Below are 52,771 nucleotides of genomic sequence, written 5' to 3'. Positions count from 1 at the left end.
CCGGCTAAAAAAACCGTCCCATACCCACGGGGTGGGCGGAAACGGCCTGTTCAACCAATCAATATAAATAAATTGGTATCAATAAACTTGGCACACTATTGAGTTCTCAAACAACAGACTGCTTCCGGCACCAGCAGGCGATCCTCAAGGGATCAAGCTCTGCGTCGCTCCGGAGCAACTTTTCTATCTTAGCCGCGCTTTCCGGTGGGTGTCAATTTGGCCGTTTGCCCTTCCGGCGGACCGGCGGGAACGTGGTTCCCGGACTCACGGCTGAAGGTTGAAACCCGGGGATCCGGTCTCCTGGTCCAATGTCCAGAAGCTCGATTCCCTCGATCAGCGCGGGTATTAACTCTAGCACGGTTTTGCCGGAGGTGTGCACCCTGCACGGCCCGGGCTCCAAGGAGCCCGGGCCGGACACGTTACGGCTTGGGGACCAGGTACAGCACGCCAAGCGGAGGAACGGTGAGGGTTGCAGACGCCGGCTGGCCGTTGCAGGCACCTTCGACCGCCTGCACTCCACCCAGGTTCCCTACCCCGGAACCGCCGAACTCGGCAGCATCGGTGTTCAGCGCTTCCACCCATTCACCGGCCCACGGCATTCCGAGCCGGAAGTCCTGGTGCGGCGCTCCCGCGAAGTTCGCGACACACACCACCGGGTTGCCCTGGTGGTCCCACCGGATGAACGAGAGGATGTTGCGGGCGCCGTCGTTCTCATTGATCCATTGGAAGCCCGCCGGCTCGTTGTCCCGGGCGGACAGTGCCGGAGTGCTGCGGTAGATCTCGTTGAGCTGCTTCACCATCAGCTGGACACCCTTATGCTGCGGGGTGTCCGTCAGGTACCAGTCCAGTCCGTACTGCTCGGACCATTCCGCTTCCTGGCCGAACTCCGTGCCCATGAAGATCAGCTGCTTGCCCGGGTGCGCCCACTGGAACGCAAGGTAGGCGCGCAGGTTCGCCAGCTGCTGCCACCGGTCGCCCGGCATCTTGCGCAGCAGGGAGCCCTTGCCGTGCACAACTTCGTCGTGGCTGATGGGCAGCAGGAAGTTCTCCGTGTACGCGTAGACCAGGGAGAAGGTCAGCTGGGCGTGGTGGTAGACGCGGTTGATCGGGTCTTCGGACATGTACTGGAGGGTGTCGTGCATCCAGCCCATGTTCCATTTGAGCCCGAACCCGAGCCCGCCCGAGCTGGTCGGACGCGTGACGCCCGGGAAAGCGGTGGATTCCTCGGCGATCATCACGATGCCGGGGACCCGCTTGTAGGCGGTCGCGTTGACTTCCTGCAGGAAGGAGATGGCTTCCAGGTTTTCGCGGCCCCCGTAGATATTGGGGCGCCACTGGCCTTCGGGCCGCGAGTAGTCGAGGTAAAGCATGGACGCCACGGCATCCACCCGGAGCCCGTCAACGTGGAACTCCTCCAGCCAGTAGACGGCGTTGGCGACGAGGAAGTTGCGTACTTCACGGCGGCCAAAATCGAAGACCAGAGTTCCCCAGTCAAGCTGCTCTCCGCGGAGCGGGTCGCCGTGCTCGTAGAGCGTCTGGCCGTCGAACTCCGCCAGGGCCCAGGGGTCCTTGGGGAAGTGGGCCGGAACCCAGTCCAGAATCACGCCGATGCCGGCCTGGTGCAGCCGGTCCACGAGGTAACGGAATTCGTCCGGATGTCCGAACCGGGCGGTGGGCGCGAAGTAGGAGGTGACCTGGTAGCCCCAGGACCCGCCGAAGGGATGCTCGGCCACGGGCATCAGTTCCACGTGGGTGAATCCCTGCCACTGGACGTACTCGGCCAGCTGGTCAGCCATCTCGCGGTAGTTCAGTCCCAGCCGCCAGGAACCCAGGTGTACCTCGTACACGCTCATCGGAGCGTTGTGCGGATCCCGGGCGGCCCGGGCTTCCATCCACTCGCTGTCGCCGAATTCGTAGGTCGACTCGACCACGCGTGAGCCGGTCAGCGGGGGCACCTCGGTGCCCTTGGCCATGGGGTCGGCCTTCTCGCGCCACACGCCGTCGCTGCCGAGGATTTCGAACTTGTAGCGGGCGCCGGGCTCCACGCCGGGAATGAACAGTTCCCAGACGCCTGACCCGCCGAGGGAACGCATCGCGTTGATGGTGCCGTTCCAGGCGTTGAAGTCACCCATCACGCGGACGGCCTGTGCGTTGGGGGCCCACACGGCAAAGCTGACGCCGGAGATGTTCCCCAGCACGGAGTCGTAGTGGTGCAGATTGGCGCCGAGGACGGTCCACAGGTTTTCGTGCCGGCCTTCGCCGATCAGGTACAGATCGATCTCGCCCAGTGAGGGCAGGAACCGGTACGGATCATCGAACAGCTGGGGCTCCCCGCCGTCGTAGGTTACCTCCACCCGGTAATCCGGAACCGCGCCGGGGGTCTGGGCCGGCAGGGTGCCCACCCAGATGCCGTTGTACTCGTGCCGCAGCGGCACCCGGCCTGCGGGCGTTACTGCCACAACTTCGCGTGCCAGCGGGCGCAGCGTGCGGATGGTGACTGTTCCGGCATCATCCAAGTGAGCGCCGAGGACGGAGTGGGGCTGGTAGTACGTGCCTTCCGACACGGCCTGCAGTACATCCTGGGGAACCGGGACCGGATCGGTGGAGACGCGTTCGACGGGCACCTTGGGCTCTGCGGCGGCGGATACTGCCGGCGACTTGCGGTGCTTATTCACTGTGCTCTCTTCCTGGCTGTCGTCTGCGCGGCGTGCCTGCTCTGCCTTGGCCAGGATATGGCGGGCGGCAGCAGCTGGCACGCTGATCCAGCGCGGACGGTTTCGAATCTCGTAGACAACTTCATACAGCGCCTTGTCCAGCCACAGGGCCAGGAACAGGGGGTCGCTGCGGTTAATCGCAGTACCGGTTTCCTTTTCGTAGCCGCGGAGGAAGGCGTCCGCGGCGGACGCGGCCCACTTGTAGGCCGCTTCGTTCCGCTGCCCGCGTGCCTCCTCCGAGTCGTCCTCTGAGTCCTCCGCAGCGTTGGCGCCGTCGATCAGCGCGACGCCGGCGGCGTAGTCGATTGAGCGGAGCATGCCGACGACGTCGCGCAGCGGCGCATCCGGAACGCTTCGTTCCGCGGCGGGGCGCAGCGGCTCACCCTCGAAGTCGAGGACGATCCAGCCCCGGTCCGGTACGCGCAGCACCTGGCCGAGGTGGTAGTCGGCATGGATGCGCTGCAGGTTGGGAAGGGTCTGGAGGTTGTTGACCTGCTCGAGCAGGTACTCCACGGCGTCGTCGGACCCGCCGACGGTGTCCCGCGCTTCGGACCACGCCCACCGGATCCTCGAGGTGAGCGAATCCAGGAATTCGGTGCGTTCCGCCGGGCTGGGAGCCCTGCTGCCGAACGCGGCCGCCAGCTGCTGGTGGATGCGGCCGGTGGCGGCACCGAGTTCCTCGGCCTCCGCCGTGAAGTCCCGGCCTTCCAGTGCGGCCGCGGACGCGGTCCGCCAGGCGTCTTCACTGCCGGGGAAGAATTCCCGCAGTACGGACAGGTGTCCGGTCAGCAGCTGCTCCCCGGATGCGGGATCCGTCCAGCTGCCGGTGACCCAGCCGTACGTGGCGGGAACGTCAACCGACCCCACTTCGGTCAGCCGTGCGCTGACCTCGACGTCGGGGCTCTCGCCGGCGGCAACCACCCGGTAGAACTTCACGATCAGCGGTGCTTCCGGTGCCTGCACAATCACTGAAGTATTGGACTGCTCGCCCTTGAGTACCTTGGTGGGCAGCGGCGCCAGGAACGGCTTCCAGTCGGCGAAGCCGTCCAGCGCGAAGCCGTGCGTATGCCCGTCCACGGACGAGGCCTGTGACCGCATCAGTTCCAGCCAGGCAGTGACGAACACCGGGTCGGCGGTGGCGTCATAGAGCCACCTCTCCCCCAGGTCGCCGTCCTGCGCCCGGCCCAGCAAAGCGGCCTCCAGTTCGGGTGCCGGTTCGGTGCGGTAACTGACCGGAACGCTGATGACGTCCCGGCGCTCCCCCGAGACGACGGCGATGAGGTGGACCTCCAGCCCAACCTGGCCGGCCGGGTCCTCGAGCCGGATCCCGCCGACCCTTTCCAGCACGACTTCACGGCCCTTCGCCGGGAACCAGCGCTGGCCGGGAAGCCAGGCGGTGAGGATGTCCGGCAGCGACGGAGTCAGCTGGCTCATTTCCGCACGGCTTCCGAGATCGGGATCATCGGGATGGCCTCGGTCTGCGGTGATGAGGTATCCGACTTCGCGGACCGCAGGCGCAGCCAGTAGAAGTCGTGGCTGCCCAGGGTCAGCGTCAGGGAGCCGTCTTCTCCGATGGTGGGGAAGAGCGTGCCGCCGAAGGCGTCCCGCAGCCCGCGGTTAGCGAACTCCGGCAGCTTCATGGACGCGGAGATCGGGTGCTGCGAGAGGTTGAAGATACACAGCACCGTCTCACCCACCTCACCCTCCGGGTTGTTGTCCGGCAGTTCCCGCACGAAGGCCAGTGCGGCCTCGGCGTCGGTGGGCACATTGCGGTAGGAACCCAGGCCGAAGGCCGGGTGGGCACGGCGGACCATGATCATCTGCCGGATCCAGTGCAGCAGCGAGCTGGAGCTGGCCAGCTGCGCTTCCACGTTGACGTGGTTGTAGTGGTAAACCAGCGACTGCACCACGGGCAGGTACAGCTTGCCCGGATCAGCGGTGGAGAACCCGGCGTTGCGGTCCGGGTTCCACTGCATGGGCGTACGGGAGGAATCCCGGTCCTCCAGCCAGATGTTGTCACCCATGCCCAGCTCGTCCCCGTAATAGAGGAACGGGCTGCCCGGCAGGGCCAGCAGCATGGCGTGGATCAGTTCGATTTCGGACCGGGAGTTATCCAGCAGCGGAGCCAGCCGGCGGCGGATGCCGACGTTGGCGCGCATGCGCGAATCCGGGGCGTACCAGCCGAGCATGGCCTGGCGTTCCTCGTTGGTGACCATTTCCAGCGTCAGCTCGTCATGGTTGCGCAGGAAGGTGCCCCACTGCGCACCCGGCGGAATTTCCGGAGTCTCTTCCATGGTCTGGATGATCGGTGCGGCCTTCTGGTCCCGCAGTGCGTAGAACAGCCGGGGCATGATCGGGAAGTGGAAGCACATGTGGCATTCGTCGCCGGTCTCGTCACCGAAGTACTCGACCACTTCGTGCGGCATCTGGTTCGCCTCGGCGACGATGACGCGGCCCGGGTAGTTCTCGTCGACCATGGTGCGCAGGTCCTTGAGGAACCGGTGCGTGGCGGGCAGGTTCTCGCAGTTGGTGCCGTCCTCTTCAAAGAGGTACGGAATGGCGTCGGCCCGGAAGCCGTCAATGCCCTGGTCCAGCCAGAAGCGGACGACGTCGAAGATCGCCTCGACGACCTTGGGGTTCTCAAAGTTGAGGTCCGGCTGGTGGCTGAAGAACCGGTGCCAGAAGAACTGCCGGCGGACGGGGTCGAAGGACCAGTTGGATTCTTCCGTGTCCACGAAGATGATCCGTGCGTCTTCGTACTTCTGGTCGGTGTCCGACCAGACGTAGAAGTCGCCGTAGGGGCCGTCCGGGTCGCTGCGGGATTCCTCGAACCACGGGTGCTTGTCCGAGGTGTGGTTCAGGGGAAGGTCGATAATGACGCGCAGTCCGCGGGCGTGTGCTTCGGCGACCAGGCGCTTGAAGTCGCTGATGGTGCCGAATTCGTCCAGGACGTCGTAGTAGTCCGAGATGTCATAGCCGCCGTCGCGCAGGGGCGACTTGAAGAACGGCGGCAGCCACAGGCAGTCGATGCCCAGCCACTGCAGGTAGTCCAGCTTCTCGATCAGGCCGCTGAAGTCACCCGATCCGTCTCCGTTGGCGTCTGCGAAGCCGCGGACGAGTACCTCATAGAAAACGGCTTTGCGGTACCAATGCGGATCATTGGTCAAGCCGGGTGCGTGCAGTTGAAACGGGTTGGGCACTAGGAGTTCCTCCGAACTGACAGGATGTGCGCGGGTTCAAAGTGGGCGTCCAGGCGGACGTAGTTGTGGGTTCCCCAGCGCCAGCTTTGGCCGCTGATCAGGTCATCCACCCAGAAGGTGCCGTCTTCGTTCAAATCCTGCGGGGCGAGGTGAAGCGCATCGAGGTCGAGAGTGACAGTGGATTCGCGGGCGCTGTGGGGGTCCACGTTAACCACAATAATGAGTGTGTCCTTGCTGGACGGATCGCCGGGGCGGGTCTGTTTGTGCTTGGAGTAGACCACGGTTGACCCATCGGTGCTGGAGTGCACCGTGAGGTTTTCAAGGTCCCCCAAGGCGGGGTGCATGCGGCGGATTTCATTCAGCCGCGTGATGTAGGGAGCGAGGCTGCGGCCTTCGGCTTCCGCAGCGGTGAAGTCCCGCTGCTTGTACTCGAACTTCTCGTTGTCGATGTACTCTTCGGCGCCCGGGCGGGCGACGTGCTCGAACAGTTCGAAGCCGGCGTAGACGCCCCACAGCGGGCTGCCGGTCGCTGCCAGCACGGAACGGATCTTGAAGGCACCGGGGCCGCCGTACTGCAGGAACTCCGTAAGGATGTCCGGGGTGTTCACAAAGAAGTTCGGACGGAAGAATGCCGAAGACTCCCCCGACACCTCGGTGAAGTACTCCTCGATCTCCTCCCGGGTGTTCCGCCAGGTGAAGTAGCTGTAGGACTGCTGGAATCCCGCCTTGGCCAGCGCGTGCATCATGGGCGGCCGGGTGAACGCCTCAGCGAGGAAGATCACGTCCGGGTGCTCTTCGTTAACCGTGCCGATCAGCCATTCCCAGAACCGCAGCGGCTTGGTGTGCGGGTTGTCGACCCGGAAGATCCGGACGCCGTGGCTGATCCACAGCCGCACAATCCGCAGGATCTCCTGTGACAGGCCGGCGTAGTCGTTGTCGAAGTTCAGGGGATAGATGTCCTGGTACTTCTTCGGGGGGTTCTCCGCGTAGGCAATCGAACCGTCCACACGGGTGGTGAACCATTCCGGATGGCTGGCGACCCACGGGTGGTCCGGGGAGGCCTGCAGGGCAAGGTCGATGGCGACCTCCAGCCCCAGCTCCCGGGCGGTGTCCACGAACGCGTCAAAGTCCTCGAAGGTGCCCAGATCGGGGTGGATCGCGTCGTGGCCGCCTTCGGGGGCGCCGATGGCCCACGGCGAGCCGGGATCCTGCGGTCCGGCGACCAGGGTGTTGTTCGGGCCCTTACGGTGCGTGGTGCCGATCGGATGCACCGGCGGAAGGTAGATGACGTCGAATTTCATGTCGGCAACGCGCTGCAGGCTGCGGGCGGCAGTGCGGAACGTTCCGGAGGTCCATTCCCGCGTGGCGGGATTGAATTCCGCGCCCTCGGAGCGGGGGAAGAATTCGTACCAGGCGCCGCGGCCTGCGAGCTCCCGCTCCACGAGGAGGGGGAAGCGGTCCGAGCTGGTCACCAGGTCGCGGATGGGATCGCGGTCCAGGACCGCGGTGATGGCCTCGGTTCCGGCAGCGGCCAGGCGCTCATCCACGGACAGCCCGGCGTCCGCGAGCGCTGCCGCAGCGGCGCGGAACACGTCGGCGTCAGCACCGGTGCGCGCGGCAGCAGCAGCGGCGAACAGTTCGATGCCTTCGGTGAGCATCAGCTCGACGTCGACGCCGGCGGCAATTTTTACTTCGGCGTTGTGGTGCCAGGTGGCATAAACGTCTGCCCATCCCTCCACGGCGAAGCTCCAGTTCCCCGTGGCCTCGGGACGCAGCATGCCCTCCCAGCGGTCCAGCCCCATACCCACCGGATGCATCCGGCTGCGGGTGACGACGTTGCCTTCGGGGTCGTAGAGGACGGCACTGGCGCCGACCAGGTCATGCCCCTCACGGAAGACCGTGGCCCCGATTACGAGGTCTTCGCCGGGGACGGCTTTTGCAGGGAATCGCCCGTACTCCACGACGGGGGACACATTGGTGATCGGGATCCGGCCAAACCGGAGATCCTTCGAGGGCAGGTCTTCTGGTGTCAACGCGCTGGATATGGTCACAGACTAGACGTTATCGAGAATTCGGACAGAATGCTAAGGCAACGTACTTTTACGGTATCGGCGCAGGTCCGCAACCGTTTGGCCCTGTTTTCAAGCTCTTCGCCGATTACCTGCATATTTGTCTGCCATTTCGGTTTACGCCGCTCCTGAGTGCGCTAGCGTGACCGGGGTGAAGGCAATCCGCAGGTTCACCGTCCGCACTGTCCTCCCGCCCAGCATCGCCCCTCTGGGACGCCTGGCAGCCAATCTGCGCTGGTCCTGGCACCAGCCGACCCTCAGGTTGTTCGAGAGCCTCGACCCTGCAGCCTGGCGGTCCAGCGGTGGAGACCCGGTAAAGCTGCTGGGCAGCGTGAGCCGGGACAAGCTCGAGCGCATAGCCCAGGATGAGCACCTGGTCTCCGTGATCTCCGACCTGGGTGCCGATCTGGACCGGTACCTCAACGAACCCCGCTGGTACCAGCGCCAGGGAGAGGACGCACCGGCAGCGATTGCCTACTTCTCCCCCGAGTACGGCATCAGCGCCGTCCTGCCGCAGTACTCCGGCGGTCTGGGCATCCTCGCCGGCGACCACCTCAAGGCGGCTTCCGATCTGGGCATTCCCCTCGTGGCGGTGGGACTGCTCTACAAGGCCGGCTACTTCAAGCAGGCCCTGTCCCGCGATGGTTGGCAGCTGGAGACCTACCCCGTGCTGGACCCCAACGGGCTGCCGCTGACCCTGCTGCGTGAGGAAGACGGCACACCGGCGAAAATCACTCTGCCGCTTCCGGACAACCGCCAGCTCTCGGCACACATCTGGCGCGCCGACGTCGGGCGCGTCCCGTTGCTCCTGCTGGATTCGGACGTGATGGGGAACGACGACGCAGCCCGCGGCATCACGGACCGGTTGTACGGCGGAGGAGGGGACCACCGGCTGCAGCAGGAACTGCTGCTGGGCATGGGCGGCGTCAAGGCGCTGCGGGTCCACCAGCGGCTGACCGGGGCGCCCGCGGCGGAGGTCTTCCACAGCAACGAAGGGCACGCCGGGTTCCTGGGCGTGGAGCGGATCCGTGAACTGATGGACCAGGGGATGACCTGGGAGGAAGCGCTGACTGTTTCCCGCGCCTCGACGGTGTTCACGACGCACACCCCGGTACCGGCCGGTATTGACCGTTTCGAGCAGACGCAGATCCGGCATTTCTTTACTGCCGGCCTGGCCCAGTCCGTCCCCACCGACAAGATCCTGGCCCTCGGCGCGGAGAACTACGAAGGCGGCGACCCGGACAAGTTCAATATGGCCGTCATGGGACTGCGGCTTGCCCAGCGGGCCAACGGCGTGGCCAAGCTGCACGGCGAAGTCTCCCGGGAAATGTTCTCCGGCCTGTGGCCCGGCTTCGATGTGTCCGAGGTACCCATTACCTCGGTGACCAACGGCGTCCATGTCCCCACGTGGATTGACCCGGAAGTCACTGCTCTTGCCAGCGAGAAGTTCGGTCTGGCCACCGTGCATGACCGCGACTGGGGCAGGGCCTATGAGATTGACGACAAGGATCTGTGGGACCTGCGGCGGAGGCTGCGCAGCAATCTGGTGAAGGACGTCCGGCGCCGCGTGAAGCGTGCCTGGCGCCGGCGCGGCGCCTCTGATGCGGAGCTGGCCTGGACCGAGAATGTGCTGGATCCGGATGTCCTGACCATCGGGTTTGCCCGCCGGGTGCCCACCTATAAGCGGCTGACCCTGATGCTGCGCGACCCGGACCGGCTCAAGGCGCTGCTGCTGCATCCCACCCGGCCCATCCAGGTGGTGGTGGCTGGAAAGTCGCACCCCGCGGATGAGCAGGGCAAGAAGATGATCCAGGACCTGGTCCGCTTCACGGATGACCCGGCCGTGCGCCACCGCATCGTGTTCCTGCCCAACTACGACATTGCAATGGCGCGCACCCTGTTCCCCGGCTGCGACGTGTGGCTGAACAATCCGCTGCGTCCGCTGGAAGCCTCGGGTACCTCCGGTATGAAGTCCGCCATTAACGGCGGGCTCAACCTCTCCATCCTCGACGGGTGGTGGGATGAGATGTACGACGGCAACAACGGCTGGGCCATTCCCTCCGCCAATCCGAGCAAGGGCACCCGCACGCGCGAGGTCTACAACGCCGACCAGCGGGACGACATTGAGGCAGCGGCGCTGTATGACCTGCTGGAGAACGCGGTTGCACCGCTGTTCTACGGCACCGAACCACCGGCCGATGCCGGGGCGGCCGGACCGTCCGCACCGCCGGCGGATGCCCTGCCGCACGAATGGCTGGAAATGGTCAAGCACACCCTCGCGGACCTGGGGCCGAACGTCTCCGCCTCACGGATGCTCAAGGACTACGTGAACCGGCTGTACCGGCCCGCCAGCTCCTCCGGCCGGGCCATGTCCGCGGACGGGTACACAGCCGCGAGGGAGCTCGCCCTGTGGATCACACGGGTGCGGGACGGCTGGTCCACCGTGCAGGTTGAAAACGTGGACTCCGTGGGCGTAAGCGAGAACCCGCAGATCGGCGACACCCTCACCGTCCAGGCCTATGTGTCCCTCGGCTCCCTGCGGCCAGGTGACGTGAGCGTGGAGGCTGCGTACGGCATGGTGACCGAGAATGACCGGATCAGCGAGCCCCGCATCCAGGAGCTGACACCCGCGGAGGACCTGGGGTCCGGACGGCACCTGTTCCGCGGAACCATCCGCATCGAGCAGGCCGGACCGTTCGGCTACACCGTCCGGGTACTGCCGAACCACCCGGGGCTGGCGTCGAAGGCGGAGTTGGGGCTCATCGCCAACGCGTGAGGGCCGCGCCGGGCATTCCGGAGCGGATTGGCCGCTTCCCCGCCTAACCCGCGTTCGCGGAACCGCTCAGGCGCGGTAGAGGCTGATGGAGTTGGCCGGAGCGGTAGCGGTGTCCCCCGCAGTACGCAGCAGTCCCCGGTGTTCCTCCATACCCTCAGCAGTGGAGAAGACCAGTTCATAACCCGAGGATGCACCCGGCACCGATGTGAACTCGTTAGCATAATCAGCACTGCGGACTGCCGCCGCGTCGGGAAGCCGGATCTCGACGTCGGACAGGCCTCCGTTCAGGACGATCAGCCCGTTCAGGGAGCCGTCGCCGGAACCGACCAGCACCTGCACGAGCCGGTTGCCCGGGTCACTCCACTGCTCGGGGGTCATGGGCTTTCCGTCCGGATCGAACCAGAGGAGGAAGGAATGCCGGCGGTCGGCCGGGAAGCGGTAGGGCTGGCTGGCCAGGTATTCGCGGCGCAGGCGCAGCAGTTCGCGTGTGGTGGAGAGCATCCGCCGGGCGTCGTCGTCGAGGTCCCAGTGCAGCCAGGAGAGTTCGCTGTCCTGGCAGTACGCGTTGTTGTTGCCGCGCTGGGTGCGGCCTATCTCGTCACCGGCCGTGAGCATCGGCACGCCCAGCGACATGGTGAGGGTGGCCATCAGGTTCCGCGCGGTCAGGGCCCGTGCAGCGCCGACCCGTCCGTCCTCCGTGGGGCCCTCCACACCGTGGTTGTAGCTGCGGTTCTCTCCGGTGCCGTCCCGGTTTTCTTCACCGTTGGCCTCGTTGTGCTTGCGTTCGAACATCGTCAGGTCGGCGAGCGTGAAGCCGTCATGGGCGGTGATGAAGTTGATTGAAGCCAGCGGTGTCCGGCCGGAGCCGGCGAACAGTTCGGCGGAACCGGCCAGGGCGCCGGCGAGCCGGGCCAGCGACCCGCCCTCCCGTCCTGCCGCGGCGTCGGCCTGGCCGCGGAGCCAGAAGTCCCGCACAATGTCGCGGAAGTGGTCGTTCCAGTCGGCCCAGCCCTGCGGGAAGCGGCCGGTCTGCCAGCCGTCCGGTCCCACATCCCAGGGTTCAGCGATCAGTTTCACGTCCTGGAGGACCGCGTCCGCTGCCACGGCCACGAGGAAGGGGTGCCGTGGGTTGAACCGCCCGTCCGCATCACGGCACAGCGTAGGAGCTAGATCGAAGCGGAAACCGTCCACCTGGTATTCCTGCACCCAGTAGCGCAGTGAGTCCAGGGCCAGCTGGATGACCCGGGGTTCGCTGAAATCGAGACTGTTGCCGCAGCCGGTGGTGTCTTCGTAGGCGCCGTCCGGTCCGTGGCGATAGTAAGTCTCATCCCCCAGGCCCCGCCAGCTCAGCGCGGGCTGGTCGGACTTGCCCTCGGCCGTGTGGTTGTACACCACGTCCAGCAGGACTTCGATGCCGGCCGCGTGAAGGGACTTCACCATCCCCTTGAGTTCATCCTGCACGGCCTGGGCTCCGGCTTCGCGGGAGGCGCGGGTGGCGTAGGTGTCCTGTGGTGCGAAGAACCCGAGGGTGTTGTAGCCCCAGTAGTTTGCCAGCCCCAGTTCCTGCAGGTGCGCTTCGTCGGCGTGGAAGTGCACCGGCAGCAGTTCGACGGCGGTGATCCCCAGCTCCAGCAGGTACTGGACCATGGCCGGGTGGCCCATCCCCGCATAGGTTCCGCGCAGTTCCTCGGGGATACCGGGGTGCAGCATGGTCTGACCCCGGACATGGGCCTCGTAAATGACGGTGTCCCGCCAGGGGATGTGCGGGCGGCGCACGTTGCCCCAGTCAAAGTCCCGGCCCGTGTACACGGAAAAATAGACCGGGCTGCCGTCCGGACCATCAGCCTGTTCGATGCCGCGCCCATACGGGTCCAACAGCAGCTGGAAGCTGCCCGGCTCCGCGGAGAGCTCCCGGCCCCGCGGCCAGAAACCGTAGCGGCACCCGTGCCGCAGCCCGTACACCCGGGCATGGTGGATGCCCAGGACGGTGTCCGTGAGCGGCGCCATGGACCAGCTGCCGGGTGCGGCTTCGTAATACACGTCCACGCCGGGCAGCCCCGGGGCGTACACGGACACGTTGACCGCATCCGGGACCTCCGGCACACCGGGGACGGTGTGCCGGACGCCCAGGGGCAGGGGCCGCGAGTCCCGCTTCGAGGTGCTGCCCGCGGTGGTTCCGGTGATCACGTGTGCCATGTACGCCCTTTGCTGCCGGGAGCCCCGGTCCGGACTAGGAGGAGCGCTGCCGGGAGATTTCGTACAGGGTGATGCCCACGGCCATGGAGGCGTTCAGGGACTCCATGGCCGAGTCGATCGGGATGGAGACAATCTGGTCGCAGTTCTCACGGACCAGGCGGGACAGCCCCTTGTCCTCGGAGCCGACCACAATGCAGATCGGTTCCTTGGCCAGCACGATCGAGGGAAGCGAGACATCGCCGTCGCCGTCCAGCCCGAGGACAAAGATGCCCATCTTCTTGAACGTTTTCAGCGTGTTGTTCAGGTTGCCTGCCCGGGCGACGGGGACGCGCACAGCAGCGCCGGCGCTGGTCTTCCAGGCCGAAGCGGTGACGCCTACGGCGCGGCGTTCCGGCACAATCACGCCGTGTGCGCTGAAGGCCGAGGCGGACCGGATAATGGCGCCGAGGTTGCGCGGATCGGTGATCCCGTCGAGGGCAACGAAGAGCGGCGCGTTGCGGATGTGGCCCTTTTTCCAGGCCTCAAGGGTCTCGGAGGCCAGATCCGTGGGATCGGCGTACTCGTACGGCGGGATCTGCAGGACCAGGCCCTGGTGCACGGCCTCGTTGGTCATGCGGTCCAGTTCCGGCTTGTGCGTTTCCATCACCGGCAGACCGCGCTCAGCCGCAATCTTCAGCGATTCACGGACTCGGTCATCCATGTCGATGCGGACGGCAACGTGCAGTGCCTTGGCCGGGATGCCGGCACGCAGTGCCTCCACGACGGAGTTACGGCCGGTGACGACTTCCTCGGCTACCTTGCCGCGGACGTTGGTGCCGCTGCGGCCGCCGGCCCGGGCATCGCCGCGCTTGGCGTCGCCGCGTTTGGCCGCGGAGCGCTCGGCAAGCTGCTTGTTCTTAAACGCCTTGTGGTACGGGCGCTCTTCAGCCTTGGGTGTGGGGCCCTTGCCCTCGAGGGCCTTGCGGCCGAGCCCTCCGGTACCGCCGCTGGGGCCCTTCTTGGCTTTGCGCATTGCGCCGGGACGTCCATTGTTGGCCATCGGTTACACCTTTACTAGAAGAAAGCATTCACTTCCAGTTTACGCAGTCCGCGGACCGGTTGGCTGACAAGGCCGCCAGACTCAGGCGAGGCTCCAGCTCACGCCGTCCGCGCCGTCCTCCACGGTGATGCCGGAAGCGGCCAGCGCGTCGCGGATCGCGTCGGCGCGGGCCCAGTCCTTGGCGGCCCGCGCAGCGTTCCGCTCGGCCAGGCGGTCCTGCACCAGGGCGTCCAGTGCGGCGTCCGCCGGGCCGGCCTGTGCCGCGGCGTCCCGTGCGTCATCCAGGCCCAGGACGGCGGTCATCGCCCGTACCTCACCCAGTGCGCGCCGCACCGTCTCCGGATCGCCGGCGGCCAGTGCCGTATTGCCTGCCCGTACGGTTTCGTGCAGCACGGCCAGCGCCTGCGGAACATTCAGGTCATCATCCATGGCGGCCCCGAAAGCCTCCGGCACCGAGGCCGGCCCGGCGTCGGCCTTCGCTGCAGCTTTGGAAATGAACCCGTCAATCCGCTCGACGGCGGACGCGGCCTCCTGCAGGGACGTGGGGCGGTAGTCCAGCACCGAGCGGTAATGGGCCTGGCCCAGGTAATACCGGACCACGCGGGGGCTGGCCTGTTCCAGCATTTCGGTCGGGCTGATGGTGTTGCCGATCGACTTGGACATCTTCTCGCCCTCGAAGGTGACCATGCCGTTGTGCATCCAGAAGTTAGCGAACCCGTGGCCGGCGGCCTGGGACTGGGCCATCTCGTTCTCATGGTGCGGGAAGCGCAGGTCCAGGCCGCCGCCGTGGATGTCGAACTCGGTGCCGAGGTATTTGGTGACCATGGCCGAGCACTCCAGGTGCCAGCCTGGCCGGCCGCGGCCCCAGGGGCTGTCCCAGGACGCCGTCTCCGGCTCGCCGGGCTTGGAACCCTTCCAGAGCGCGAAGTCCCGGGGATCGCGTTTGCCGCGCGGGCCGGCGTCGGGCGCTGCCTGCATGTCGTCGATGTTCTGCCGGGTCAGCGAACCATACTTCTGCCAGGACCGGACATCGAAGTACACGTCGCCGGAATCGTCCAGGGCCGGGTAGGCATGCCCGCGCTCGATCAGGGCTGTAATAAGCGCGTGCATCTCCGGTATGTGGCCCGTGGCGCGCGGTTCGTAGGTGGGCCGCTGGACCCCGAGGGTGTCATAGGCCTTGGCGAATTCCTGCTCGAAGCGGTACGCCAGTGCCCACCACGGTTCGTCCGGAACGACGCCGGGGGCCGGCTCGGCGCCCACGGAATCGGCTGCCTTGGCCAGGATCTTGTCGTCAATATCCGTCACATTGCGCACCACGGTAACCTGCAGTCCGCGGTAGCGCAGCCAGCGGGTGAGCTGGTCGAAGGCGATGGCGGAGCGGATGTGCCCTACGTGCGGGAGCCCCTGCACGGTGGCACCGCAGTAGTAGAGGCTGGCCTTGCCTTCCACCAGGGGAACGAAGTCCCGGACCTGCGCTGTTGCCGTGTCATAGAATCTCAAGCTCACTGCTCTAGGCTAGCCGAAACCGCGTCCGGTCAGTCAGCGGGGGTGCCGGCGGCAGCGACGACGGCGGTGGCCACGGCTGCGATCCCCTCGCCGCGGCCGGTGAAGCCCAGGGAATCGGTGGTGGTCGCCGAAACGCTGACGGGCGCGCCGGCCGCCTCGCTCAGGACGGCTTCAGCCTCCGCCCGGCGGGGACTGAACTTGGGCCGGTTGCCGATCAGCTGGACCGCCACGTTACCGATCTCGAAGCCCGCCGCCCGCACGATGCGGGCAGCCTCCCGCAGCAGCACGGTACCGGCGGCGCCGGCGTATTCTGGCCGGTCGGTACCGAAGTGGGTGCCCAGGTCGCCCAGGCCTGCGGCCGAAAACAGGGCGTCCGCGGCGGCGTGGGCCACCGGATCGCCGTCGGAATGGCCGGCCAGGCCGCGTTCACCTTCCCAATGCAGGCCGGCGACCCACAGTGGGCGCGGCGTGTCTTCGGGGGCGAAGGCGTGGACGTCTACGCCGATTCCGGTGCGTGGCAGGGCCATGTCAGTTCTCCTGGCGGTGGTGTCCGCCGGCCAGGATCGCTTCGGCGAGCACCAGGTCCAGCGGAGTAGTTATCTTCAGGGACAGCTGTGAGCCCTCGACCACATAGACCTCGGCCCCCAGCGACTCCACGAGCATGGCATCGTCGGTGACGGCTGCCGCAGCGGCGGGGTCAAAGGACAGGGCGGCCTGGTGGGCCCGGCGCAGCAGGGCAGCATCGAAGCCCTGCGGGGTCTGGACGGCGCGGAGCCGGGCACGGTCCGGGGTGCCGGTTACGCGGCGTTCGGCCGCGGCACTCTCTGCCTGCGGCACGGGGGCGGTGTCCTTGACCGTGTCCACCACGGGTACGGCGGGGATGACTGCTGTGGCACCGGCTGCCAGCGCAGCCGCCACACGGTGGAACACCTCCGGCGGGGTCAACGCACGGGCGGCATCGTGGACCAGAACGGCATCCAGGTCCGCCGGCAGGACCGCGAGGGCGGCGCGGACGGATTCGGGCCGGGTGGCACCGCCGTCGACCGCACGGACCGCCGCCCCGAACTCCGCACAGATGCCGCGCATGAGGGTGTCGCCGGCCGGCACGGCAACCACGATCGCCGAAGCGATGTCCGCCGCCTGGACGGCACGCAGGGTGTGGAGAAGCATCGGTTCACCCGCAAGCGGCACCTGGGCCTTGGGCATGCCGTAACCGAGCCGCTGGCCGGATCCTCCGGCTACTACGACGACGCCGATCCGCGGCGGGCGGGAAGAAGAGGGAGACACAGCTCCACCCTAATGCCCGCGGATGGTGCACAAACAACAATTGCCGGCCCCGAGGGACCGGCAATCGAAGGAACCAAAAAATGCTGCCTAGCTCGCGAGAACCTCGTCGAGGACAGCTGCCGCCTGGTCTTCATCCGTCTTCTCAGCAAGCGCCAGTTCCGAAATAAGGATCTGGCGTGCCTTGGCGAGCATTCGCTTCTCGCCTGCGGACAGCCCGCGGTCGTGGTCGCGGCGCCAGAGGTCGCGGACGACCTCGGCTACCTTGACGACATCACCTGACGCGAGCTTTTCCAGGTTTGCCTTGTACCGGCGCGACCAGTTCGTGGGCTCTTCGGTGAGCTCGGCCCGCAGGACGTCAAAGACGTGCTCCAGACCTTCCTTGCCCACTACATCGCGCACCCCTACGAGGTCGACGTTCTCAGCCGGTACTTCTATGGTCAGATCACCCTGTGCCACCTTAAGCTTGAGATACATTTTCTCTTCGCCCTTGATGGTCCGCATCTTGATCTCTTCGATCTTCGCGGCACCGTGGTGAGGATAAACAACTGTTTCGCCAACCTCAAAAACCATGTGGTCTTTCCCCTTTCCCGGCCCTCAGTTTATCAGAGTTGCGACACGCCGAGTAGAGTTTTCGCAGGTCAGGTACTGCATGGGCCTTGGTGTAGGTAGTATTCCGCCTTCCGCAGGTATTCGAAGCGTCCCGGCACCGTCCTCCCACCCCTGCCCGAACCGGCCGTTAAAACCAGTTTTTCGGTGTTTTGCCGATAGGCTAGGCAGCAAAGATAGCCTCAGGTCGGTAGACCGCAATACTTCAGGAGTTTGTGCTGTGAGATTCACACCCAAGAACCGGGTCGGGCGCACCGCTGCGGCCGGTGCCATCGCGCTGGCCATGCTGGGATCGGCTGGCTGCAGCGCTGTGAACGAGCAGGCAACCACCCGTGAGTACTCCCCCTCCGACGGGATCGTGCAGGATGTCGGAGACCTCCAGCTGCGCAACATCCTGGTGGTCAGCCACGGATTCGGCGAGCCCGGCCGGCTGATCGGCACAGTAGTCAACGACTCGGACAACACCCAGGCATTCACCCTTGCAGTGGGCGGCTCCACCCTCTCCTGGAGCCTGCCGGCCGGTGACAAGGTGATCTTCGAAGACGAGTCCGAAGACAAGGTCAACGTCTCCACCGTTGAAGACGAACCCGGCACCGGCATCGACGCCCAGCTGAAGCTCAGCGGCGAGACCACCGCCCTGAACATTCCCGTTGTCAACGGCGACCAGGCGGACTACCGGCCGTACCTGCCGGCAGGGTCGACCGCCCCGCCGTCGGAAACAGCCACCGCTGAAGAGACCGGCGGGGCCACCGAGGGGCACTGACAGCCCGGTCTTTCCTCAAGATCCCGAAGGGGGTCGGCGCTGCGGCGCCGGCCCCCTTCTGCGTCCGCGCTCCGGTCAGGCCTCGAACTTGTACCCCAGCCCGCGGACGGTCACCAGATGCTGAGGCGCGGAGGAATTGTCCTCGATTTTTGCCCGTAGCCGTTTGACATGGACATCCAGCGTTTTGGTATCCCCCACGTAGTCCGCCCCCCAGACCCGTTCGATCAGCTGACCCCGGGTCAGGACGCGGCCCGAGTTCCGAAGCAGCAGTTCCAGGAGCTCGAACTCCTTCAGCGGGAAGGGGACCCTGGTGCCGTTGACCTGCACCACATGCCGGTCAACGTCCATGCGCACCGGCCCCGCTTCCAATGCCGCCCCGGCAAAATCCGTGCCCTCGCCCCGGCGCCGCAGCACCGCCCGGACCCGGGCGAGCAGTTCGCGCGCGGAGTACGGCTTAGTGACGTAGTCATCCGCACCGATCTCGAGCCCCACCACCTTGTCGATCTCCGCATCCCGGGCAGTGAGCATGATGACGGGTACGTCCGAGCGCTGGCGGATCCGGCGGCAGACTTCCGTCCCCGACATCCCCGGCAGCATCAGGTCCAGCAGGATCAGGTCAGCCCCGGTCTGCTCAAAGGCGGCAACGGCGTCGGCACCGTTATCCACTACGGCAACGTCGAACCCTTCCCTCCCCAGCAAATAGGAAAGGGGATCGCTGAAGGACTCCTCGTCCTCGACTATCAGGATGCGGGTCAAGCGGTAACTCCTTGCTTCGATTCGCGGATATCCGCAGGGTCCAGTTCCGGGAGCCGCACGGTGAAAGTGGATCCATGCCCCGGACGGGACCACAGGTCCACTTCCCCACCGTGGTTGGCCACCACATGCTTGACGATGCTCAGTCCCAGTCCGGTTCCTCCGGTGTCCCGCGAACGGGCGGAATCGATCCGGTAAAACCGTTCAAAGACCCGTTCCTGTTCCTCGGGGGCGATGCCGGGGCCCTGATCGGTTACGGCCACCTGGGCCATGCCGTTACGGGACTGCAGTCCGATCCCCACCCTGCTGCCCTCGGGTGAGTACCGGATGGCGTTGTCGATGAGGTTACGGAAAGCGGTGGTGAGCATGGCGGCGTCTCCGTAAACCGCGGCGTCGGAACTTCCGCGCAGGAGCACTTCAATGTTCTTGTTCTCGGCATTGAGCCGGTTGGCCTCGACCGCATCCTCGAGGACCCTGTCCAGGTCCACCTGCCTGGCACGGTCCACGATGTCGGTGCCCTGCAGCCGGGAGAGTTCAATAATGTCCTGCACCAGGGCGCTGAGGCGCACGGATTCCCGGTGCATGCGTCCGGCGAACCGGCGGACGGCGTCCTCGTCTCCGGCGGCATCGGCCAGCGCTTCGGAAAGCAGCGAGATAGCGCCCACCGGCGTCTTGAGTTCGTGGGAAACATTCGCCACGAAGTCATTGCGGACTTCCTCCGTGCGGGTCATCTCCGTGCGGTCATCGGCCAGGACCAGGACGTACTCCTCACCCACGGTCGCCACCCTGACCTGGAGGATGAGGGAGCCTTCACCGAGCGGTCCCCGGGGAAGCTCCATGCGGGCCTCTTCGATGACGCCGTCGCGCCGGACCCGGGCACAGATATCCAGCAGCCGGTCGTTGACGATGGTGTGCCCGCGCACCAGGCCGAAGGCGTACGCGCCGGGACTGGCCCGGACGACGCCGTCGATGGCATCGGCAACAATGTAGGCCCGTCCGATGACACCCAGGACTTCGGCCGCGCCTTCCGGGACGGCGGGCTCGGAGATTTCAGCCAACTCCCGCCGCTGGCGCTGGCTGGCCACGTAGGCGAGGACACCGAAGGCACCGACAGCCAGGCCGAGGACGCCGGCAAGCAAGGCCAGCAGTACAGGATTCACCCTCATAGCTTAGGCCGGACCGTAACCCGTTGAAGGAAAAGCCGGTGGCTTTGCATCATTCGTTAAACTAACGTTCATCTAAGGGGTCCGGCCGGTTCATCTCCGGCTGGCATCCTGCAGGAGCGGCCAATGCCGGTCGGCCCTTCCGGCCCGGCCGGACCGCCCCGCACAGCAGCTGACCCACCCGCTTTTCGAGAGGACCCTTTAAGTGCGCAAGGTTTTCCAGGCCGAGCTTCACCAAATCGGTGAAGAACTGACCCAGATATCCCAGCTCGTAACGGAGGCGATGCGGAAAGCCACCCTCGCCTTCGAAGGGGCCGACATCGACCTCGCGCAGGATGTCATCGCGGCCGATGCGAGGATCGACTTCCTGCAGAATGACCTGGACGAGCGGGCCATCGATGTCCTCGCCCTGCAGGGACCCGTCGCCAGCGACCTGCGGATGATCGTGGGATCGCTGCGGATGAGCGCCTCCCTTGAACGCATGGGTGACCTGGCCCGGCATATCGCCCAGCTTGCCCGGCTGCGGTACCCCGCCAACGTGGTCCCGGACAACATGGTTGAAACATTCCGGGAAATGGCGCGCCTGGACCTCCGCATCTCCGAACAGCTGACCGAGCTGCTGGAGACCCGGAACCTGGAGATGAGCAAGGACATCTACGACGCCAACAGCCGGATCAATGAGCTGCACGCCGGGGTCTTCAAGTCCATTGCCTCCCCGGAGTGGAACGTTCCCGCGGTCAGCACGGTGGACCTGACACTGGCGAGCCGCTACTTCGAGCGTTTTGCGGACCACGCCGTGTCCGTCACGCGCAAGGTCAACTACCTCGTGACGGGTGAATGGCACCCGCTCTCCGAAAGCGGCGTCTAGCCGGACCCGGCTGGCATAGGAAAGGGCGGTCCCGTTGGGGGGACCGCCCTTTCCTTTGTAAAAACCCTGGCCGGAGCCCTCCGGCGCAGGCGCTACTTCTTTTTGCCCTGGTTCGCCACGGCCTTGATGGATTCAGCGGCGGCCTCGGGATCGAGGTACGTGCCGCCGGCCTTGACCGGCTTGAGGTCCTCATCCAGTTCGTAGACCAGCGGGATGCCGGTGGGGATGTTCACGGAGGCAATGTCTGCGTCGCTGATACCGTCCAGGTGCTTGACCAGGGCACGCAGGGAGTTGCCGTGCGCGGCGATCATCACGGTCTTGCCGGTGCGGATGTCCTTGGAGATGTCCGACTCCCAGTAGGGCAGGAACCGTTCCAGGACGTCCTTGAGGCACTCCGTCCGCGGCAGTTCGTCGGCCCCGAGGTCCGCGTAGCGGGGGTCGTGGGCCTGGGAGAACTCGCTGTCATCCGGCAGGGGCGGCGGCGGGGTGTCATAGGAACGGCGCCAGAGCATGAACTGCTCCTCACCGTATTCGGCCAGGGTCTGTGCCTTGTCCTTGCCCTGCAGGGCACCGTAGTGGCGCTCGTTCAGGCGCCAGCTGCGCTTGACGTCGATCCAGATGCGGTCGGCGGCACCAAGTGCCAGGTTGGCGGTGTTGATGGCCCGCTGCAGCCGGGAGGTGTAGAGAATGTCCGGGAGAACGTTGTTCTCAACCAGCAGCTCTCCCCCGCGGAGGGCTTCCGCACGCCCGAGGTCCGTCAGATCCACGTCCACCCAGCCCGTGAAGAGGTTCTTTTCATTCCATTCACTCTGCCCGTGGCGCAGAAGGATCAGTTTGTAGGTCATATAAGCATGGTATCGGAGAGCGTACCCGGCAGGGAGGGCGGAGCCGGTGTGGACCGGGCCGCACCCGGGGTTTCCCCCGAGCACTGCGTGCAGGGGCATCCCTCAGCGCCAGCTAGCATTGTCTGGTGCAAAAGCCCCTTAAACCCGTAGGAACTGTGACCAGGGGCACTACAAACCCCAATCGGCTTCGACGGGTGGACCGCTGGCTGGCAGGACCGGCACGATGGCGCCTGCGGCAGGCAGGCGACCCATTGATCGTGGATCTGGGCTACGGCGCCGCGCCTACCACCGCCGTCGAGCTCCACGGCCGCCTCGGGCGGGTGCGGGCAGACGTGGAAGTGATGGGAATTGAAATCGACCCGGCCCGCGTCCTGGCGGCCAAGCCCCTGGAACGTTCCGGCCTGAGCTTCCGCCAGGGCGGCTTCGAGCTGCCGGTCGACGGGCGCCGGCCCGTGATGGTCCGCGCTTTCAACGTCCTGCGCCAATATGCGGAGGAGGATTATGCCCGCCACTGGGACATGGTCTGCTCGCGGCTGGCACCGGGTGGGATATTCGTGGACGGCACCTGCGACGAAATCGGCCGCCGTGCCACCTGGGTGGAGCTGGACGCGGACGGTCCGCTGTCGCTGAGCATTTCCCTGCGGTTCGGGGCCTTCGAGCGCCCGTCCGATGTGGCCGAACGCCTGCCCAAGGCGCTGATCCACCGCAACGTTCCCGGGGAGCGGGTCCACGCCTTCCTACAGGCCATGGACCGGGCGTGGGAGGAAGCCGCACCGATGGCGTCCTATGGGAACCGGCAGCGCTGGCTGGCGATGTGCGGCGCTTTGAAGGCGGACGGAATGCCGCTGCTGACCGGGCCGTCCCGCTGGCGGCTGGGGGAAATCACCGTGGCCTGGGAGGCCGTCCGGCCCTCGTAGGCAGGGTGTACCGCCTGGTCCACAGCGACCTGCGCTGCGCGGTAAAACAATCCGTCCCGGTTAAAGCAATCCGCCCCGGGGCGGCCGTTGCGGGCCGGTCCGGGGCGGCCGTTGCGGGCCGGTCCGGGGCGGACGAAAATCAGTAGCTGGCAGCTGTTACCAGGGGCCGTACGGGCCCTGGTTGCTGTTGCCGCGGCCGCGTGAGCTTCCGATGGCCGGCTTCACATCCGCCAGGTAGACGCACGCTGCGATGACGGCGGCCAGCTGGAACAGGATCAGGCTCAGCGACGGGATCACTGCGGACAGCACGCCAACTGCCGCGGCCCCACCCGTGAGCCCCAGCCAGAATCCCTTGGTCCGCTTGTAGGCACGCTCAAAATCGGCGGGCTTGCGCCGGGCACAGTCAAAGAGTGCCCACAGTTCAATGCCGAGGGCTACCAGGCCCAGGGCCAGGTAGAGGTAGTACTGAATCAGGATCATTAGGGCCACAGCGCTAGCCTACCGTGTAAGTGCCTGTTCAAGGTCCCCCCAGAGGTCCTCAACATTCTCGATGCCGACGGAAAGGCGCAGCAGCCCTTCCGGGACGGTGTGCGGCTCCCCGGGCTGGCGGCGCCGCCGTTCGATCAGTGATTCGACCCCGCCGAGCGAAGTGGCCGGAAGCCACAGCTCGACGGCTTCGGTAACCTTCTCCGCCGCGGCTGCACCGCCGTCGACCTCAATGCAGAGGATGGATCCGAACCCGGACATCTGCGCGGCGGCCCGGGCATGCCCGGGATCGTCCGGCAGGCCCGGATACCGCACGTGCTCCACCTGGGGAAGGTGCTGCAGCCTGCGGGCCAGTTCCCCGGCGGTGGCCTGCGAGCGCTCCATCCGCAGGGCCAGGGTACGCAGCCCCCGCAGAGCCAGCCACACCTCAAACGGCCCCGCGACCGCCCCATGCAGGGAGCGGTACCGGAGCAGGCGGTCCCGGAGCCCGGGATCGGATGTCACGGCCGCGCCCAGGACGACGTCGGAATGTCCGGCCAGGTACTTGGTTACCGAGTGGACAACGACGTCGGCGCCGAGGTCCAGGGGACGGGTCACCAGCGGCGTCGAGAACGTGTTGTCCGCAACCACCAGGGCGCCGGCGGCGTGCGCGGCGTCTGCCAGCGCCGCGATGTCCGCCACTTCCAGCATGGGGTTGGTGGGGCTTTCCACCCACAGCATCGACGCGCCGTCGAGCTGCGCAACCACCTCTTCAGTCTCGGCAATATCCACTGTCCGCACGGAGAACCGGCCGTTCGCTGCCTCCTCGGCCGCGAGCAGCAGCGATCCCTGGTAGCTGTGACGCGGCATCACCACCACGCCGCCGGCCGGCACCAGGGACAGGGCGGCCATGACGGACGCCAGCCCGGAGGCGAAGACCAGTGCCGGCAGCTCCGCACCCTCAAGCTCGGCCAGCGCCTGCTCGAAGGGATCCCAGGTGGGGTTCAAATACCGTCCATAGCCGCGCTCCCCCGGGACGGGCGTTCCGGTGCCGAAATAGGTCGAAGACAGCACGATGGGCGGATTCACCGGGGCATCGTGCTCGCGGGGCGGGCGGCCGGCGGACACCACCAGGGTCTCCGGAGAAACGGGGTGCCCATGCGCGGGGGTATGGCTCATATGCAACAGCCTAGACTCCCGGCGGCAGCACCGCCGCGCTGTGTTGTTCCCCTCCCCGGCAGCGGCTGCGGCGGGGCGGCGGTGGAAGGGCTCAGTGCGGGTCCACCGAACTGGGTAGGCTAGGCGGGTGAGCAATTCTAATCTCCCCGAAACCCGCGGCCTGTTCGTTGCCATGGAAGGCGGAGACGGCGCCGGGAAGTCCACTCAGGCCCGCCGGCTGGCGGCCGCGCTGCAGGAGACCGGCCGGACGGTCCTGCGTACCCGCGAACCCGGCGGAACTCCCGTCGGCGAGCAGCTGCGGGCACTGGTCCTTGAACACGGCAACGGCGACATCGATGCCCGTACCGAGGCGCTGATCTTTGCCGCCTCCCGGGCCGCGCACGTGCAGCAGGTCATCGAGCCGGCACTTACCGCCGGGACCGTGGTGGTCTGTGACCGCTACATCGACAGTTCCGTCGCCTATCAGGGGGCCGGACGGGGACTGGGCACCGAGGCGGTGCGCAGCCTGAACACCTGGGCCACGTCAGGCCTGGAACCGGACCTCACCGTCCTGCTCGACGTCGACCCCGAACGCGGAAGGGACCGGCGGACGGCCGGCAACGCCCCCGAGGACCGGCTCGAATCCGAACCGGATACCTTCCACCTGCAGATCCGCCGGGCGTTCCTGGAAACCGCCGCCGCTGCCCCCGACCGGTATCTGGTGCTCGACGCGGGCCGGCCGGTGGACGAACTGGCGCAAACCATCCTGCAGCGTGTGGAAAAGCTGCTGCCGTGAGCGTATGGGATGACCTGCAGGGGCAGGATCCGGTGGTGGAGCAGCTGCGCCGCGGTGCCTCCGATGCCCGGCCCAACCATGCCTGGCTCTTCACCGGCCCGCCCGGATCCGGCCGCTCCAATGCCGCCCGCGCCTTTGCCGCCGCGCTGGTCTGTGAACAGCAGGACCCGGCGCTCCGCGGCTGCGGCGAATGCAAGGCCTGCCGGACGGTACTGGCCGGTTCACACGCCGACGTGATGTCCGTGACCACGGAGAAGGTCACCATCAGCATCGACGAGGCCCGTGACCTGGTCCGCAAGGCCCAGGACAAGCCGTCCACCGGCCGGTGGCGCGTCATCATCGTGGAGGACGCCGACCGGATGCAGGAACGCAGCACCAACGTGCTGCTCAAAGCCATCGAAGAGCCGCCGCCCCGGACCATCTGGCTGCTCTGCGCGCCCAGCCCGGGTGACGTCCTCGTCACCATCCGTTCCCGCTGCCGTCCCGTGGGGCTGCGGCTGCCGCCGGTTGAGGATGTCGCCGATCTCCTGGTCCGGCGTGACGGCATCGACCCGGCTGTCGCGCTGCACGCGGCGCGGGCCGCGCAGAGCCACATCGGCGTCGCCAAGCGCCTGGCCACCGACGACGGCGCACGCCAGCGCCGCGAGAGCATTGTGCGGCTGCCCTTGTCGCTGCGGAATGTCTCCGGTGCCATGAAGGCCGCGGCCGATCTCGTGGCCCTGGCCGAAGCGGAAGCCGCCAGTTCCTTTGAACAGCGGGACGCTGCGGAGAAGGAAGCGCTGCTCGCGTCCCTGGGCGCGCCCGCAGGCGGGACCCTGCCGCCGTCGCTCCGCAGCCAGGTGAAACGCCTGGAGGAGGACCAGGTCCGCCGGGCCAAGCGCTCCAAGAACGATTACTTCGACCGTGCGCTGACGGACCTGCTCTCCTTCTACCGGGACGTGCTGATGATCCAGCTGGGCAGCTCCGGCCCCCTGGTCAATGAGGGACTCCGCCGGGAGCTGGACGAGTTCGCGGCCTACGGCTCCCCGGAACAGACGCTGATGCGCATGGAGGAGATCAACACCGTGCGCCGCCGCCTGGTGACCACCAATGTGGCGCCGCTGCTGGCCATCGAAGCCATGGCAGTGAGCCTGCTGTAATGCCGCAGCCGTCCTTCCGCCGGCCCGGCCGGTCCGATCCGCAAGCCGCTCCAGGAGTCAGCATGACCACCGCCACCGCCCGCCGCCGTTTTCCACGGCTGGCCGCCGCCGCCGCTTCGGTGCTGCTGCTGGCCTCCGGCTGCACCTCCGCACCGGGCACTGACGAGAACGACGGCGGAGACTCCGCCAGCACTGCAGCAGCCGATGTCATTGGCGACGTCCCCGGCGAGCTGCGGGAGTTCTACAGCCAGGACGTCGACTGGACCGGCTGCGAGGGCGACTTCCGCTGCGCCACCGTCACCGTGCCCATGAACTATGCCGACCCGGGCGCAGGAACAGTGGAGCTGTCAGTGATCATGGCGGAGGCGGACGGGGACGCCCGGGGCACGGTCCTGATCAATCCCGGCGGTCCCGGCGGATCCGGTTACGACGCCGTCAGCCAGTCCATGGAAAGCATCACCAGCGACCGGCTGCGGGATAACTTCAACCTGCTCGGGTTCGATCCGCGCGGCGTCGGCCGGTCCACACCGGTAAAGTGCCTGAGCGATCAGGAGATGGATGAGGCCCGGGCTGAATACATCGATGCAAGCACCCCGGAGGGCCTGGCTGCCTCACGGCTGAGTGCGAAGGAGTTCGCGGATGCCTGCGCGGCCGAGACCGGCGAACTCCTCGGGTTTGTCGACACGGCCAGCGCTGCCCGCGACATGGACATCCTGCGGGCGGTTGGGGGTGATGAGAAGCTGAACTACCTCGGCTTCTCCTACGGCACCTATCTGGGCGCCACGTATGCCGAGCTTTTCCCGGAGAAGGTGGGCCGGTTGGTGCTCGACGGCGCCCTCGACCCCTCCTCCAGCAACGAGGACATCACGCTCGGCCAGGCCCGGGCCTTCGAAAAGGCCATCCGCGCCTACGTCGAGGACTGTGTGGCCGGCAGCGGCTGCCCGCTCGACGGCAGCGCCGACGACGGCGTCGCGGCCATCCAGGAACTCCTGGCCTCGGTCGAGGCCCGCCCGATGACGGCGGGCGACGGCCGCCTGGTCACCGTCTCCACCTTTGTCAGCGGCTTCATCCTCCCGTTGTACGACGACGCGAACTGGCCGGTGCTGTCGCAGGCACTGGAGAGCGCCCTGCAGGGCGACCCGACGTACATGCTCCGCCTGGCGGACATCAGCGCGGACCGCGCCGAAGACGGCACCTACCGGTCCAACAGCACCGTGGCCTTCAACGCGGTCAACTGCCTCGATTACCCCATGGTCAGCGACGACGCACAGATGGCAGCCGACGCCCTGGAGCTGGCGGCGGCGTCCCCCACCATCGGCAAATACCTCGCCTACGGCGGCGTCACCTGCGAGGCGTGGCCGCACGGACCCGTGAATGAACCGCACCCCATCAAGGCCTCCGGCGCGGCGGACCTGCTCGTGATCGGAACCACCGGCGATCCCGCCACCCCGTATGAATGGTCGGAAGCGCTCGCGGCACAGCTGGAATCCGCGGTGCTGGTGACCTGGGAGGGCGAAGGACACACGGCGTATGGGCGCGGCAGCCAGTGCATCGAAGACACCGTGGACGATTACTTCATCGACGGAACCGTGCCCAAGGACAACACGGTCTGCTGATGAGCTCCGACTGCGGCCGCCATTTTGACCCGCACCCCCGGGACGTATAAAGTAGTTCCTTGTGGATTCTGGCCGTAACCGGTCAGGTGAAGCCCGCCTCCTTAGCTCAGTTGGTAGAGCGTCTCACTCGTAATGAGAAGGTCGCCAGTTCGATTCTGGCAGGAGGCTCAGCTAAACCCCCGGCACCTTCGTGCCGGGGGTTTTCTGTTGTCCGCGCCTTGCGAATAGGGGAAATACTGCGCTTAAATTCCAGCTTCCTTGCGCCGGAATTTGGGATTTTCCGTTGGGGGCCGCCGTAGCCTCGAAGAGGAACTGCACGGGCAGAATACCTGCGGACGAAGGGGATACTCATGGACACAGCATTGACGGGTCACACTACCCGCCGCTACACCATGGTCGAGCGCGATTTCTTCCTGGCACCGTTCTGCAACGAATGCAACCGCCGCATGGTCCCCGACTGGGTGGAGGACAGGGGCCGCTGGGTCATCACTGGTTTCCGCTACCCGGGCGTGCGCTGCAGCAGCCACGAGCGCCGCGTCCTTCCCGAGTACTTCGGGATCTCCCAGTATGTTCCTGCCGAAGGTTCGCAAATGCGGCGGGAAACCACAACGTCTGCGCGGCGCCCCCACGCCGGCAGCCGGTTCCTGGGGCTGGGCAGCAAACGCGCACAGCGTACCCTCGCTTAGCAACAGGTCCCTTGATACGCCCGGCCGTCCCCGGGTAATTGACCAGGAACCCTCGTCGTTTTCCCCAAGAAGCGGCGGGGGTTTCTGTTTTAAGAGCCGTTCCGCGGTTGACAGCGTTCCGCAGTTGACAGCGTTCCGCGGTTCAAAAGTGCTGGATTCAGCTGCTGCGGTTGCGGGCAGCCACGGTTGAGAGCTGCTGCGCTTGAAAGATACTGCGTTTGAAAGATACTGCGTCCAGGTCCCTGTGCGGGAACCGCCCGGTCAGTTTTGTGCCGGGGGCATCCTGCCGGCCAGCAGCGCTTTGATGCGGTCTTCGGCATCCGGCAGGGCCGAGGTACTGGCAGCTACGTTGGCCTCTTCCACAGCGCGCACTACTTCGTTGCGCTGGATCTTGACCCCGCGGGGTGCGTCGATGCCTATGCGCACGCCGTCACCGCGTGAATCCAGAACAGTGATGACAATGTCATCCCCGATCAGGATCTGCTCCCCGGACTTGCGTGTTAGCACCAGCATCCGCCCACTCTACCCCACGGCGGGGCGAAGGGCGGGAAGCGTGGAACCGTTCAGCACGGCGGGTTTTCCTCTCCGGGGATCAGAGGGGTCAGAGCACTGGAGTGGGCGAGGGGCCGCCGTCGAGCCAGCCGATAGGCAGGCCCAGCTCGTTGACGGACTGCGGCGTACCCGTAGTGTCGATGCCTTCGACGGCTGCGGCGTCCACCACCGCCGCTGACCGGACCGCCCCCACCCACGCAGCGGTGTCTTCGGACTTCCGGCTTGCGTCGACCGCGACCCAGACCTGATCGGCGGCCAGGGCGGAGATCAGCGTGGTGTGCCGCCCCATTTCGGTGCCGGTCCGGCCCAGGCCGTAGGCCAGGAAGATGCTGTGGCCCGCCATCACGCCGGCTGCACGGGCTGTTGCCACCGCACGCCGGTCCGCCGCCCGGCCCACGCCGTCGGTCTCCAGGACTCCCGCGATCCGGACGGCTGCCGCGCCGGCACCGGACGCGTCAGCCATGGAACGGCAGACCTCCAGCGCGTCGTCGCCGAGGCCAACCACCATCACCAGGTCTCCTGCGCCTGTGAGCGGAGCAGGAGCCATCGGCACTGCACTGCGCTGGGCCGGTTCCAGGCTCTGGTTGATGCGGCCCAACACGGGCTGGCCGGGAACGCCCTGGTTCATTAGCTGCATTGACTGCTGCTGCAGCCCGGGCGTGAAGGCGGCGGAGCCCGACGCCGGGGCGCCGGTACTGGCTGCGAGGGTATCCATCAGCTGTGCGAACGCCGTGGAGTCGGTCGAGACGGCCGGAGCCGGTTCGTCCGCCGGAAGCACGGCAGGAGGCAGTGGGGCCGGGGCTGGTGCGCTCGGGGCAGGCGGAGCCGGGGCATGCGTCTCGGGGGCAGGCACAGGTTCGATAGCGAGGGGCTGTACCACGGGGGCCGCCTGGACAACGGCCTGGCCTGCGGAGCCGGACCGGTGAAGGGTCGACTCGGCCCGTTCCGCCTCTTCGAGGAGCGCCGAAATACCCGCCCGGCCGGATACCGTCCCGGCGGGCAGATCCGGTTCCACCGGCGCCCGGCGGCGGCCGCTGGGCGGCAGCTCCACGGTCACCTCGTAATGCTGGCGGGAAAGGAAACCGCCAATCCCGCCGATGGTCACCTTTTCCGCAGCAATAATCCGCGCCTTCGGGCCATGTTCGGCTAACACCTGGGCTTTCAGGACGTCAAGCGACGGCCCCTCAAGCTGAAATCGTCTCGGTTCCACGCACCACCCCTACAGTCTCGATACCGACATTACCCGCTGTTGCTTCCTGGTAGGACAGCACCGGCAGTCCACCGGTCTGGGCGGAGAGCAGCCGGCGCATCCCCGGGCGCAGGGCCGGGGCGCAGACCAGCACCGCGTTGAACCCGGCATTCTCGGCCGCCGCAACGGCGTTCTTCAGCGAGGCCAGCACGGTATCGACCTTGGCCGGATCAAGCAGGATCTGGCTGCCCTGGTCGGAGGGCCGCAGGGCTTCGAGCATGGACTGTTCCAGTGCCGGGTCGATCATGATCACCCGGAGGACCCCGTCGGCAACGTATTGTGCGGCGAGTGCTGGACCCAGCGCGGTCCTTGCGGTCTCGATCAGCCCCTCCGGATCCTGGGAGACCTTGGCGCGCAGCAGCAGGGACTCGTAGATCCGGGGCAGGTCGTTGATGGGAATCTGCTCCGCCAGCAGTCCCTGCAGCACCCGCTGCACTTCCGCCAGGGAAAGCACATTGGGAATCAGTTCGTCCACGGCGGAGGGATTGACCTGCTTGACGCCCTCGGTCAGCACCCGCACGTCCTCGCGGGTGAGCAGCCTCGCAGCGTTGGCGGTGATGACGGAGGACAGGTGCGTGACCAGTACGGACACCCGGTCAATGACCGTGGCCCCCGACATTTCGGCGGCGTGCTGCATTTCCGCCGGAACCCACTTGCCGGCCAGGCCGAACACCGGTTCCACCGTGGCGGTGCCGGGCAGCCCGTCAAGGTAGTCCCCCAGCGCCAGGATCCGGCCGGCAGGGGCGTCCCCGCGTCCCGCCTCCACACCGGAGATCCGGATGACATAGGTGGACAGCGGCAGTTCCACGCTGTCGCGTGTCCGCACGGGGGGCACCACGATGCCCAGGTCCATCGCGATCTTGCGGCGCAGCGCCCGTACCCGGGCCAGGAGATCGTCGGACCCGCCCGTGACAATGTCCACCAGATCCGGTGCCAGGAGGATCTCGAGCGCATGAACGCGCATCTGTTCAATCAGGTCCTCAGTGGTCTCTGAGCTGGCGGGTGCGTCCAGGGCCGCCTGGGCGGAGTCCTTTTCAGCCTGATCGCTTGTCTCCTTGGATTTGATCCGCTGCGAAATGAAGAGCAGCAGTGCGCCGATGATCAGGAACGGGGCGATCGGCATGCCGGGGATCATGCCCATCACTATCGCCGCGCCGCCCGCAATCATCAGCGCGTTCCGGGACTGGCCCAGCTGCGCGCCGGCCGTGGACCCCATGTCCGCCTCGGCATTGGAGCGGGTGACGATCATGCCGGTGGAGACGGCCATCAGCAGCGCGGGAATCTGGGTGACCAGGCCGTCGCCGATGGTCAGCAGGCTGTAGGTGTTCACTGCTTCGCCGGCGGACATGCCGCGCTGGAGCATCCCGATGGCGATGCCGCCGATGAGGTTGATGATGATGATGATCAGGCCGGCTATTGCGTCACCCTTGACGAACTTCGATGCACCGTCCATGGCGCCGTAGAAGTCCGCTTCCGCCGAGACCTCCGCCCGGCGCTCCCGGGCCTGCGTGTCAGTAATCAGTCCGGCGTTGAGGTCCGCATCGATCGCCATCTGCTTGCCCGGCATGGCATCAAGGGTGAACCGCGCACCTACTTCGGCCACGCGTTCCGCACCCTTGGTCACGACCACGAACTGGATCACCACCAGGATCAGGAAGATCACCGAGCCGATGATCAGCGAGCCGCCCACGGCCACGTGGCCGAACGCCTCAATCACCTGGCCGGCATACCCCTCCCCCAGCACCAGCCGGGTGGACGCCACGTTTAGGCCCAGCCGGAACAGTGTGGCGACCAGCAGCAGGGACGGGAACACCGAGAAGTCCAGCGGCTTGCGGACGAACATGGTGGTCAGCAGGATCACCAGTGCCAGCAGGATGTTAATGATGATCAGCACGTCCAGCAGGCCCGCGGGGATGGGCACCACCAGCAGCAGGATGATGCCGATGACACCAATGGGGACGGCGAGCTTCAGGAGGTTGCGGTTGCGGTTCATGACGCGGCCTTACGGTGTTGTGGGGTGGTAACGGGTTCGGGCGGTGCGGCCGCCATGGTGTGCATGCCCCGGGCGGCGCCCCGCCGCTTCAGGGCCATAACGAAGGCCAGGACCCGGGCGACGGCGTTGTACAGTTCCGCGGGGATTTCCTCGTTGAGCTCACAGGCGCTGTGCAGGGCACGGGCCAGGGGGATGTCCGAGACCATGGGGACGCCCTGTTTTTCCGCCTCTTCGCGGATCCGGGAGGCGATGTTGTCCGCCCCCTTGGCGACGACCCGGGGCGCGGACTTGCCCGGCTCGTATTTCAGGGCAACAGCCACGTGCGTCGGGTTCACCAGGACGACGTCGGCATCCGCCACAGCGGCGATCATCCGGTTCCGGCTCATGGCCAGCTGCCGGGACCTGCGCTGCGACTTGATCAGCGGATCGCCCTCACTGTTCTTGTTTTCATCCTTGACTTCCTTTTTGGTCATGCGGGTGCGTTTGCGGTTGCGTTTCATGACCACCATGATGTCGGCAGCGGCCAGGACCAGGCCGGCGGCAACGGCAGCCTGCAGCAGCAGGGCGGTGCCTCCGCCCGCTGCTTCCAGGACGGCCGAGACCGGCAGCCCGCCGGCGGACATCAGCACCGGCATAAGCTGCTGGATCACCGCATAGAGGACCAGTCCCACCACTGCCGTCTTGAGCAGGGACTTGACGCCGTTCCACAGGGCCTGGGTGCCGAAGACGCGCTTGACACCGGTGATCAGGTTGAACTGTTCGAATTTGCCCTTGAATTTCTTCACGTGGATCCCGCCCTGCAGTCCGGCGGTCAGCAGGACGACGACGGCAACCACACCCAGCAGCGGGCCAAGGATGAAAGCCAGGGTGCCCAGCCCCTCGTTCATCTGGGTGAGGGCCAGCAACGGATCGGGGTCCGCGATGGTGGTGGCAACGCCTGCCAGGATATCCCCCGCGGCTTCGCTGCCGCGCGAAATGGTGAACGGCATCATCAGGGCAGCGGTGCCCACGCCCACCCACGCGGTGAGGTCTTCTGAACGGGAAAGCTGGCCTTTGGAACGGACTTCCTTCATCCGTTTCTCGGTGGCCTGCTCGGTCCGTTCCCCTGAGTCCTGCTCCGGCATCTATCCCACCCCCGTCAGCCCGCGCACGATAGTGTCGACCAGCCCGGAGACAATGCGGGGCAGGGCAAGGAAAACAACGGAAGCCAACGACAGGGTCAGCAGGATCTTCAGCGGAAAACCGAGGGCGAAGGCATTCAGGGCCGGAGCCACGCGGGTGAGCAGGCCCAGCCCGGCATCAGCCAGGAAGAGGACCACCAGCAGCGGCCCGGCAATCTGCACCGAGGCCAGGAACATCTGCGAGACCGCGGTGGTCAAGGCCGACGCCGGTTCGCTCAGGTCCAGTCCCCCGGTCAGCGGCAGCGCGGTGAAGCTGCGCAGCAGTCCGCCGATAATCAACTGATAGCCGTCCGAAGCGAAAAGCAGTGCCAGGGCGGTGATCTGGAAGACGCGGGTGAACTGGGCACCGTTGACCATGGACTGCGGATCGAAGGCCTGGGCGAGCTGGAAGCCGCCGAAGGTGTCGATGAGGTTGCCGGCGGACTGGACGGCTGAGAACACCACGAGCACCAGGAATCCCAGTACGGCACCCACCAGCAGCTCCAGGACCAGGGCCATAAAGAACGCTCCGGTGCCCAGCGCGCTGTAGTCCTCGCTCACCTGCGGCGCTATGGCGAGTGCCAGGCCAAGCCCGAGCATGGCTTTGATGCGCGCCGGGAAGGCGTTGTAGGAGAACGGCGGCGCGACGATCAGGAAGGCCACCATCCGCACCGAGGCCAGCAGGAACGCCTCGATCCACTCCTGGTCAAGGGTAATCTCCATCTAACCCCCGCCGAGCAGGGACGGGATCCTCTGGAACATCTCATGGGTGAAGGCCACGATTTCAGAAATCATCCAGTGTCCACACACCACCAGGGCGAGGGCCACGGCCAGGGCCTTGGGTACAAAGGACAGCGTGACTTCCTGGATCTGGGTAATGGACTGGATCAGCGAGATGGCGAACCCAACCACCAGCGCCGTGATCAGCACCGGCGCGGACAGCTTGGCCGACACCCACAGCCCCTGCATCGCAATGTCCAGTACGGCGTTTGTATCCACTAGGTACCGCCCTGGTAACTGTTGATCAGGGAGGTAATGATCAGGCCCCAGCCGTCCACGAGGATGAACAGCAGGATCTTGAACGGGAGGGAGATCATCACCGGCGGGAGCATCATCATGCCCATGGACATCAGTGCCGCGGACACCACCAGGTCAATGACCAGGAACGGGATGAAGATGACGAATCCGATGATGAACGCGGCCCGCAGCTCGGAAATCATAAACGCCGGGATCAGCGTGGTCAGTGGAACAGACTCGGGGGTTTCCGGGTTTTCCTGCCCGGCCGCGCGGGTCATCAGCGCGATGTCCTCTTCACGGGTATGCGCGAGCATGAACTGCTGCAGCGGCCCGGTCCCGGTGTCGAGGGCGGTATCGAAGTTGAGCTCACCGTTGAGGTACGGCTGCACGGCCAGCGTGTTAATTTCGCTGATCACCGGAGCCATGATGAACAGCGAGAGGAACAGTGCCAGTCCCGCGAGGACCTGGTTGGGCGGGATCGAGGGCAGCGACAACGCGTTGCGGGTCATGGCCAGCACCACGAAGATCTTGGTGAAGGAGCTGAGCATCAGCAGCAGCGACGGTGCCACCGAAAGCAGGGTGATGCCGATCAGCGTGGTCACAGCCGTGGAGGGCGAGCCGTCCTGGCCGTTGATGTCGATACTCAGCCCGCCGCCGTCGTCGGGCTCGGTGGGGGCGGCGGGATCGGTGGGTGCCACGGGGGGCGCCGGATCAAACGTGGTGGCATGGCCGGCGGCAGCGCCCAGCAGGAGCAGGCCAACCACAGCGAGGAACAGCGCAACAGCCAGTCCGAGGGTGTGCCGTACCCTGCGCACGTCGACGGCGGCGCTCACCCTTTGCGTCCCCGGCGGAGGGCTGCGCCGGCCTGGCGCCAGGTGTCAGGGGCGAGGATGGAACCGGACAGCGCGGACTTCGCGGGTACCGGCTGGACCGGCGGAAGGGCATGCGCCCCGCGGCCGGCACGGCGTGAGGGCAGGCCGGCGGAAGGATCTCCGGCGTACTGCGGATACGGGTCGGCAGCCTTGGCGGCTTCCAGCGAGGCAGCGAAACCGTCGTCCGACGTGGGCAGGGGTTCGGGTGCCGGGGGCAGTTCGGCGGTGTGCAGCACGTTCACCGAAGCTTCGGTGACGCCCAGGAGGAAGCGCTGCCCTTCGGTCTCGACCACCACCACGGAAGCTTTGGGGGTCAGCGGCTGCCGGCTGACGACGCGTACTGCGGGCTGGTTCGCTCCGTCGAAACGCGCGTTACGGGTGAGGTAGCGCTGGAGGAACCACAGGAGTCCAAGGACGGCGCCGAGTGAAACCAGGACGCGGAGTCCCAGAAACAGGGTATCCACTAATTGAGCCCCTCGACCACGTCCAGGATTTTCGTGATCCGCACCGCGTAGTCCTGGTCAATGACCACAACTTCTCCGTTGGCGATCAAGCGGCCGTTCAGCAGGATGTCTGCCGGCGCTCCGGCGGAGCGGTCCAGCTCCACGACGCGTCCGGGTTCGAGGTTCAGGACATCGCGCACGGACATCCGGGTGTGGCCGATTTCCACGGTCAGCGCCATCTCGATGTTGTTGATACGGCCCATCTTGCCCACGATCGAGGGGTTGGACTGCCCGCCCTGGGTGCCCGGGTTGTCCCGCAGCCGGATGGCGAACCATCCGGCGGTGCCCTCCGGGGAACGGAGTTCGAAAACGACGCTGGCCGGATCGGCGAAAAGTGCTGATGCGTCCTCGGTGCGGGCCTCACCGAGAACGCCGATGCCCAGCGTGGCGCTGGCGGCTTCGAGGGAGGGGCGCAGTACGTCTGCCGCCGAGACGAGCGCGGAATCGGTGCCCGCGACGTCGGCCAGGGGTGAGGAGCTGTCCAGGACCAGGGCCAGGTCGGCCGATTCGGTGCCCACGAAGGACGCGGTGACTGCCGTCGCGGTGTGCGACGCCGGCACTCCGGCCCCGTTATGCGGGATCGGTTCCAGGACAAGGGGGGTGGGCAGACCCCGCACCAGGGCGGAAACGGCGTCGGCGTGCAGGCTGTGCGGGCTGGACATGTTTACTTCTCCTCGATACTGACGATGCTGCCGGCGAGGCGTGACCCGCTGGCACCTACTGCTGCCTGCGCCAGCGTCTGTCCGTCAACGGTGACGTTCAGCGGGCGGTGGCGGGGATGCCCGAGATTCAGGACGTCCCCTACGGCAAGGTTTAGGACCATGGCGGGTTTCACCGTGATGGGTTCCAGCTGCAGGCACACCTTTACGGGCACGTGTGCAATCTGCATCTGGACAAGTTCGGCCGGCGTGGCGATGGTGGATGGGGTGCTCAGCGGGTCCAGCTGCGGGAGCAGGGCGGCCGCGGGGATGGCCACGGTGGCGGGAGCGGTGGTTTCGCCAACCACCATCTCGAAGGTGGCCACAATCATGGGGTCCCCGGACGCGGCGGCCTGGGCGAACTGCGAGTTGTACTGCACCGAGGCCAGGGTCAGCGGGGCGGAGAGCAGGTGGCCGAGGGAATAGTGCAGGTCCTCCACGGCGTCGTCCATGATTTTGCCCAGCAGTGCCTGCTCGATATGCGTGAACTTGCGCTCCGGGGCCGTCTGGAAGCCGGTGCCGCCGAGCATGTGCCCCACCCAGGACAGCGCGGCGGCCATCGGAAACTGGATGACTGCTTTTGCGGATGTGGTGGAGATGTTGAACAGCACCATGCCGGTGTTGTCCGGCAGGGCGGCGGCGTACTCGTCATAGCTGAGCACCTGCACCTGCTCGGAGGTGACCTGGGAGAGCACCCGGACCTTGGCGGTCAGCTGGGTGCCCCACTGGCGGGCGAAGGTATCGAAGGCCATTTCCAGCACCCGTGCGTGCTCGCGGGCCAGCGTGGTGGGCCGGCTGAAGTCATAGACCTCTACGGGCTTGGCTTTCACGGGCATGCTTAAGGAGGGTGAATCTTGGACCATCACATACCGCACTATCGGCAGTTGCGCCGTCCGCGTAAGAAGGGCTGCTAGGTGCCCGCGGTGGCTTGGCGCTCCGCGACGATTCCGGGGATGAGCGAGCGGACGTCCTCGCTTTGGCCGGACAGGACGACGATGTCGACGCGCCGGTTCCGTGCGAGTTCCGCGGCATCCCTGCCGGGCGTCAGCGGGCGGGATTCCCCGTAGCCGACCGCCTTGATGTGGTCCTGGAGGACCCCGCCGCTGGACACCAGGTAGCGGAGCACGTTCACGGAACGGGATGAGGACAGTTCCCAGTCCAGGGCGTTGTCCGCGAATTGCCGGACCTGGGCCGTGTGGCCCTCGATGGAGACCTGGTAGGTAGTGGGCGCCAGGGCGGGTCCCACCGTGTCCAGGACCTGCACGGCCTGGTCGGTGAGGTCCGCCAGGTCAGGGGCGAAGAACATTTCGGAGCTGACCAGGCGGATGGTCAGGCCGCGCTCATCCATTTCGAAGCGGACGGCGTCTTCCATGCCCTTTTCCTGCAGCCCGGCGTAGATGGCGTCCTGCAGTGCCGTGAGGTCGTCCACCTCCTTGGCTGCCTGTGCGGCCAGGGAGGCCTCGGGTTCGACGACTTCCTCGCTGTCCACCTGGTCCGGCGGCACAATGATGCCGACGGCGGTGTCCACCGTGTTGCTCTCCTCCGCGCCGAATCCGGTGGCCAGGGATTCCTTGAGCTGTTCGAACTTCTTCGCATCCACGGTCGACATGGCGAACAGGACAATGAACATACACATCAGCACGGTGACCATGTCCATGTAGGAGGCCATCCAGCGTTCGTCGGGATGCTCCTCCTCTTCTACCTTGGGACGCCGGCGTTTGGTGCTCACGCTGCGTCCTGGACCTTGTCTGCGGCGTCGGCCTTGTCAGCCTTGTCGGCCTTATCCGCTTTGCCGCCCAGTGCGTGGGCGGGGACCATCGCGCGCAGCCGCTCCCCGAGCAGGCGGGGCTGGCTGCCGGCCTGCAGGGCCAGGACACCCTCCATGACCAGCGTCATTTCCTCGGCTTCGAGGTCCGCCAGCCGCTTGAGCCGGGTGCTGATGGGCAGCCAGATGAAGTTGGCCGAAAGCAGTCCCCAGAGGGTCGCGACGAAAGCCGTGGCGATCATGGGTCCCAGATGGTCCGGTGTGGAGAGGTTTTCAAGGACGTGGGTCAGCGAAACGACCGTACCGATAATGCCGATGGTCGGCGCGTAGCCGCCGAGGCCGTTGAAGAACTTCACCGCAATCTTGTCAGTGGCCGACTTGGTGGCAATTTCATCCTCGAGCAGCATCCGCAGTTCCTCGCCGTCGGTACCGTCGGCGATGTTCTGCAGGGCAGTGCGCAGGAAGGGGTCTTCGGCTTCAGCGGCATCCTGCTCGAGGGAGAGGAGGCCTTCGCTGCGGGCCTTTTCAGCCAGCAGGACCACCCGGTCAATGGTCTCCTGCGGTTTGGGGGTCTTGCCTACGAAGGCCCGCGGCAGGGATTTGAAGGACAGGAGGAAGTCCTTGAGGGTGCTGCCGCCCAGGCCCACGGCTATGGTGGCTCCGAACACGAGGATCATCGGCGCGGGCAGCAGGAGCGCGGACACATGGGCACCTTCGAGGGTGATCATGGCGTAAAGCGACCCGAAGGCGAGGACTAAGCCGATAATTGTTGCTGGATCCATTAGTCGTTCCTAGGGCGAAGGGGCACAGTGTTGACGGCGGATGGCTTATCCGGGTCTGCGGAAAAAGTGTCGGGTACGAGCCCCAGGCTGCGGCCCGGAACCCGCGGAGGGATATCCCGGGCCATGGAGATGACCTGCGCCCGGTAGGCGGCAATCCTGTCGATGACCTCCGGCAGGCTCTCGGTCACGATGTATTTTGCTCCGTCAACCATGACCAGGGTGGTGTCCGGATTGGCGTGGATCCGCTCGATCAGGTCAGGGTTGATCGCGAACTGAGCATCATTGAGACGCGTAAGAACAATCATTGCCCCGTCCTGGCTAGTTCCACAGGACTCCGATAGGTCCTCACCCCTACTTTCGGCCGTTGCGCCGCCGTCGTTAGGAACGCCGCCCACGGGCACCCTGTCCGGCGGGGCCTTTAACGCACCGGACGGCCCCGCCTGTCCAGGCGGGGCCGTCCGGTGCGGAACGCATTAGCGCTTCAGGTTGGTCAGTTCCTGCAGCACTTCATCCGAGGTGGTGATGATTCGGGCATTGGCCTGGAAGCCGCGCTGGGCCACGATCAGGTTGGTGAATTCCTGGGACAGGTCCACGTTGGACATTTCCAGGGAACCCGCAACGGCGTTGCCCATGCCGGGATCGCCGGGGCCGCCGAGTACCGGATTGCCGGAGTTGACGGTGGCGGTGTAGCCGGAGTTGCCGGCCTTCTCCAGACCGGCCGGGTTGGTGAAGGTGGCTACGGCGATGCGTGCCAGGGACTGCTTGGCGCCGTTGGTGAAGGAACCGATCAAGGTGCCGTCCTTGGCAATGGAGAAGGACTCCAGGGTGCCCGCGGCGCGGCCGTCCTGGCCGGTCACTGACGCCGTGCTCACGCCGGCGTAGCTGGACAGGGCGGTGAGGTCCACCGCAGCACCCCCAACCGTGATGGAGGCGGCGTTCCCGGCTGCCTGCTTGCCGTCGGTGAAGGTCAGCGGAACAGTGGTAGCTCCCGGTGCGGAAACGTCCCAGCCGGTGCCGGTACGGGTGAAAGTCAGCGGGATAACGCTGGCGACGCCGTTGTTGTTGTAGACGGTCATATCACGCACGATCGTGCCGGCAGCCCGCGGAGGAACAGCTGCCGGATCCGCAGGCAGGGTCTCGGAGGGCAGGTTTCCACCCATGGTGACGTTCGCCGTCGCCTTGGCGGGGGAAACCGCGCCGTCGGGCAGGGTGACGTCGCCGACCGCACCACCGGTGTTGATGACTCCGTCGACGCCGGTCCAGCCCTGGACGATTTTGCCGTCCGTGGTGACCAGGCGTCCGGAGGCGTCCATGTCGAAGGCGCCGGCACGGGTGTAGGTGGTCTGGGTGCCCTGTTTGGTGACGAAGTAGCCGTCACCGGAAATCATCAGGTCCGTGGCGCGGCCGGTGGACTGCGCCGAACCCTGGGTGAAGTTGGTGGTGATGCCCGAGACGAGCACGCCGAGGCCCACCTGGGCGGGGTTCGAGCCGCCGTTGTTGGCGCCGGGGGCCGTGGCGCCCTGGGTCAGCTGGGACAGGGTGTCCTGGAACTGGACGGCCGTGGCCTTGTAGCCGGAGGTGTTGACGTTGGCAATGTTGTTGCCGGTGACGTCAAGCATTGTCTGGTGTGAGCGGAGTCCGGAGATGCCGGAGTAAAGGGAGCGAAGCATGGGTGGCGCCTTTCAGCTTGGGTGGTGCCTGGGAAGGAGGTTATGCGGTTACTGCGGGAGCTTTAGGTGTGGACTCGGCGGATACAACTCCGGAGATCCGGTCCAGGAGGACGTCTTCACCCTCGATGTTGACGGTGGGGACGCCGGCGGCGTAGGACACCGACTTGGCGGTTCCGGTCACGGCCACGCCTTCGTCGTTGGTGTAGGTGACGTTCTGGCCGATGAGCGCAGCGGCGGCGATGCGCATCTGCAGGGAGAAGTTCTCCTCATCCATCTTGGCCATGGCTGTGAGCTGTTCCATGGATGCCAGCTGGGTGGTCTGGGCGATCATGTCGTTGGTGTCCATGGGCGAGCTTGGGTCCTGGTTGCGCAGCTGGGTGACCAGCAGGTGCATAAAGACCTCGCTGTCCATGCTCTGCTTGGGTGTGCGGGTGGGCTCGGCAGCGATACTGCTGCCGGGGGTTGCCACGACTGCTTCGATAGGCACAGTGGTCTCCTTTTCTAGGCCAGGAAATCGATGGTCAGTGCCGCGTCCGGGGATCCGGGGCGGTAAGTCTTGGGTGTGTTGTCCTCCGGGCGCAGGGCACGCGAGGCAGGCTGTCCTGCCTCAGCCGCAGCACCCGGGTCGGCAGGGCCGTCACCATCACCGCGGTCAGCGCCCTGTCCGGGCGCATCCTGTGAGGACAGTGACAGGTTCGCGTTCATCCCGGAACCGGCAAGATCGCGGCGAAGGTCCGTCAGCAGGGTGCGCAGCGCCTCCCGGCCGGCGTCGGAGGGAGCGAAAAGCTCAATCCGCACACCGTCGGCGCCCACATGGGCACGGACGGTGACCGGTCCGAGGTTGTCCGGGGTGATGCTCAGCGTCATCGTGTGCTCCCCCTGAGGAGCCGCCGCGAGGCTGAAGAGCGGCTGGGACACCTGGGACAGCAGCGGGGTGGGGGTGGGTGCCGGAGTGGCAGCCGCGGACACGGCCGCCGGGCTGGACACGATGGTGGACTGCGAAACCGCACCAACGTTCGGCACCATTGCTGGGGCTTCGCCCGCAGCGGCGAGGGTTCCGGCCACGCCGGCCGCTGCGGTAGCCGCAGGGATGGTGGCCGCAGGGACGGAGGGAGAAGCGGTGTCCGTGGCCGCGGAGGCTGGAACTGCCGCGGCAAAAGTCTCAGCGAAAGCCCCGGCAGTGGCCGGCGTGCCGGTGCCGGTGCCGGGGTGAGCCGGGGTGCTGGCTGCGCCGCCGGAAACCGCGCCGGCCGAGGGAAGTGCTGTTCCGGCGGGGATGGCCGGAGCAGCGCCGGGCAGGACGGCAGTGGGCAGGCCGTTTCCGGTCCGTCCGGTCTCCGGTGCCGCCGATGCCTGGCGGGCCGGTCCGGGCGCCGCGGCGGGCCGGGCCAGGCCGGCCGCTGCCGGAACAGTTCCGGTTGCTGCGGGCGAAACAGAGACGGGCCCGGTGGAAGCCGGTGCTGCCGCGGGCATTGCCGGGAGCACCGCAGCGGTGGCACTGGTCGAGGCGGTAAGAACATTGGCTCCGCCGGCCGCGGCTGCCATGGCTGCGGGCGAGCCGGCACTCATGAAAGCGGAAGCCGGAGATACGGTGCCTGTAGTGACGGCGGCAGTTTCCGGTGCCAAGCCGGCTTCGTCCAAAGAGCCGGACCCGGCGGAGACTGTCCCGGCGGGAGCGGTCTCCTGCGGGACTGCCTCCGGAGCGGCCCCGGCCTCGTCCGGGGATACCCCGCCGGCGGGTGGTGCCGGCGTACCGGCAGCAGGCAGGGCAAGACCGGCAAGACCCGCGAAAACTGCGGCCAGGGATGGCGCCGGTGAGGTGGGTGAAACCGAAGTGCGTTCCGGAGAAGCACCAGGGGTGGCGGATTCCTTTTCGGCAGTACCCATCCCGGCGTTCGGGGTCGAAGCGGCCAAGGCGTCCTCGAGTGAGGACCCGAACCGGGCCGCGCCGAACCCGGCGTCGGCGGTGGTGGAAGCGGTCCGCGGGGCAGCAGCGGGGGCGGCCGGACGCGGCATTCCAGTGGGGACGCTCATGCTGCCGATCCCATCATTGCCGCCTGTGCGGCGCGGGCGGAAGCCACCAGGTCGGAGAGGCCTGCGGTGCCTGCAGCGCCGCCGGTTCCGGTGGTTCCTGCGGTTTCGGTGGGCAGGATGCGCCGGATAGTGGTCAGGTTCGCGTCCGTTTCCCACGCATCGCGGATAGCAATGGTCTGGCCCGGCTGCGGAGCATCCACTGCCTTTCCGTTGCCCAGGTAGATGGCGACGTGTCCGCCGTCGTGGCTGAACAGCAGGTCGCCCGCCTGCGCCTGGGCCAGCGAAGCAACCTCGGTGCCGGAGTTCATCTGGTCCCAGGTGACCCTCGGCAGGGTATAGCCCAGGTCCTTGTAGACGTTCTGCACAAACGAAGAACAGTCCAGGCCCTTCGCCGGGTCGTTGCCGCCCCACACGTAGGGCAGGCCCAGGTACTTCTGGACCGCGTCGAGTACCTTGCCGTCGGCAGCTCCGCCGGTGCCCCCGGACGCAGCTGAAGTCAACGCGGAGAGGGTGGAGGCGAATTCCGCGTCGGAGCCGGTCACTGAAGAAGTGGAGGTAGCCGCGGCCGCGTTCGCGGCCTTGGCGCCGGAGAGCTGGCTCAGCGTGCTCCGGATTTCGTCGATCCGCCCAAGGGCGTCCGTCATGCTCATTAGTTGGCTTCCTTCTGCCGGCGGTGCCAGGCGGTGCCGGCGAGTTCATCCAGGATGGTTTGTTCGGTGCGCAGGTCCTCGGCGGCTTCAGCCTCAGCGAACTTGGCTTCAAGCTTTTCCAGGCCCACCGAACGGGCCCGGGCGGAGGAGAATTCAGCGCGGGCCGCTTCCACTTCCGCTGCGTGCCGGGTTCCCAGTGCGGCCAGGTCCGCGAGCATGCTGCGCGAAGACGAGCGGGCGGCGGCGATCGCATTCATGGTCGATACGTCAACCGCCTCGCTGAGGGAAGTTTCAAGGGTGTTGTAAGCCTCGGCGCGGGCCTCACGCGTTTCACGCATGCGGACATTGGCTGCCGCGAGTTCACCGGCGGCCCGGTCCTGCTGCAGCTGGCGCAGGCGAAGCAGGCCGGCGAGGGGGAAAGTACGGGACATCAGGACACCCCCAGCATCCGGGTCAGGGTCTGCAGCTGCGCCCAGGCGGTCTCCGCCGGGGTTTGTTCATCCATGCGCTGCTGCAGGAAGGCGTTGATGGCGTCCTGGTTGTCGACGGCCGCGTCCACGAGTGGATTGGATCCGCGCTGGTAGGCCCCGACGTCGAGCAGGTCCTGGGCAGCGCGGCGGGCGGCCATCACCCGGCGCAGGGTCGAAGCGGCGTCGCTGCGTTCGCGCGGGTTCACCCGGGAAGCCACCCGGGAGATGGAGGCCAGGGCGTCAATCGACGGGAAGTGGCCGGAGACGGCCAGCTTGCGGTCCAGGACCACGTGCCCGTCCAGGATGGACCGGGCACTGTCGGCAATGGGTTCATTGTGGTCATCACCGTCCACCAGCACGGTGTACATGCCGGTGACGGATCCGCGTTCTCCGGTGCCCGCACGCTCCAGCAACTGGGCCAGCAGGGAGAAGGTGGAGGGCGGGTAGCCGCGGGTGGCGGGCGGTTCGCCCACGGACAACCCGATTTCCCGCTGGGCCATGGCCACACGGGTCAGGGAATCCATCATCAGCATGACGTCGGCGCCGCGGTCCCGGAAGGACTCGGCAATGCGGGTGGCCACAAACGCGGCACGCAGGCGCATCAGGGCCGGCTCGTCCGACGTCGAGACGACGACGATGGACCGGGCGAGGCCTTCGGCCCCCAGATCGTCTTCGAGGAACTCGCGGACTTCACGGCCGCGCTCCCCTACCAGGGCGATGACTGATACTTCCGCATCCGTACCGCGCGCAATCATCGAGAGCAGCGACGATTTACCGACGCCGGAGCCGGCGAACAGGCCCATGCGCTGGCCGCGTCCCACGGTGGTGAGGGTGTCCAGTGCACGGACGCCGAGCTGCAGCGGGGTGTCGATCCGGGTGCGCAGCATGGCTGAGGGGGTTTCGTGGTCCAGCGGGACGAAGGCTTCGACCTGCAGCGGTCCCTTGCCGTCGATGGGCCGGCCCAGGCCGTCCAGCACCCTGCCAAACAGTCCGGTGCCGGTGGGGACCAGCAGCGGTGTGCCCTTGGAGCGTGCCGGTGTTCCGGCGGTCAGACCGGCAAGACGGCCGAAGGGCATGCAGCGGATTCCTTCACGGGTGGCAGCCACTACTTCGGCGTCCACTTCCGCTCCGGGGTGGCCAATGGACACCAGGTCGCCCACGCCGCAATCCAACCCGGCGATTTCAATACTCAGGCCCAGGACGGAGGACACCCGTCCGATCCGCTGCGGTGCAGCGGAGCGGAGGGCGGCGGCGAAGCGGTCCGGTCGGGGGCGCCAGGTGGTGGTGGTCATGAGTCCTCCCCCAGCAATGCCGTGCGGGCACGGTCGACGGCGGAGCCCAGCGAGGCGTCCAGGTAGCCGTCCGGGAATTCGGTGACGGCGTCGCCCCGCTGCAGGCCGGCGTCGCCCACAAATTCCACCCGGGCGCGGCGCAGGGTGTCTTCGTCCAGGGACGCGAGGTCCACCGGATGCATGCGGACGCGCTGCACGAGGTCGATGTCAACGCCTTCCAAGGCGCGGGCCAGCGCCGAACGGGCGGAAGCGTCGCCATGTTCCAGTTCGCGGCGCAGCAGCGCTTCGGCCAGATCGATGGCGGAGGCCGCCAGCGCGTCCTGGAGGTCGGTAATCAGGGCCACGGTGCGGCCTTCAAGGCTGAAAACGGCGGAGTTGAGCGCGGTGAGGCTCCGGTTGATGCGTTCCTGTCCCCGGCGCATTTCGTCGTCGTACTGCTCGCGCAGACTGCGGCGCAGCAGGTCGGTGTCTGCGGCGGCGGCGCGGAGGCCGGCGGCATAACCGGCGGCGTGGCCGCGGGCTTCCACCTGTGCACCGAGCTGTGCTTCGTCCTTGGCGCCCAGCGAGGTGTAGATCAGGCGCGAGAACGTCTGTTCGTCAGTAGACATACTCTTCCTCGTCCGCGTGGTGCACCTCGATGATGCCCTGGGCTTCCATCTCGCGGATGGCCCGGACAATGTTGGCCCGTGCTTCTTCCACCTGCGAGAGGCGGGCCGGCCCGGAACTCTTGATCTCGTCGTCGAGCAGCTCCCGGTTGCGTTCGGACACGTTCGTCCGGATGGCATCCAGTACAGCCTCGGTGGCACCCTTCATGGCCAGGGCCAGGGTGCCCACGTCGATGCCGCGCAGCACCAGCTGCACGTCGCGGCGTTCGAGCTTGACCAGGTCGCCGAAGGTGAGCATCCGTGAGCGGACTTCTTCGGCGAGGTCCGGATCGCGGTCCTCCAGGGCCTCGAGCAGGGCGCGCTCGGTCACCGCGTCGGAGCGGTTGATGATTTCCACCAGGGGCTGCACGCCGCCGATGGCATCGGACGCTTCGCGCGCAGCACCCAGGGCGGAAGCACGCGCCCGCAGGGTCTCGGCAACCACGCGCACGGCCTCAGGGGTGGCCCGGGCCATCGTGGCGATGGCCTGCGCGACGTCGGTGCGCAGGTCCGCACTCAGCCCGGTCAGCACGGCGGAAGCCCGCTGCGGCCGCATGTGCGCAAGGACCAGCGCGATCGTCTGCGGCAGTTCGCCGTCCAGCAACGCGATCACCTGGGTGGGTTCAGCGGTTTCGAGGAATTCGAATGACTTGCCCGCCATGGAGGAGGCAAGCCGTTCCATCACGCCGGAGGCACGTTCAATACCGAAGGATGCTTCGAGCAGCCCCATCGCGACGTCGCGTCCACCGTGGGCACGGCGGCGGCCCTCAATGGACATTTCATAGAACTCGTTGATGGCATCTTCAGCCACAGCGGCGTCAACCCGCCGGAGCCGGACAATCTCCGCAGCAATCGACTGCGCCTCCGCCTCGGTGAACTGCTGCATAACCACCGCTGCACGGGACGTTTCCAGCTGCATCAGCACGATGGCAGCCTTCTGGGTTCCGGTCAGTTCGCCCGGGTCGACATCCTGCACCGGGGCGCCGCCCATCGCAAAAGGCTGCGCGCCCTGGGCAAGGGACAGCCCGGCCGGGGCGGTGGCAAGCTCGGTCATGATCGGCTTTCCTCCATGAGGTTGCGAAGGTAATCCGCGGTACGGACCGGATCCTGTGCGGCCAATGCGTCGATTTCCGCACGCTTGCGGTCCTGGTCCACCGCTGCGGCCACAATCTGCATCGACGCGGTATCCGTGGAGACCGCCGGTGCGGGCTCATTGAGCATCGCCAGGGCAGCGGGCGGGGCCAGCGGATCCAGTTCCGGGAGTTCGCCGATATCAATGGCTTCCCGGTTCTGCCGGCGGGAGCGCATGGCGTAGGCGACCAGGGCAAGGATGACGATCAGGACAACGCCGGCCACGATGATTCCCATCTGGAGCATCTGGGCCCGGCGTTCGGCGTCTTCTTCTGCCTGTGCTTCAGCCAGGGCGTCCTGGGCACTGGTGGCGCCGTCCGCGTTGAAGGACACCATCTCCACGGTGATCTCGTCACCGCGTTCAGCATTGATGCCGGCGGCAGTGCCGACCAGTGCTTCCAGGTCCGCGACATTCAATCCGGCGGCTGCGTTGGTGTTCAAGGCCACGGAGACCGTCTGGCGGTTCAGGGAACCGGCCGGGATTTCCCGGGTTTCGGTCACCTTGTTCACCGCGTTGTTCTTAGTGCTCGTCTCGGAGCGGAAAGCACCGTCCTCGCCGGTTCCGCCAGGCACGGCAATGTTGTCCGGTCCGAGGATGCCGGCGGCACCGCCGGCGCCTCCGGTGTATTCCTCGGTGCTGGTGGCTTCGTTCAGCGCGGGGGTGTCCTGCGGCGCGGTGAAGGATTCCTCCACCCGGTTGGCGGACTCGTAGTTCATATCGGCTGCAACCGCTACGGTCGCGTTGCCCGGGCCGACCACTCGGTCCAGCATGGTCTGAACGGAGGCGGAGACCCGCTCCTCATAATCCGTGGCTTGTTTGTCCGCTGACCCGGTGGCACCGGTGCCGACTGCGGACAGCACAGTGCCACTGGCGTCGATGACGGCGACGTCGGTGGACTGCATGCCGTCGACTGAGGCCGAGGTGAGATGCACGATGGCGGACACCTGGTCTGCGCTGAGGGTCTTCGAGCTCTGGGTTTCAACGAACACCGACGCCGTGGGATCCGACTTTTCCGAGACAAAAACGGTGTCTTCGGGGATGGCGAGCTGCACGGAGGCATTCTTAACGCCGTCGATGGCCCCCACGGTCTTGGCGATTTCGCCTTCCAGCGCCCGCTTGTACGTCACGGACTGCTGGAACTCGGAGGACGTTACGCCCATTTCATCCAGCAAAGAATAGCCGCCGGTGGATTCGGAAGGCAGGCCGGCACCGGCGGCCTTGAGCCGCTGGTCGTACACGTGCTCTTCGGGAACCATGATGGATCCACCGCCGTCGGCGACCTCGTAGGGAACGCCGTCGGTCTTGAGCTGTTCGACAATGCTGTTGGCATCCGTAGCCTCAAGCCCGGAGAACAGCGGTGTGTAGGAAGGCTTGGTCAGCCAGGAGGCGAGCAGCGCGATGCCCAGGGCCACCACGGCGATGCCGATAATGGCGATGGTTTTCTGCGCCAGGGTGAACTGACCGGCAGTCTTGCCCAGCCGTCCGGTCATCGCGCTCATGGGTCCGGGCATCAGGCCTGCATCCGCATGATCTCGTTGAACGCGTCAACACCCTTGTTCCGCACGGCGGCGACAAGTTCCAGGGTGACGGAGGCACGGGTGGAGGCGATAGTCGCGGCATGGATGTCATCCAGGTCCCCGGTTACTGCCTGCACGGCGAGGGTCTTGGAAGTCGACTGCAGTTCCGTGACGTTGTCCACGGCGCCGGTGAGCTGGGTGGCGAAGGACGAACCGTCAGTGGAGACGGCCGGCTTGGGAGCTTCCACGTAGCCCGTCGGCGTGGTGCTGCTGACAGCGGCGATGGCGGGAACGGGCATTAGGAGCGTCCAATCTGGAGTGCAGCTTCGTATGTGCTCTTGGCACGGTCAACCACGGCGGCGTTGGCTTCATAGCCGCGCTGGGCGAGGATCAGGTTGCCCATCTGCTCCGACAGGTCGATGTCGGGGTAACGGACGTAGCCTTCGGCGTCGGCAAGGGCATGGTCGGGCTCGTAGACAACCCGGCCTTCGGCGTCGCCGTATGCGACGCCGGCAACGCGGACACCGGTGCCCTCCTGGCCTTCCTGAGCTACGACATAGCGTGCCTGGAAGGCAGCACCGTCGGTGCTGGAAACATTGTTGGCGTTGGCCAGGTTATCGGAGACGGCGTCCAGCCACTTGCGGTGCGTGGTCAGCCCGGTTGCGGCAATGCCGATGGCATCGAAAGTCATTAGTTGGTCCTCATCGCGGTGCGGAGGGAATTCGCTTCCCCGCCGACGGCCTGGGTAGCGAACTGGTAACGCAGCACCGTGTCGATATTGGACAGGGTTTCCGTGTCCAGGTTGACGTTGCTGCCGTCCAGGCGGGTGGGTTCAAGGGAACGCTCGGTAGTGGCGGCGGCCGCTCCGTTACCGGCTTTCACTGACTTGGCGAGGGCATCTTCGAAACTGACGCGCTGGGCCTGGTAGCCAGGGGTATTCACATTCGCGATGTTGTTCGCGATGGTCCGCTGACGGAGAGCAAGACCGTCCAGTGCACTTTGAAGTGCAATGGAGGATACGGAATCGAACACGTGGAACCCAGTTCTCGCTAAAGGGACAGTGCGGCCGATCCGTGGCCTTTTATTTGAGCTATCCGTGCTCATTATTCTTTATCGGCTTAATTGACAGGCAGGTAAGCGGTAACCGCTTAATCTTTTTCGTTTTTTACCGGCCTGCGCTATATGGGAAAGTAAGGTGCCTTGGTATTAAGCGGCTTCTAGCCATCAACTTCGAGGTAAACAGCCGACGGCGGCGGGCCGGGAACACTTCGAATCAACTGGGATTGTTTACGGTTGATCCGCGACTCATTCCGCAGCTGCGCGTAGGCCCGGGACTGCGCTTTGGCGAGCATCCGGGCGCGCGGAATGAGGGCCTCCGGCAGCGGGCCGAGTTCGGCCGGGGGTTCCCAGTCTGCGGCGACCCCGCGTGCCTGTTCGGTCAATGACTGTCCTTCAAGGAAGGACTCCAGGTTGTCTTCAAGCTGGGTGAGGACTTCTTCCCAGAGCATGAAGCCTGCGAGCTCCGCAGGGCTGCGGTACGGCTCCGCTGATTCAGCCGACACCGAGGACCCCTCCCGCGGTTGCCGCTGCGGCGGGTGTTGCTCCCGCGGCCGGAAGCTGGGCGGATGCTTCGTGCCAGGCCAGGCGGATGGGCTCAAGCAGGTCGATGCACTCGCGGGTCAGCTTCGCGTCACGGCCGATATTGGCGTTGAGCAGGGTGGAGAGTGAGTACGTGTAGATGGCGTGGAGGTTTTCCCCGCCCTCCCACACGTCTGTTTTCAGCGTGCCCAGCAGTTCGGTAATGATGGCCTGGGCGTGGAGCAGGTTCTCCGAGGCAAGAGGCCACTCGGCGTTCTGCTGCGCGGTTTCGGCGCGCGCCAGGTCCAGCAGCAGCCGGTCGTACAGCATGGTCAGCAGGCGGGCCGGCGAGGCCGACAACACCGCATTGCGCGCATATTCGGCCCGTTTGGCCGCCATCGACGTATTCACGGTTACTTCTTACTCGAGGAAGCTGAGAGGGAGTCCAGCTGGCCGGTCAGCCAGTCCATCTGGCTGTTGAGGGAGCTGAGCTTGACCTCCAGGTTGGACCAGACCATTTTCAGCGTGGATTCACGCGAGGCCAGGCGGCGGTCCCAGTCCTCGATCTGGCTGTTGAGGGACTTCACGGTGGATTCCTGGCCCGTGATCCGCTTGGTAATGGACCCGTCATATTTATCGGAGGCGGCCTTACCCGCAGCCTCCACCCGGCCGGCAATGGCCTGCAGTGCTGCCTGGGTTTTCTCGGGATCCTCGGCGAGGGCAGCGGCGAACTTCTCGGCATTGAATTCCACCGTGCCGTCCTTGGTAATGCTGATGCCGATTTCCGACGGCGACCGTCCGTCCAGGGGTCCGGTCGCCGCGTCCATCACGGACTGCTTCAGGGAACGGATGCTCGAGTCTCCGGTGAACACGCCGCCGGTGGCCTTGGTGGTCCCGTCAGCGGTGCTCACCGAGACCGTGGAGTTTCGGTCAATGTAGCCGAACACGTCGGTGAGAGTGGCGACGAGGGAGGCTGCGACGTCGGAAATCGCCTTGGCATCCCGGCTGACGGCTACCGTGACGGGGTCCGTCGAAACTGCGGAGACGGTGATATCGACGCCCGGCATGAGGTCCGCAAAGGTGTTGGTGGCGGAGGTGATCTTTGTTTCAGCCCCGGCCACGCCGGCCCACAGTGTTACCTCTGCGTCCTGTCCGGCCCGAATGGCGCCCAGGTCAGTACCGCCCTGGGAGACGGTGAAGGCTCCGGCTGCGCCGGTGGCGGAAGCACTGAACTGCATCCGGTACTGGGCAACGCCGTCCACACTGCCGGCGGCGATCTTGACCGCGGTGACGCCGAGGTTGGCTTTGTTGACCGTGCTGATGACTTCGTCCAGGCTTTTGCCTGCAGTATCCAGTTCGGTGATGGTTCCGTTCGCGGAAATGGCGAGGGCGTCTCCGTTGGGCCAGGCCGCCATGGCACTCGAAAGGGAAACCTGGGCTGTGGCCAGTTTGTTGACGGTGATGTCCAGCGAGCCGGCGGCAGCGCCGGCCTTTGTGGTGGCCGTGACGGTTGGAGAGCCGGTGACGGCGGCGTAGCGGTCCGTGCCGCCTGCTTTGGCCACCTTGGCGGCAGCTTCGCTCAGGGACGCGACTTTGGTGTTCAGGTTCTGCAGCGCCGTCACGAACAGCTGGTTGGATTCAACCTTCTGCTTCAGGAGGGCCTGCGGGCGGGCTTCGATCTTCATCAGGTCAGCGATCATGGCAGTGGTGTCGATGCCACTGATCAGCCCGTCAATGCCTAGCGCCATGGAAATGCTCCTTGAGAAGTCCTGCCGAGTCTTGCTGATGTCTTGCTGTTGTCTTACGGGGGTCCTACCTGGTCCTGCCTGGTCCTGCCGTGACAAACAGAAGGCAGGGAATGGGCTGGCGGCGGGAAGCGTGAGGTCCAAGTCATGTTTCCCCGCCGCCAGCGGCCATTCACCTGCCGGTACTGCGGTTACTGCTGGTGGTTCTTACTGCTGATGAATCCGGTGTTGCCCGATCTGCTACTGCAGGAGCTGCATAACACCGGAGTTCATCTGGTTGGCCTGGGCCAGCATTGCGGTAGCGGCCTGGGAGAGGATCTGGGACTTGGTGAAGCTACCCATTTCCGCTGCCATGTCCGTGTCGCGGATGCGGGAGTTGGCCGAGGAGAGGTTCTCCACGGATACCGCGATGGTGCGTGCGGTGGACTCCAGGCGGTTCTGCTGTGCACCCAGGTCGGCACGGCCGGTGGAGATAGCCGTGATGGCGGTATCCAGGGCAGTGATGGCTGCCTCGGCACCAGGCTGAGTTTCGACGGTGAAGCCGGTGTTCATGGTTTCAACAATGCCAGCGACATCGGTGAGCTTGATGCTGATGGTTTCGTCGGCAGCAGCACCGACGTGGACCTTCAGCGTGTCGCCAAATGCAGGGGCGTCATCGCCAGCAGCCTTACCCAGGAGCTGGATGCCGTTGAAGTTGGTGGACTCGCTGATACGGGTCAGCTCGTCGGTCAGCGCGGTGACTTCCTTCGCGATGGCCGCACGGGAATCCGTGTTGTTCGTATCGTTGGCTGCCTGGACAGACAGGTCGCGGACACGGTTGAGGATGTTGTGCACCTCGGTCAGGGCGCCTTCAGCGGTCTGGATGAGGCTGATGCCGTCCTGCGCA

Annotated in this window: 51 protein-coding genes and 1 tRNA gene; 9 read left to right on the top strand and 43 right to left on the bottom strand. The window is 66.2% G+C overall.

Annotated features, from left to right (window positions below; all coding sequences use genetic code 11):
- Positions 1-419: 419 nt before the first annotated feature.
- Genes glgB through QNO03_RS10715 form a run of 3 tightly spaced genes read right to left on the bottom strand, consistent with a single transcriptional unit; the run spans position 420 to position 7,965 of the window.
- Positions 420-4,148, bottom strand: a complete 3,729-nt coding sequence (gene glgB / locus QNO03_RS10725; protein WP_289603312.1) for a 1,4-alpha-glucan branching protein GlgB — start codon at positions 4,146-4,148, stop codon at positions 420-422.
- On the bottom strand, positions 4,145-5,914 hold the full coding sequence (gene treS / locus QNO03_RS10720) for a maltose alpha-D-glucosyltransferase (RefSeq protein WP_229950862.1): 1,770 nt from the start codon (positions 5,912-5,914) through the stop codon (positions 4,145-4,147). Before treS ends, glgB begins: the two co-directional genes overlap by 4 nt.
- Positions 5,914-7,965, bottom strand: coding sequence for an alpha-1,4-glucan--maltose-1-phosphate maltosyltransferase (locus QNO03_RS10715; RefSeq protein ID WP_289603311.1), 2,052 nt, complete (start codon positions 7,963-7,965; stop codon positions 5,914-5,916). The genes treS and QNO03_RS10715 overlap by 1 nt, the downstream gene beginning before the upstream one ends.
- A gap of 169 nt (positions 7,966-8,134) precedes the next feature.
- On the opposite strand from QNO03_RS10715, the gene glgP reads away from it, so the two are divergent.
- Positions 8,135-10,759, top strand: a complete 2,625-nt coding sequence (gene glgP / locus QNO03_RS10710) for an alpha-glucan family phosphorylase (protein WP_229950867.1) — start codon at positions 8,135-8,137, stop codon at positions 10,757-10,759.
- Positions 10,760-10,825: 66 nt separating this feature from the next.
- Here the strand turns inward: glgP and glgX are convergent, their stop codons facing one another.
- The 6 genes from glgX to QNO03_RS10680 form a co-directional block, all read right to left on the bottom strand.
- Positions 10,826-12,955 (bottom strand): glycogen debranching protein GlgX, encoded by a 2,130-nt coding sequence (gene glgX, locus QNO03_RS10705; RefSeq protein WP_289603310.1) that lies wholly within the window; start codon positions 12,953-12,955, stop codon positions 10,826-10,828.
- A 34-nt stretch (positions 12,956-12,989) separates the two neighbouring features.
- The gene (gene rlmB / locus QNO03_RS10700; RefSeq protein WP_289603309.1) at positions 12,990-13,994 is read right to left on the bottom strand and encodes a 23S rRNA (guanosine(2251)-2'-O)-methyltransferase RlmB; all 1,005 of its coding nucleotides are present in this window, start codon (positions 13,992-13,994) and stop codon (positions 12,990-12,992) included.
- Positions 13,995-14,075: 81 nt separating this feature from the next.
- Positions 14,076-15,500 carry a cysteine--tRNA ligase gene (gene cysS / locus QNO03_RS10695; RefSeq protein ID WP_289603308.1) on the bottom strand — a complete coding sequence of 475 codons (1,425 nt, stop codon included), beginning with the start codon at positions 15,498-15,500 and terminating at the stop codon, positions 14,076-14,078.
- Positions 15,501-15,529: 29 nt separating this feature from the next.
- A complete protein-coding gene (gene ispF, locus QNO03_RS10690; RefSeq protein ID WP_289603307.1) occupies positions 15,530-16,027 on the bottom strand; it encodes a 2-C-methyl-D-erythritol 2,4-cyclodiphosphate synthase in 498 nt (165 codons plus the stop codon).
- A gap of 1 nt (position 16,028) precedes the next feature.
- Positions 16,029-16,787: a 2-C-methyl-D-erythritol 4-phosphate cytidylyltransferase gene (gene ispD, locus QNO03_RS10685; RefSeq protein ID WP_289603306.1), complete on the bottom strand. Its 759-nt coding sequence runs from the start codon at positions 16,785-16,787 to the stop codon at positions 16,029-16,031.
- An 87-nt stretch (positions 16,788-16,874) separates the two neighbouring features.
- A complete protein-coding gene (locus tag QNO03_RS10680) occupies positions 16,875-17,357 on the bottom strand; it encodes a CarD family transcriptional regulator (protein ID WP_066300159.1) in 483 nt (160 codons plus the stop codon).
- Between the two features lie 256 nt (positions 17,358-17,613).
- Between QNO03_RS10680 and QNO03_RS10675 the strand changes: the two genes are divergently transcribed.
- Positions 17,614-18,156 carry a hypothetical protein gene (locus QNO03_RS10675; RefSeq protein ID WP_289603305.1) on the top strand — a complete coding sequence of 181 codons (543 nt, stop codon included), beginning with the start codon at positions 17,614-17,616 and terminating at the stop codon, positions 18,154-18,156.
- A 75-nt stretch (positions 18,157-18,231) separates the two neighbouring features.
- Here QNO03_RS10675 and QNO03_RS10670 read toward each other — a convergent pair whose 3' ends face one another.
- Positions 18,232-18,912, bottom strand: a complete 681-nt coding sequence (locus QNO03_RS10670; protein WP_229950883.1) for a response regulator — start codon at positions 18,910-18,912, stop codon at positions 18,232-18,234.
- Positions 18,909-20,069 carry a sensor histidine kinase gene (locus QNO03_RS10665; protein WP_229950885.1) on the bottom strand — a complete coding sequence of 387 codons (1,161 nt, stop codon included), beginning with the start codon at positions 20,067-20,069 and terminating at the stop codon, positions 18,909-18,911. The genes QNO03_RS10670 and QNO03_RS10665 overlap by 4 nt, the downstream gene beginning before the upstream one ends.
- Positions 20,070-20,277: 208 nt before the next feature.
- Here QNO03_RS10665 and phoU point away from each other — a divergent pair, with 208 nt between their 5' ends.
- Positions 20,278-20,940, top strand: a complete 663-nt coding sequence (gene phoU / locus QNO03_RS10660) for a phosphate signaling complex protein PhoU (protein WP_229950887.1) — start codon at positions 20,278-20,280, stop codon at positions 20,938-20,940.
- Between the two features lie 92 nt (positions 20,941-21,032).
- On the opposite strand, the gene QNO03_RS10655 is transcribed toward phoU, so the two are convergent.
- On the bottom strand, positions 21,033-21,785 hold the full coding sequence (locus QNO03_RS10655) for a phosphoglyceromutase (protein ID WP_229950888.1): 753 nt from the start codon (positions 21,783-21,785) through the stop codon (positions 21,033-21,035).
- Between the two features lie 194 nt (positions 21,786-21,979).
- Here QNO03_RS10655 and QNO03_RS10650 point away from each other — a divergent pair, with 194 nt between their 5' ends.
- Positions 21,980-22,702: a class I SAM-dependent methyltransferase gene (locus QNO03_RS10650; RefSeq protein ID WP_289603304.1), complete on the top strand. Its 723-nt coding sequence runs from the start codon at positions 21,980-21,982 to the stop codon at positions 22,700-22,702.
- 156 nt (positions 22,703-22,858) lie between these two features.
- On the opposite strand, the gene QNO03_RS10645 is transcribed toward QNO03_RS10650, so the two are convergent.
- Both QNO03_RS10645 and QNO03_RS10640 read right to left on the bottom strand, forming a co-directional pair.
- Positions 22,859-23,182, bottom strand: coding sequence for a DUF2516 family protein (locus QNO03_RS10645; RefSeq protein WP_229950986.1), 324 nt, complete (start codon positions 23,180-23,182; stop codon positions 22,859-22,861).
- Between the two features lie 18 nt (positions 23,183-23,200).
- Positions 23,201-24,346 (bottom strand): trans-sulfuration enzyme family protein, encoded by a 1,146-nt coding sequence (locus QNO03_RS10640; protein WP_289603303.1) that lies wholly within the window; start codon positions 24,344-24,346, stop codon positions 23,201-23,203.
- A 127-nt stretch (positions 24,347-24,473) separates the two neighbouring features.
- Here QNO03_RS10640 and tmk point away from each other — a divergent pair, with 127 nt between their 5' ends.
- The 5 genes from tmk to QNO03_RS10615 all read left to right on the top strand — a co-directional run bounded on the left by tmk (position 24,474) and on the right by QNO03_RS10615 (position 28,562).
- Positions 24,474-25,121 carry a dTMP kinase gene (tmk, locus tag QNO03_RS10635; protein ID WP_289603302.1) on the top strand — a complete coding sequence of 216 codons (648 nt, stop codon included), beginning with the start codon at positions 24,474-24,476 and terminating at the stop codon, positions 25,119-25,121.
- Entirely contained in the window at positions 25,118-26,260 is a 1,143-nt protein-coding gene (locus QNO03_RS10630; protein ID WP_289603301.1) for a DNA polymerase III subunit delta', read from the top strand. The genes tmk and QNO03_RS10630 overlap by 4 nt, the downstream gene beginning before the upstream one ends.
- Positions 26,261-26,322: 62 nt before the next feature.
- Positions 26,323-27,876 carry an alpha/beta hydrolase gene (locus tag QNO03_RS10625; protein ID WP_289603300.1) on the top strand — a complete coding sequence of 518 codons (1,554 nt, stop codon included), beginning with the start codon at positions 26,323-26,325 and terminating at the stop codon, positions 27,874-27,876.
- A 95-nt stretch (positions 27,877-27,971) separates the two neighbouring features.
- Positions 27,972-28,044 (top strand) — tRNA-Thr (locus QNO03_RS10620).
- A 182-nt stretch (positions 28,045-28,226) separates the two neighbouring features.
- The gene (locus QNO03_RS10615) at positions 28,227-28,562 is read left to right on the top strand and encodes a hypothetical protein (RefSeq protein WP_289603299.1); all 336 of its coding nucleotides are present in this window, start codon (positions 28,227-28,229) and stop codon (positions 28,560-28,562) included.
- A 261-nt stretch (positions 28,563-28,823) separates the two neighbouring features.
- Here QNO03_RS10615 and csrA read toward each other — a convergent pair whose 3' ends face one another.
- From csrA to QNO03_RS10470, 29 genes are all read right to left on the bottom strand, one after another.
- On the bottom strand, positions 28,824-29,075 hold the full coding sequence (gene csrA / locus QNO03_RS10610; RefSeq protein WP_229950897.1) for a carbon storage regulator CsrA: 252 nt from the start codon (positions 29,073-29,075) through the stop codon (positions 28,824-28,826).
- Between the two features lie 88 nt (positions 29,076-29,163).
- The gene (locus QNO03_RS10605; RefSeq protein ID WP_289603298.1) at positions 29,164-30,267 is read right to left on the bottom strand and encodes a hypothetical protein; all 1,104 of its coding nucleotides are present in this window, start codon (positions 30,265-30,267) and stop codon (positions 29,164-29,166) included.
- A 31-nt stretch (positions 30,268-30,298) separates the two neighbouring features.
- On the bottom strand, positions 30,299-32,356 hold the full coding sequence (locus tag QNO03_RS10600; RefSeq protein ID WP_289603297.1) for a flagellar biosynthesis protein FlhA: 2,058 nt from the start codon (positions 32,354-32,356) through the stop codon (positions 30,299-30,301).
- Positions 32,353-33,480 (bottom strand): EscU/YscU/HrcU family type III secretion system export apparatus switch protein, encoded by a 1,128-nt coding sequence (locus QNO03_RS10595; RefSeq protein WP_289603296.1) that lies wholly within the window; start codon positions 33,478-33,480, stop codon positions 32,353-32,355. The genes QNO03_RS10600 and QNO03_RS10595 overlap by 4 nt, the downstream gene beginning before the upstream one ends.
- Positions 33,481-34,239: a flagellar biosynthetic protein FliR gene (locus QNO03_RS10590; protein ID WP_289603295.1), complete on the bottom strand. Its 759-nt coding sequence runs from the start codon at positions 34,237-34,239 to the stop codon at positions 33,481-33,483.
- Positions 34,240-34,515 (bottom strand): flagellar biosynthesis protein FliQ, encoded by a 276-nt coding sequence (gene fliQ / locus QNO03_RS10585; RefSeq protein WP_229950908.1) that lies wholly within the window; start codon positions 34,513-34,515, stop codon positions 34,240-34,242.
- Complete coding sequence (fliP, locus tag QNO03_RS10580) at positions 34,515-35,366, bottom strand: flagellar type III secretion system pore protein FliP (RefSeq protein WP_289603294.1); 852 nt, start codon at positions 35,364-35,366, stop codon at positions 34,515-34,517. Before fliP ends, fliQ begins: the two co-directional genes overlap by 1 nt.
- The gene (gene fliO / locus QNO03_RS10575) at positions 35,363-35,869 is read right to left on the bottom strand and encodes a flagellar biosynthetic protein FliO (RefSeq protein ID WP_229950913.1); all 507 of its coding nucleotides are present in this window, start codon (positions 35,867-35,869) and stop codon (positions 35,363-35,365) included. Before fliO ends, fliP begins: the two co-directional genes overlap by 4 nt.
- On the bottom strand, positions 35,869-36,570 hold the full coding sequence (gene fliN / locus QNO03_RS10570; protein WP_289603293.1) for a flagellar motor switch protein FliN: 702 nt from the start codon (positions 36,568-36,570) through the stop codon (positions 35,869-35,871). Before fliN ends, fliO begins: the two co-directional genes overlap by 1 nt.
- Before the next feature lie 2 nt (positions 36,571-36,572).
- Complete coding sequence (locus QNO03_RS10565; RefSeq protein WP_229950917.1) at positions 36,573-37,442, bottom strand: flagellar motor switch protein FliM; 870 nt, start codon at positions 37,440-37,442, stop codon at positions 36,573-36,575.
- A gap of 74 nt (positions 37,443-37,516) precedes the next feature.
- Positions 37,517-38,335, bottom strand: a complete 819-nt coding sequence (locus QNO03_RS10560) for an OmpA/MotB family protein (protein WP_229950918.1) — start codon at positions 38,333-38,335, stop codon at positions 37,517-37,519.
- Positions 38,332-39,153, bottom strand: coding sequence for a motility protein A (locus QNO03_RS10555; protein ID WP_229950920.1), 822 nt, complete (start codon positions 39,151-39,153; stop codon positions 38,332-38,334). The genes QNO03_RS10560 and QNO03_RS10555 overlap by 4 nt, the downstream gene beginning before the upstream one ends.
- A complete protein-coding gene (locus QNO03_RS10550; RefSeq protein WP_229950922.1) occupies positions 39,153-39,458 on the bottom strand; it encodes a flagellar FlbD family protein in 306 nt (101 codons plus the stop codon). The genes QNO03_RS10555 and QNO03_RS10550 overlap by 1 nt, the downstream gene beginning before the upstream one ends.
- Positions 39,459-39,626: 168 nt before the next feature.
- On the bottom strand, positions 39,627-40,823 hold the full coding sequence (locus QNO03_RS10545) for a flagellar hook protein FlgE (RefSeq protein WP_229950923.1): 1,197 nt from the start codon (positions 40,821-40,823) through the stop codon (positions 39,627-39,629).
- 40 nt (positions 40,824-40,863) lie between these two features.
- Positions 40,864-41,310, bottom strand: a complete 447-nt coding sequence (locus QNO03_RS10540; protein WP_229950926.1) for a flagellar hook assembly protein FlgD — start codon at positions 41,308-41,310, stop codon at positions 40,864-40,866.
- 14 nt (positions 41,311-41,324) lie between these two features.
- The gene (locus QNO03_RS10535; RefSeq protein WP_289603292.1) at positions 41,325-42,857 is read right to left on the bottom strand and encodes a flagellar hook-length control protein FliK; all 1,533 of its coding nucleotides are present in this window, start codon (positions 42,855-42,857) and stop codon (positions 41,325-41,327) included.
- Positions 42,854-43,507, bottom strand: a complete 654-nt coding sequence (locus tag QNO03_RS10530; RefSeq protein ID WP_289603291.1) for a C40 family peptidase — start codon at positions 43,505-43,507, stop codon at positions 42,854-42,856. Before QNO03_RS10530 ends, QNO03_RS10535 begins: the two co-directional genes overlap by 4 nt.
- Positions 43,507-43,938, bottom strand: a complete 432-nt coding sequence (locus QNO03_RS10525; RefSeq protein ID WP_289603290.1) for a flagellar FliJ family protein — start codon at positions 43,936-43,938, stop codon at positions 43,507-43,509. The genes QNO03_RS10530 and QNO03_RS10525 overlap by 1 nt, the downstream gene beginning before the upstream one ends.
- A complete protein-coding gene (locus tag QNO03_RS10520; RefSeq protein WP_289603289.1) occupies positions 43,938-45,269 on the bottom strand; it encodes a FliI/YscN family ATPase in 1,332 nt (443 codons plus the stop codon). The genes QNO03_RS10525 and QNO03_RS10520 overlap by 1 nt, the downstream gene beginning before the upstream one ends.
- Complete coding sequence (locus QNO03_RS10515) at positions 45,266-45,877, bottom strand: FliH/SctL family protein (protein WP_289603288.1); 612 nt, start codon at positions 45,875-45,877, stop codon at positions 45,266-45,268. The genes QNO03_RS10520 and QNO03_RS10515 overlap by 4 nt, the downstream gene beginning before the upstream one ends.
- Positions 45,867-46,904, bottom strand: coding sequence for a flagellar motor switch protein FliG (fliG, locus tag QNO03_RS10510; protein WP_229950990.1), 1,038 nt, complete (start codon positions 46,902-46,904; stop codon positions 45,867-45,869). The genes QNO03_RS10515 and fliG overlap by 11 nt, the downstream gene beginning before the upstream one ends.
- 59 nt (positions 46,905-46,963) lie before the next feature.
- Positions 46,964-48,544, bottom strand: a complete 1,581-nt coding sequence (gene fliF / locus QNO03_RS10505; RefSeq protein ID WP_354003897.1) for a flagellar basal-body MS-ring/collar protein FliF — start codon at positions 48,542-48,544, stop codon at positions 46,964-46,966.
- Between the two features lie 11 nt (positions 48,545-48,555).
- Positions 48,556-48,861 (bottom strand): flagellar hook-basal body complex protein FliE, encoded by a 306-nt coding sequence (gene fliE / locus QNO03_RS10500; RefSeq protein WP_229950942.1) that lies wholly within the window; start codon positions 48,859-48,861, stop codon positions 48,556-48,558.
- Positions 48,861-49,253, bottom strand: coding sequence for a flagellar basal body rod protein FlgC (flgC, locus tag QNO03_RS10495; protein ID WP_289603286.1), 393 nt, complete (start codon positions 49,251-49,253; stop codon positions 48,861-48,863). Before flgC ends, fliE begins: the two co-directional genes overlap by 1 nt.
- The gene (locus tag QNO03_RS10490; RefSeq protein ID WP_229950946.1) at positions 49,253-49,594 is read right to left on the bottom strand and encodes a flagellar basal body rod protein FlgB; all 342 of its coding nucleotides are present in this window, start codon (positions 49,592-49,594) and stop codon (positions 49,253-49,255) included. Before QNO03_RS10490 ends, flgC begins: the two co-directional genes overlap by 1 nt.
- Positions 49,595-49,779: 185 nt before the next feature.
- On the bottom strand, positions 49,780-50,124 hold the full coding sequence (locus QNO03_RS10485; RefSeq protein ID WP_289603285.1) for a hypothetical protein: 345 nt from the start codon (positions 50,122-50,124) through the stop codon (positions 49,780-49,782).
- A complete protein-coding gene (gene fliS / locus QNO03_RS10480) occupies positions 50,114-50,551 on the bottom strand; it encodes a flagellar export chaperone FliS (RefSeq protein ID WP_289603284.1) in 438 nt (145 codons plus the stop codon). Before fliS ends, QNO03_RS10485 begins: the two co-directional genes overlap by 11 nt.
- A gap of 2 nt (positions 50,552-50,553) precedes the next feature.
- Positions 50,554-51,888: a flagellar filament capping protein FliD gene (gene fliD, locus QNO03_RS10475; RefSeq protein WP_289603283.1), complete on the bottom strand. Its 1,335-nt coding sequence runs from the start codon at positions 51,886-51,888 to the stop codon at positions 50,554-50,556.
- A 237-nt stretch (positions 51,889-52,125) separates the two neighbouring features.
- Positions 52,126-52,771, bottom strand: a 646-nt coding sequence (locus tag QNO03_RS10470) for a flagellin (protein ID WP_289603282.1), incomplete at its 5' end; no start/stop codon positions are given.

The sequence above is a fragment of the Arthrobacter sp. zg-Y877 genome, from assembly GCF_030373105.1.
In the GTDB taxonomy this organism is placed as follows: Bacteria; Actinomycetota; Actinomycetes; order Actinomycetales; family Micrococcaceae; genus Arthrobacter_B.
The sequence above is the reverse complement of the archived record's forward strand: the minus strand, read 5'-3'. Positions and strand labels throughout refer to the sequence as shown.

Excerpts from the sequence above, each read along its gene's own strand:
- glgB (WP_289603312.1), bottom strand. The coding sequence starts at position 4,148 with ATGAGCCAGCTGACTCCGTCGCTGCCGGACATCCTCACCGCCTGGCTT.
- glgX (WP_289603310.1), bottom strand. The coding sequence starts at position 12,955 with ATGGCACACGTGATCACCGGAACCACCGCGGGCAGCACCTCGAAGCGG.
- rlmB (WP_289603309.1), bottom strand. The coding sequence starts at position 13,994 with ATGGCCAACAATGGACGTCCCGGCGCAATGCGCAAAGCCAAGAAGGGC.
- ispF (WP_289603307.1), bottom strand. The coding sequence starts at position 16,027 with ATGGCCCTGCCACGCACCGGAATCGGCGTAGACGTCCACGCCTTCGCC.
- QNO03_RS10680 (WP_066300159.1), bottom strand. The coding sequence starts at position 17,357 with ATGGTTTTTGAGGTTGGCGAAACAGTTGTTTATCCTCACCACGGTGCC.
- QNO03_RS10655 (WP_229950888.1), bottom strand. The coding sequence starts at position 21,785 with ATGACCTACAAACTGATCCTTCTGCGCCACGGGCAGAGTGAATGGAAT.
- QNO03_RS10645 (WP_229950986.1), bottom strand. The coding sequence starts at position 23,182 with ATGATCCTGATTCAGTACTACCTCTACCTGGCCCTGGGCCTGGTAGCC.
- QNO03_RS10640 (WP_289603303.1), bottom strand. The coding sequence starts at position 24,346 with ATGAGCCATACCCCCGCGCATGGGCACCCCGTTTCTCCGGAGACCCTG.
- QNO03_RS10625 (WP_289603300.1), top strand. The coding sequence starts at position 26,323 with ATGACCACCGCCACCGCCCGCCGCCGTTTTCCACGGCTGGCCGCCGCC.
- QNO03_RS10615 (WP_289603299.1), top strand. The coding sequence starts at position 28,227 with ATGGACACAGCATTGACGGGTCACACTACCCGCCGCTACACCATGGTC.
- csrA (WP_229950897.1), bottom strand. The coding sequence starts at position 29,075 with ATGCTGGTGCTAACACGCAAGTCCGGGGAGCAGATCCTGATCGGGGAT.
- QNO03_RS10600 (WP_289603297.1), bottom strand. The coding sequence starts at position 32,356 with ATGAACCGCAACCGCAACCTCCTGAAGCTCGCCGTCCCCATTGGTGTC.
- QNO03_RS10595 (WP_289603296.1), bottom strand. The coding sequence starts at position 33,480 with ATGCCGGAGCAGGACTCAGGGGAACGGACCGAGCAGGCCACCGAGAAA.
- QNO03_RS10590 (WP_289603295.1), bottom strand. The coding sequence starts at position 34,239 with ATGGAGATTACCCTTGACCAGGAGTGGATCGAGGCGTTCCTGCTGGCC.
- fliN (WP_289603293.1), bottom strand. The coding sequence starts at position 36,570 with ATGTCCAGCCCGCACAGCCTGCACGCCGACGCCGTTTCCGCCCTGGTG.
- QNO03_RS10565 (WP_229950917.1), bottom strand. The coding sequence starts at position 37,442 with ATGCCCGTGAAAGCCAAGCCCGTAGAGGTCTATGACTTCAGCCGGCCC.
- QNO03_RS10555 (WP_229950920.1), bottom strand. The coding sequence starts at position 39,153 with ATGGATCCAGCAACAATTATCGGCTTAGTCCTCGCCTTCGGGTCGCTT.
- QNO03_RS10550 (WP_229950922.1), bottom strand. The coding sequence starts at position 39,458 with ATGATTGTTCTTACGCGTCTCAATGATGCTCAGTTCGCGATCAACCCT.
- QNO03_RS10545 (WP_229950923.1), bottom strand. The coding sequence starts at position 40,823 with ATGCTTCGCTCCCTTTACTCCGGCATCTCCGGACTCCGCTCACACCAG.
- QNO03_RS10535 (WP_289603292.1), bottom strand. The coding sequence starts at position 42,857 with ATGAGCGTCCCCACTGGAATGCCGCGTCCGGCCGCCCCCGCTGCTGCC.
- QNO03_RS10530 (WP_289603291.1), bottom strand. The coding sequence starts at position 43,507 with ATGAGCATGACGGACGCCCTTGGGCGGATCGACGAAATCCGGAGCACG.
- QNO03_RS10525 (WP_289603290.1), bottom strand. The coding sequence starts at position 43,938 with ATGTCCCGTACTTTCCCCCTCGCCGGCCTGCTTCGCCTGCGCCAGCTG.
- QNO03_RS10520 (WP_289603289.1), bottom strand. The coding sequence starts at position 45,269 with ATGACCACCACCACCTGGCGCCCCCGACCGGACCGCTTCGCCGCCGCC.
- QNO03_RS10515 (WP_289603288.1), bottom strand. The coding sequence starts at position 45,877 with ATGTCTACTGACGAACAGACGTTCTCGCGCCTGATCTACACCTCGCTG.
- fliG (WP_229950990.1), bottom strand. The coding sequence starts at position 46,904 with ATGGGCGGCGCCCCGGTGCAGGATGTCGACCCGGGCGAACTGACCGGA.
- fliF (WP_354003897.1), bottom strand. The coding sequence starts at position 48,544 with ATGAGCGCGATGACCGGACGGCTGGGCAAGACTGCCGGTCAGTTCACC.
- fliE (WP_229950942.1), bottom strand. The coding sequence starts at position 48,861 with ATGCCCGTTCCCGCCATCGCCGCTGTCAGCAGCACCACGCCGACGGGC.
- flgC (WP_289603286.1), bottom strand. The coding sequence starts at position 49,253 with ATGACTTTCGATGCCATCGGCATTGCCGCAACCGGGCTGACCACGCAC.
- fliD (WP_289603283.1), bottom strand. The coding sequence starts at position 51,888 with ATGGCGCTAGGCATTGACGGGCTGATCAGTGGCATCGACACCACTGCC.